A 57,671-nucleotide genomic window follows, 5' to 3' on the forward strand; every position below is an offset into this window, starting at 1 on the left:
GGGCAGCGCCCAACGAGCGCCATTCAGTGGTCGAGGCCGTCGTGCCCCCACCCCCGCCCTCCCCCGGAAGGGGAGGGAGAAACTTCCCCGCAGTCCTTCAGCCCAGCACCACCGGCTTGGTGTTCCAGATCTCGTGCGCGTACTGCGCAATCGTGCGGTCCGACGAGAACGCGCCCATGCCCGCCACATTGAGGATCGCCATCCGCATCCACGCGTCCGGGTCGCGGTACAGCGCATCGACCTCGGCCTGCTTGGCCACGTAGCTCGCGTAGTCGGCCAGCAGCAGGTAGTGGTCGCCCCAGTTCACCAGCGCGTCGTAGATGCCCTGGTAGCGCGACGGCTCGCCCGGCGAGAACGCGCCGTCGCGGATTGCGTCGAGCACGCGCTTGAGTTCGGCGTTGCTTCGTAGATGTCGCGCGGCTGGTAGCCGCGCGCGCGGATGTCCGCCACCTCGGGCGTCGTGTTGCCGAAGATGAAGATGTTCTCGGGCCCCACGTTCTCGCGCATTTCCACGTTGGCGCCGTCCAGCGTGCCGATGGTCAGCGCACCGTTCAGCGCGAACTTCATGTTGCCGGTGCCCGAGGCTTCGGTGCCCGCCGTCGAGATCTGCTCCGACAGGTCGGCCGCCGGCATGATGATCTCGGCCAGGCTCACGCTGTAGTTCGGCAAAAACACCACCTTCAGCAGCTTGCCCACGCGCGCGTCGGCGTTGATGGTGCTCGCCACGTCGTTGATGAGCCGGATCACCAGCTTGGCCATCACGTACGCCGAAGCGGCCTTGCCCGCGAACACCACCACGCGCGGCACGATGTCGACGGGCGCGCCCGTGGCCTGCGCGTCGAGGATACGGTGGTAGCGCACCACCACGTGCAGCACGTTGAGCAGTTGCCGCTTGTACTCGTGGATGCGCTTGACCTGCACGTCGAACATCGCGTCGGTGTCCAGGTCGATCTTCAGGTGCTGCTCGACCCAGTTGGCCAGCCGTAGCTTGTTCTCGCGCTTGGCATGGCGGAAGGCGCGCACGAAGGCCGGCTGCGCGGCCATGGGCTTGATGGCCTCCAGCTGCGACAGGTCGCGCCGCCAGCCCTTGCCCAGGCGCTGGTCGAGCAGCGCCGCCAGCGGCGGGTTGGCCTGCGCCAGCCAGCGGCGCGGCGTGACGCCGTTGGTCTTGTTGTTGAAGCGCTCGGGAAAGATCTTCGCGAAGTCCGAGAAGATCGACTGCTTCATCAGTTCCGAGTGCAGCCCCGACACGCCGTTGATCGAATGGCTCGCGAGCACCGCCACGTAGGCCATGCGCACGCGCCGCTCGCCGGCCTCGTCGACCAGCGACAGCCGGCGCATCAACTCGACGTCGTTGCCGACCTTCTGCGTCACGGTGGCCAGGAACTTCGCGTTGATGTCGTAGATGATCTGCAGGTGCCGCGGCAGGATGCGGCCGAGCATCTCGACCGGCCACGTTTCCAGCGCCTCGTGCATCAGCGTGTGGTTGGTGTAGCTGAACACCTTTTGCGTATGGGCCCAGGCCTCGTCCCACGACAGGCCGTGCTCGTCGAGCAGCAGGCGCATGAGTTCGGGCACGGCCAGCACGGGGTGCGTGTCGTTCAGGTGGATGCTGACCTTTTCGGACAGCTGCTCGAAGGTCTTGTGGTTGCGCAGGTAGCGGCGCAGCAGGTCTTGCACGCTGGCGCTGCAGAAGAAGTATTCCTGGTGCAGCCGCAGCTCGCGGCCCGAGGGCGTGGAGTCGTCGGGGTAGAGCACGCGCGAGACGTTCTCCGACTGGTTCTTGCTCTCGACCGCGCCCATGTAGTTGCCGCGGTTGAAGGCCGAGAGATCGATTTCCTCGGTGGCGCGCGCGACCACAGCCGCAGCGTGTTGGTGGCCTGCGTGCCGTAGCCGGGAATGATGGTGTCGTAGGCCACGGCGCGCACGTCGTGCGTGTCGACCCAGTCGGCCGCGCCGTAGGGGGCATTGGTGCCTTCGCGCTTTTGCACGTGGCCGCCGAAGCGCACGCGGTAGTTCACTTCGGGCCGCTGGAACTCCCACGGATTGCCGCGCGTGAGCCAGTAGTCGGGCGTTTCGACCTGTTGGCCGTCGACGATGCGCTGGCGGAACATGCCGTATTCATAACGGATGCCATAGCCCATGCCGGGCACGCCGAGCGTGGCCATCGAATCGAGAAAGCAGGCCGCCAGCCGGCCGAGGCCGCCGTTGCCCAGGGCAGCATCGGGCTCGCGTTCGGCCAGGGCGTCCATGTCGACGCCGAAGTCGGCCAGCGCCTCGCGCACGGTGTCGTAGAGGTCGACGGCCAGCAGCGCGTTGGTGAAGGTGCGCCCGATGAGGAATTCCATCGAGAGGTAGTACACGCGCTTCAGGTCCTGCGCGTAGTTGGCGCGCGTGGTCATCATCCAGCGTTCGACCAGCTGGTCGCGCACGGCCTGCGAGGTGGCGTTGAGCCAGTCGTCCTGGCTGGCGGCGACGGGGTCCTTGCCGACCGCGTAGATCAGCTTGTTGGCCACCGCGCGCTTGAAGGCAGCGACGTCGCGGTCGGGATGGTCGTAGGCGAAGTCTTTGATCGTCATGGTGAGCGCTCTCGAGGTGAGTGGTGTTGTGTCGGCCCAGGCATTGAGCGGGCGCGGTGTTTTGTCGAAGGTGCTTCTGGGGCGGGTGCACAGGACACCGGGTGTCCCCCTCCGCGAATGTCCCCCGGCCTGCGGCCTCCTCCTTTATTTCGCTGCGGGGGACACCCGATGCCCTGTGCACTTGGGCACGCGGCTGGTGCTCGCCGATCAACGACGGCTCTGGGTGGTCACGTCGATGGTGTGCTCTGCGCAGCGAAATAAAGGAGGAGCCCGAAGGGCGGGGGACATTCGCGGAGCAGAGCACGCCGTCGGCGTGACCGCGCCCTGAATGACCCAGAAATCCGGTGTTCATCCCAGCGCCTGCCGATAAACGTCGATGTACTGCGCGGCCGCCGTACCCCAGTCGGCCGGACGCCGCATGGCGTGGCCGCGAACCCGGCGCCAGTCCGGCGCGCGCTGGTAGAGGGCGAAGGCGCGGCGCACCGCGCGTTCGTAGCCGGCAACGTCGAAGCGATCGAACACGAATCCGGTGGCGTCGCCGCTGGCCAGGTCCTCGAGCGTGCTGTCGACGACCGTGTCGGCCAGCCCGCCGACGCGGCGCACCAGCGGCAGGCTGCCGTACTTGAGGCCGTACATCTGCGTGAGGCCGCAGGGCTCGAACAGCGAAGGCACCAGCGTCACGTCGCCCGCGCCGAACAGCTGGTGCGCGAGCGTTTCGCTGTAGCCGATGGTCACGCTGACCGATTGGGGTGCGGCCGCTGCGCGCTGGCGGAAGGCCTCTTCGAGCCAGCCCTCGCCGCTGCCCAGCAGCGCGAGCTGGCCGCCTTGGGCGAGCAGCGCGTCGAGCCCGTCGAGCACGAGGTGCAGGCCCTTCTGCTCGGTGAGCCGGCTCACGAGGATGAACAGCGGCACATCGGGCCGTTCGGCCAGGCCGAGCTGATGTTGCAGCACCGACTTGCAGCGCGCCTTGCCCGCCATGTGGCGGCCTTCGGGCGTGTGATAGCCCTGCACCAGGGCCGGGTCGGTCGCGGGGTTCCAGACCTGGTCGTCGACCGCGTTGAGGATGCCGGTCAGCACGCCGCTGCGCTGGCGCAGCAGGCCGTCGAGGCCGCAGCCCTGCTCGGGCGTCTGGATCTCCAGCGCGTACGTAGGGCTCACCGTGGTGAGCCGGTCGGCGTAGCACAGGCCGCCCTTCATGAACGAGAGCTGGCCGTGGTATTCCACGCCGTTCATCTGGAACGCGGGGCCGGGCAGGCCCACGTCCGCGAAGTTCCAGGGCGCGAACAGGCCCTGGTAGGCCAGGTTGTGCACGGTGAACACGCTGCCCACGCGGGGCGCGCCGGCCTGCTGCGCGAAGTGCAGGTAAGCCGGCGCGAGTGCGGCGTGCCAGTCGTGGGCGTGCACCACCTCGGGCTGCCACGACGGGTCGAGGCCCCGCGCGAGCTGCGCCGCCGCCCAGCCCAGCAGCGCGAAGCGGCGGTGGTTGTCGCCGTAGGGCTGGCGCGCGGTGTCTTCGTAGGGGTTGCCGGGGCGGTCGTAGAGCGCTGGGGCATCGATCACGTAGGCCGGTATGCCCGGCGTGCCGCTGACGGCCACGTGCCCGCGCCGCAGCGTGAAGCGCTCGCCCCAGGGGGCGTTGAATTCGGCGACCGGCGCCTGCTCGCGCACGCCCGCGACGATGGCCGGAAAACCCGGCAGCAGCACGCGCGCGTCCTGCCCCGCGGCCATGAGCGCCAGGGGCAGGGCGCCGGCGATGTCCGCCAGGCCGCCGGTCTTGAGCAGGGGAAAGAGTTCGGCGCTGACCTGGAGGATTCGCATCGTGTTCGGGGGCTCGGTGTCAGGCAGCCACGAGCCGCTTGAGCATTTCGCGCGTGACCAGCACCACGCCGTTCTCGGTGCGCTCGAAGCGCGCGGCGTCGGCCTCGGCGTCCTCGCCGATCACCATCTCGTCGGGAATCGCGCAGCCGCGGTCGATCACCACCTTGCTGAGCCGGCAGCCGCGGCCGACCTCGACGTCGGGCAGCAGCACGGCCTCGTTGATCTCGCAGAACGAATGGATCCGCACGCCCGAGAACAGCACCGAGCTGCTGACCTTGGAGCCCGAGACGATGCAGCCGCCCGACACGATGGTGTTGACCGTCATGCCGTGCTGGCCGTGGCGGTCGAGCACGAACTTGGCCGGCGGCAGCTGCCGCTGGTAGGTCCAGATGGGCCAGTCCGTGTCATAGATGTCGAGCTCCGGGGTGATGGCGGCCAGGTCGAGGTTGGCTGCCCAGAATGCATCAATCGTGCCCACGTCGCGCCAGTAGGTCTTGGCGCCCGGCCCGCGCGAGGCCCGCGTGACGCACGACATGCCGAACGGGTGCGCCAGCGCGCGGCCCTGGGCCACGGCGCGCGGAATGATGTCCTTGCCGAAGTCGTGGCTCGAGTCGGGGTTGATGCTGTCTTCCTCGAGCAGCTGGTAGAGGTACTCGGAGTCGAACACGTAGATGCCCATGCTGGCCAGCGCCACGTCGGGGTGGCCGGGCATGGCGGGCGGGTCGGCGGGCTTTTCGAGGAACTCGGTGATGTTGCGGTCGCCGTCGACGGCCATCACGCCGAAGGCCGTGGCCTCCATGCGCGGCACCTCGATGCAGCCGACGGTGCAGCCCAGGCCGCGCTCGGCATGGTCCTTGACCATGAGCGAGTAGTCCATCTTGTAGATGTGGTCGCCGGCCAGCACCACCACGTAGTCGTGCTTGGTGGAGCGGGTCTGGATGATGTCGAGGTTCTGGAACACGGCGTCGGCCGTGCCGCGGTACCAGTGCTCGTCGCCCACGCGCTGCTGGGCGGGCAGCACGTCGACCATTTCGTTGAGCTCGGCGCGCAAGAAGCTCCAGCCGCGCTGCAGGTGGCGCATGAGCGAGTGCGACTTGTACTGCGTGACCACGGCCATGCGCCGGATGCCGGAGTTCAGGCAGTTGGACAGCGCGAAATCGATGATGCGGAACTTGCCGCCGAAGTACACGGCCGGCTTGGCGCGCCGGTCGGTCAGCTGCTTGAGGCGGGAGCCTCGCCCGCCGGCCAGCACCAGGGCGATGGTGCGGCGGACCAGTTGGTGGGCCTGCAGCTCTTGTTGTTGCTGCTGTGGCGCTTGCGGTGTGAAGTTGTCCATCCTGAAGTCTCCGTTCGTTCGCTTGTTGGAATTCGTTGTCAGAGTTTCTGCATCGAGACTAGCACCGCGCCTTGCGGCTGGCTTCTACGTTCTTGCAATCCAGAGGCTCGAAAAATGCACTTGTGCCGTGTCGCCGAGCGCTTGCGCCACGTCCGCCGGATCGTGCGCGGGGTCGCTCGACAGGCACAGGCGCCAGGTGCCCGCAGGCAGCTTGAACGGCACGGTGTCGGGCCCTGCGTTCACCATCACCAGCCATGCGCTTGCTTTGTTTGCATTTGTTGCATCACTCCCCGGAAAGAGGATTGCAAGGGCCGTGCCCGTCTGCCAGTCGCCGGACGTCATCGGCTCGCCGTCGGGGCGCAGCCAGCGGATGCCGGCCGCCGTGCCCGCGGCGGGCTCGGCCGGCCACCAGCGCGTGCTGCGCAGGGCGGGCGCTTCGCGGCGCAGGGCGGCCAGGCGCGTCACGAAGGCGCTCATGCGGGCCGCGTCGCTCGTGGGGTCGGACGCGGCACCGATCCAGGCGAGCCAGGTGGTCTCGTTGTTCTGGCAGTAGGCGTTGTTGTTGCCCTGCTGCGTGTGGCCGAGCTCGTCGCCGCCCAGCAGCATCGGCGTGCCCTGGGAGAGCATCAGCGTGGCGAACAGCGCGCGCCGCAGCCGGTCGCGCATGGCCAGCACGGCGGGGTCGTCGCTCGGGCCCTCGACGCCGCAGTTGTTGCTCATGTTGTGGCCGTGGCCGTCGCGGTTGTCCTCGCCGTTGGCGAGGTTGTGGCGCTCGTTGTAGCTCACGAGGTCGCGCAGCGTGAAGCCGTCGTGCGCGGTGACGAAGTTGACGCTGGCGGTCGGCGCGCGGCCGTCGTGCGCGAACTGCGTGCTCGACGCGGTGAAGCGGTGCGCGAAGTCGCCGAGGCCGGCCTTGTCGTCGTGCGCTTGCCGCAGCCAGAAGCCGCGTTGCGTGTCGCGGTAGCGGTCGTTCCATTCGAGCCAGCCGGGCGGGAACTCACCCAGCCGGTAGCCGCCGGGGCCGAGGTCCCAGGGCTCGGCGATCAGCAGCGTGCGCGACAGCACCGGGTCTTGCGCGATGGCCGCGAGGAAGGGCGCGCGCGCGTCGAAGCCGCTCTTCGCGTTGCGTGCCAGCACGGGCGCGAGGTCGAAGCGAAAGCCGTCGACACCCATCTCGCAGACCCAGTAGCGCAGGCTGTCCATCACGAGCTGCAGCACGCGCGGCTCGCCGAGGTTCAGGCAGTTGCCGGTGCCGGCCCAGTTTTCGTAGAGGGCGCGGTCGTCGGGGCGCAGGTGGTAGTACAGGGCGTTGTCGATGCCGCGCAGCGAGAGGGTGGGGCCGAGCTCGTCGGTTTCGGCGCTGTGGTTGTAGACGACGTCGATCACCAGCTCCATGCCGCGTGCGTGGATGGCGTCGGCCATGGCGCGGAATTCGCTGGCGGGCGTGGTGCCGGGGCGGCCGCTCCAGTAGCGGGCTTCGGGCGCGAACCAGCCGATGGTGGTGTAGCCCCAGTAGTTGCTCAGGCCCATGCGCTGCAGGCGCTGCTCGTCGGCGCGGTGCTGCACGGGCATGAGGCTCAGCGTGGTGACGCCGATGCGCTGCAGGTGGTCGAGCACGGCGGGTTCGGCCAGGCCCGCGTAGCTGCCCCGGAGCGCGGCGGGTACGGCGGGGTGAAGCCGCGTCTGGCCGTGCACGTGCAGTTCGTAGAGCACGCGTTCGCTGGACGGAATTCGTGCGTGGCCGTGGGCTGTCGACGGGTTGGCCATTGCGATGACCCGACCCTTCAGTGCGACACCGCCGTTGTCGCGCGTGTCCCGTTGATCCGGGTTTGCGGCATCCTGGCCCAGAAAGATATCGCTGCCGTCGTACCGCCCGACGATCTCGCGCGCATACGGGTCGAGCAGCAGCTTGGCGGGGTTGAAGCGTTGCCCCTCGTGCGGCGCCCAAGGGCCATGCACGCGGTAGCCGTACACCAGCCCCGCCTGCGCGCTGGGCAGCAGCCCATGCCAGACGCCATCGGTGAACGAAGGCAGCCGGAGCCGTTGCTGCTCGTGCACGCCGGTGCTGTCGAAGATGCAGAGCTCGACCGCGTCGGCACGCGGCGCGACCAGCGCGAAGTTCACGCCTTGAGGCGAGGGCGTGGCGCCCAGCGGAAAGGGCGAACCGGCGCTCAGCATGCGCGCGGCCCGGTCACGCCAGCACCCACATCACGGTGGCCAGCGGCGGCACGCTCACGGTCACCGAATCCGCCCTGCCATGCCAGGGCACGGCTTCGCTTTCGACCACGCCGTTGCCGACGCCGCTTCCGCCGTACACCGCGCCATCGGTGTTGATGATCTCGCGGTACGTGCCCGCGCACGGCACCCCCAGCCGGTAGCCATGCCGGGGCAGCGGCGTGAAATTGCAGACCGCGATGACGAAGGCGCCGTCCCGCGCCCGGCGCACGAACGCGAACACCGACTGGTCCGCATCGTCATGCACGATCCACTCGAACCCGGCGCCGTCGTTGTCCAGCTCGTGCAGCGCGGGAAAGTGCCGGTACACGTTGTTCAGGTCGCGCACCAGCCGCCGAACGCCCTGGTGCGACGCGTGCTCCAGCAGGTGCCAGTCGAGGCTGCGGTCGGCGTTCCATTCGGCGTACTGCGCGAACTCGCCGCCCATGAACAGCAGCTTCTTGCCCGGGTACGCCCAGAGGTAGCCGTACAGGTTGCGCAGGCCCGCGAACTTCTGCCATTCGTCGCCGGGCATGCGCCCGATCATCGAGCCCTTGCCGTGCACCACTTCGTCGTGCGACAACGGCAGCACGAAGTTCTCGGTGTGCGCGTACATCAGGCCGAAGGTGATCTTCTGGTGATGGTGCTTGCGGTAGACCGGGTCGGTGCCGGCATAGGCCAGCGTGTCGTTCATCCAGCCCATGTTCCATTTGTAGTGGAAGCCCAGGCCGCCGTCCTCGGGCGGACGTGTCACGCCGGGGAAGCTGGTCGATTCTTCGGCCAGCGTGATCGAGCCGGGCCGCTCGACGCCCACCACGCGGTTCATGCGGCGCAGGAAGTCGATGGCCTCCAGGTTCTCGCGCCCGCCGAGCGTGTTGGGCACCCACTCGCCGGCCTTGCGGCTGTAGTCGCGGTAGAGCATGGAGGCCACCGCGTCCACGCGCAGGCCGTCCACGCCGTAGCGCTCGAGCCAGTAGAGCGCGTTGCCGACGAGGTAGTTGCGCACCTCGGTGCGCGCGTAGTTGAAGATCAGCGTCTGCCAGTCGTTGTGGAAGCCTTCGCGCGGGTCGGCGTACTCGTAGAGCGCGGTGCCGTCGAAGCGGCCCAGGCCGTGCGCGTCGGTCGGAAAGTGCGCGGGCACCCAGTCGAGGATCACGCCCAGCCCTGCGGCATGCGCGGCCTCGACGAAATGGCGAAAGTCGCCCGGCGTGCCGAAGCGCGAGGTCGGCGCGTACAGCCCGATCGGCTGGTAACCCCAGGAGCCGTCGAACGGGTGCTCGCTGATCGGCAGCAGCTCGATGTGCGTGAAGCCCATGTCGCGCGCATAGGGCACCAGCGTGTCGGCCAGCTCGCGGTAGTCGAGCCATTCGTGGCCGTTGTTCTTGCGGCGCCACGAGCCCAGGTGCACTTCGTAGATGCTGACCGGCGCGTGGCGCTCGTTGGCGGCGGCGCGGCCCTCGGGCATCTTCACGGGCGCGGGCAGCGGCTGCACCACGCAGGCGGTGTCGGGACGCAGCTGCGCCGAGAACGCGAACGGGTCGGCCTTGCGCAGCACCTCGCCCTGCGCCGAGAGGATTTCGAATTCGTAGGTGTCGCCGACCGACACGTGCGGCGCGAAGATCTCCCACACGCCGCACTCGCGGCGCAGCCGCATCATGTGGCGCCGGCCGTCCCAGTTGTTGAAGTCGCCGACCACCGACACGCGCCGCGCATTCGGCGCCCACACCGCGAAGGCCACGCCCTTGACGCCGTTCATCTCGCGCAGGTGCGCGCCCAGTTGTTCCCAGGGGCGCAGGTGCGTGCCCTCGGCCAGCAGCCAGATGTCGGTGTCGCCCAGCACGAACGGAAAGCGGTAGGGGTCTTCGAGCCGCGAGGTGTGCGCGTCCCAGTCGACCTGGAACGAATAGCCCATGCGGGCTTCGGCCGCAGGCACCAGGCCGCTGAACAGGTCCGTCTCGCCGTGCCGCGCCAGGATCGACAGCGGCCAGCCGGTGCGCGAATGCACCACCGCCACGCGCTGCGCGCCGGGCAGCAGCGCGCGCACTTCGAGGCCTTCGGCGGTCTCGTGCGGCCCCAGCACGGCAAACGGGTCGCCGTGCTCGGCACGCATGAGCGCGCGGATTTCGGATTCGGGCAACGGCTTCAGGGGCATGGCGGTCAGCTCTGTCCTTCTTCGGCGGGCGTGCCGAGGAAGACGCCATAAGGCGACAGCACCAGCATGCGCTTTTCGTTCACGGTCTGCACGACGGCGGTGCTCTCCAGCGGTTGTCCGACCAGCGGCTGCAACCGGCCGGGCAACGGCATCGACACCGGCTCGCTCCCCAGATTGAAGACGGCGTGCAGCGATTGGTTCCCGTCGCGGCGCTCGAAATGCAGCAGCGGCTCGGGCGCGTCGAAGAAGGCGATGGCGCCGGTGCGAAGCAGCGGTGCGTGCGGCGCCAGTGCAGCAGGGCGCGGCTGAAGGCGAGCATCGAAGCGGCGTCGTCGGTTTGCCGCGCGACGGCCAGCGGCAGGTGCGGGCCGTACACCGGCAGCCACGGCGAGCCGGTGGTGAAGCCGCCGTTCGGCGCCTCGGCCGTCCACGGCATCGGCGTGCGGCAGCCGTCGCGGCCCTTGAACTCGGGCCAGAAGGCGCGGCCGTACGGGTCTTGCAGCCGTTCGAACGGTACCTCGGCTTCGGGCAGGCCGAGTTCTTCGCCCTGGTAGATGCTGGCGCTGCCGCGCAGCGTGAGCAGCAGCGTCAGCCAGAGCCGATCGCGCCGCGTGTCGGCGGGGGCGCCGTCGCTCCAGCGGGTGGCGACGCGCGGCACGTCGTGGTTCGACACCGCCCAGCAGCCCCAGCCGCCCGTGGGGGCCAGGGCGCTGTCGAGCGCCTCGACCTGGTGGCGCAGGTGCTTGGGGCTGTGGTCGGCCGTGAGCAGGCTGAAGCTGTAGGCCAGGTGCAGGCGCTTGCCGCGTTCGGTGTACTGCGCCATGACGGGCGGCGCGTTCTCGTCGCCGACCTCGCCCAGCGCCACCGCGCCGTAGCCGTCGAGCAGCCGACGCAGGCTTTCGAGGAACGCCAGGTTCTCGGTCTGGCTCTTGTCGTACAGGTGCTGCTGCATGGCATAGGGGTTGTCGGCGCGCACCGTGCTGACCTCGTCGATCGACGCGAGCGAGGCCGGCGGGTTGTCGCGCAGCAGCGCGTCGTGGAACTGGTGGTTGCAGGCGTCGAAGCGGAAGCCGTCGACGCCGCGCTCGCACCAGAAGCGCACTTCGCCCAGCAGCGCCTCCTGCACCTCGGCGCAGTGGAAGTTGAGGTCGGGCTGCTCGGCAAGAAAACTGTGCAGGTAGTACTGGCGCCGGCGCGCGTCCCATTGCCAGGCCGAGCCGCCGAACACCGACAGCCAGTTGGTGGGCGGCGTGCCGTCGGGTCGGGGGTCGGCCCACACGTACCAGTCGGCCTTGGGGTTGTCGCGCGAGCCGCGGCTTTCGGCGAACCAGGCGTGCTGGTCGGAGGTGTGCGAGAGCACCTGGTCGATGATGAGCTTGAGCCCCAGCGCATGCATGCGCGCGAGCATGGCGTCGAAGTCGGCCAGCGTGCCGAACAGCGGGTCGACCGCGCGGTAGTCGGACACGTCGTAGCCGAAGTCCTTCATCGGCGAGCGGAAGAAAGGCGAGACCCAGACCGCATCGACGCCGAGCGCCGCCACGTGGTCGAGGCGGGCCGTGATGCCGGGCAGGTCGCCGATGCCGTCGCCGTTGCTGTCGTTGAAGCTGCGCGGGTAGATCTGGTAGATCACCGCGCCGCGCCACCATTCGCTGCCGTTGCTGTTGCTTTTTTCGCTGCGTCCCATGCCTGCCCCTGTGGTCGAAAAACATTGTGGCATGCGAGATTCGGGCCAGTGGTACTGGCTTGCGCGCCGCGCGATGATCCTTCGGCGCCCCGTGAAGCTTTCTACACTGGGCACCGTTTTGCACGCAGCAGCGTACCGTTCCCGTTTTTCAAGATGACTTCAGATTCAGCCTCCTCACTCGCCGCGCTCGAAGCGCGGCTCGCCCAAGACCTCGACTACCTCGGCTGGCCCGGCCGCAACTGGATGCCCGCGCGGCAGGCGGGCGGCGAGGCGCTGCTGGACGTGGCCATCATCGGCGGCGGCCAGGCCGGGCTGGCCGCCTGGGTCGCGCTGGCGCAGCAGGGCATTCGCGCCGTGGTGTTCGACCGCTCGCCCGCGGGCAAGGAAGGGCCCTGGGCGACCACCGCGCGCATGGAAACGCTGCGCTCGCCCAAGGAACTGACCGGCCCGGCGCTGGGGCTGCCCGCGCTGACCTTCCGTGCATGGTTCGAGGCGCAGTTCGGCCTGGAGGCCTGGACGGCGATGGACAAGATCCCGCGCCTGCAATGGATGGACTACCTGGCCTGGTACCGCCGCGTGATGGGCGTGGACGTGCGCAACGACACGGCCGTCACCCGCATCCAGCCGCTGGCCGACGGCTCGGCCGTGCGCCTGGACCTGCGCACGCCGCAAGGCGAACGCAGCGTGCTGGCGCGCCGCGTGGTGCTCGCCACCGGGCGCGACGGCCTCGGCGGCCCCGCCGTTCCGGCGTTCGTCAACGCGCTGCCGCACTCGAAGTGGGCGCATTCCTCCGACGACATGGACTACGGCCGGCTCCAGGGCCTGCGCGTGGGCGTGGTCGGCGCGGGTTCCTCGGCCATGGACAGCGCGGCCACCGCGCTGGAGGCCGGCGCGCACAGCGTCGAGCTGCTGATCCGCCGGCCCGACCTGCCGCGCGTCAACAAGGGCAAGGGCGCGGGCGTGCCGGGGCTGACGCAGGGGCACTACGACCTGCCGGACGAACTCAAGTGGCGCATCCGCCACTACATCAACGTGGCGAACGTGCCGCCGCCGCACGGCAGCACGCTGCGCGTGTCGGGCCACCCCAATGCGTTCTTCAACTTCGGCTGCCCGATCCTGTCGATCACGCCGCAGGGCGAGGCGATGCGTGTGTCGACGCCGAAGGGCGATTTCGAATTCGACTTCCTGATCGTCTCGACCGGCTTCAAGGTCGACTGGCCGAACCGCCCCGAATTCGCGGCCATCGCCGCCCATGTGCGCACCTGGAAAGACCGCTTCGTGCCCGCCCCAGGCGACGAAGACCAGGAGCTGGCCGACTCGCCCGACCTCGGGCCGGCCTTCGAATTCCAGGAGCGCGCGGCGGGCGAATGCCCGGGGCTCGGGCGCATCCACTGCTTCTGCTACCCGGCGGCGCTGTCGCACGGCACGGTGTCGGGCGACATCCCGGCCATCAGCGACGGCGCCAAGCGGCTCGCGAGCGGCATGGCCGGCCTGTTCTACCGTGAGGACTTCGACCACCACTGGGCCAACATCGAGGCCTATGCCGAACCGGAGCTGTTCGGCGACGAATGGACGCCCGCGCTGCCGCCGCAAGAAAGAAACTGACCCCATGACCACCCTCACCACTCCCGATGTGATCGACGCCGCCGTTGCGCTGGCGCCGGACCAGGCCACCTGGGCGCTGCGGCGCCAGCGCGACAAGGTCGTTGCCGCGACGCAGGGCAGCTACGACGCGATGTTCTCGCCGGCCGTCGAAGGCCTCTCCGTGGCCGAGCGCCTGCTGGTTGCGCTGCATGCCTGCCGTGTCTCGAAGGCCGAGAGCCTGGCCGCGCACTACCGCGACCGGCTCGTGGCCGAGGGCGCGGACGGCGCGCTGGTCGAGGCGGTCGCGAGCGGCCGGCCAGTCGGTGACACCCGCCTTCAGGCCGTGCTGGCATTCACCGGCAAGCTGATCGAACGCCCCATCGAGGGCGACAAGGCGGCTGTGCAGTCGCTGGCCGACAGCGGCCTGTCGACGCCGGCCATCGTCGCGATGAGCCAGCTGATCGCATTTCTTTCGTACCAGATCCGCGTTGCCGCGGGCCTGAAGGCGCTGGCCGCCGTGGAGGCTTCGGCATGACGACCCCGATCCGCATCAAGGGCTTCACCACCGACGTGCTGAAGTGGAAGCCGTGGCTCGACACGGTGAATGTCGACACGGCCACGCCCGCGCAACTGGCGGCGCTCGACGAGATGAGCCCGCAGGCGCGCACCTCGCCGTACTTCCTGGTGCTGGCGCACCAGCCCGAGATACTGCTGCAGCGCTCCATCGCCTTCAACGCGATCATGTTCGCGCCGGGCGGCATGCCGCGCGCCGAGCGCGAGCTGGGGGCCACGGTCGAATCGCGCGTCAACGGCTGCGTGTACTGCGCGTCGGTGCATGCGCAGCGCTTCGAGCAGCTGGCCAAGCGCAACGACGTGATCTCGCAGGTGTTCGACGCGCCGGAAACGGCCGGCACCACGGCGCGGGAAAAGGCCATCGTCGCGTTCTCGGTCCGGCTCGGAGCCGAGCCCGACAAGGTGTCTGCCGACGACATCCAGGCGCTGAAGGAGGTCGGGCTGGGCGAGCTGGAAATCCTCGACCTGGTCCATTCGGTGGCCCTCTTTGCCTGGGCCAACCGGCTGATGCTCAACCTCGGGGAGCCGGTGTTCCCCGAAGCCGACGCTTCATAAGCACTACAGGCGGGCCAGCAGCCCCGCGACGGTTTCGCGGGCCAGGCCCAGCGGCTCGAGAAGGTCGTTCTCGCGGCGGAAGTCGACGCCGTTGACCAGCGAGGCCGCGTCCACGATGGTGCGCGTCGCGGGCGTCGGCACGCCGGCGATGGCGCCCAGCGCCTCGATGAAGGCCAGGCCGTAGGGCATGTCCTCGGTCACGTAGCGGGTGTCGACCTGCACCGGCCCGGGCGGGCCGCCGCGCTTGGCGTGCAGCTCGGCGGCGATGTCCTCTAGTTTCTCGGACGTGGTGCCGAAGGAGCGCGCGAAATGCGCCTCGATGGGCCCGACCTCGATGCCGAAGGCCCGCGCCACGGCGCGCCGCTCCTGGTCGAGCGCCTCGATCGCGCGCGACACGCCGGGGGTCATGCAGTGGTACTGCGGCCAGTTCTCGGCGCGCTCGATGCGCGTCCAGTTGAAGACCGCGAGCGGGCCGTGGGACTGCGGGTTGACGTTGGCCAGGGCGCTGGCGAGGGCGCTGTCCTGCACGAAAAAGCCTTCTCCGAAGAGCGCCGTGCACAGCGCCACCGCTTCGGCCGCCTTGGCGCCGGGCAGGGCCGACACGCCGACCGCCTTGCGCCGCGTCATGACCTTGACCTGCGTGCCGGACTCCCGACGCGCGGTCAGCACGGTCGTGCCGAAGCTGGCGACGGTGATCCGTTTGCCGGCGCGGCGGGCGGCTTCATGCAGATAGAGCGACGACAGCGAGGCCATCGAGCTGACGATCACGGTCTGGCCGTCGCGCAGGAAGGGCAACAGCGCGTCCATCACGTGCCTGTGGCCGTTGACGGGCAGGGCGAGCAGCAGCACGTCGCTGGCTTGGCACAGCCCGGCTGCGCCGTCGGCGACCTCGACCGTCACCGAAAACGACTGCACGCCGCTGGCTTCCAGCGCTTGGGTACGCAGCGCCTCGGCGCCCCGGCCCCCGGGCGACCACACGGTTACGCCGTGCCCCGCCTGCCGCAGCCAGGCCGCGCTGGCCAGCGCGATCGCCCCGGTGCCGGCGATGCCGACGCGGTAGCTTCCGCCCTGGCGAACTTCAGTCAATCTTGATCCCGCCCTGCTTGATGACCTTGGCCCAGCGCTGGCTGTCTTCCGTCACGACCTTGCCCAGCGCGGCCGGGCCGCCGCAGGTGTTGACCGCGCCCAACTGGGCGAAGCGCTGCTTGGTCTCGGGCAGGTTGCACACCTCGACCAGCGCCGCCGACAGCTTTTCGATGCTCGCCGCCGGCATCCGCGCCGGTGCCATCACGCCGACCCAGACCGGCACTTCCATGCCCGGCAGGCCGGTGGCCTCGCCGATGGTGGGCGCCGAGCCCATGCTGGGGAGGGACACGCGAGAGAAGGTGCCCAGCACGCGCGCCTTGCCGCTGGCGACCATGGGCTCGATCGAGGCCACGCTGGTCACGATGGTCGCCACCTGCCCGCCCAGCAGGTCGGTCATGGCGGGCGCGGCGCCCCGGTAGGGCACGTGCAGCAGGTTCACGCCGCCGGCCTGGGCCAGCAGCGCCCCGGTCAGGTGCGACACGGTGCCGTTGCCGGTCGAGGCGTAGGTGACCAGGCCCGGGCGGGCCTTGGCGTCGCGCAGCACATCGGCCACGGTCTTGTAGGGGCTTTCGGTGCGCACCGACAGCGTCATCGGCGTGTCGGCCACCAGCGCCACCGGCACCAGTTCGTGCACCGGGTCGTAGGGCAATTTGGCCTGCAGGTGCGGGGCGATGGTGACCGCGCCGCCGGTGGCCAGCAGCACGGTGGCGCCGTCGGTCGCCTTGGCCACCGCGTCGGCGGCCACGATGCCGCCCGCGCCGGCCTTGTTGTCGATGATGACCGGCTGGCCCAGCCTGTCGGTGAGCTTGGCGCCCAGGTAGCGGGCGATGACGTCCTGCGCGCCGCCGGTGGCGAAGGGCACGACGAGGCGCAGGGGCCTGTCGTTCTGCTGGGCCCACAGCGGCGTGGCGGAGGTGGCAAGGCCGGCGGCGGTCGCGAGGGCCAGGGCGAGGTGTTTCAGGCGCAGTTTCATGGGGGTTCCAGGCAGTGCGAAACCCGCCGGATGGCGGGCGTTACCCGCGCAACACGCAGGTTACGTGCCCCAAGTCTAGAGTCTGCGGGCCGGGGCTTTCTCCCGGGCGCGATAATCCCGCGTTCCCGGCCGCCTTGCGCCGGGCTCTTGCCGAACCGCCATGAATCCCAGCTACAAACCCAGCGACGTCGAGTCCGCTGCCCAGGCGCAATGGAGCGCCGCCGATGCCTACCGCGTCACCGAGGACGCGAGCCGCAAGAAGTACTACGCCTGCTCGATGCTGCCGTATCCCAGCGGCAAGCTGCACATGGGCCACGTGCGCAACTACACGATCAACGACATGCTCACGCGCTACCTGCGCATGAGCGGCTACAACGTGCTCATGCCCATGGGCTGGGACGCCTTCGGCCTGCCGGCCGAGAACGCGGCGCTGAAGAACGGCGTGCCCCCGGCCAAGTGGACCTACGAGAACATCGCCTACATGAAGGGCCAGCTCCAGGCCATGGGCCTGGCCATCGACTGGAGCCGCGAGATCGCCACCTGCGACCCGAGCTACTACAAGTGGAACCAGTGGCTGTTCCTGAAGATGCTCGAAAAGGGCATTGCCTACCGCAAGACCCAGGTCGTGAACTGGGACCCGGTCGACCAGACCGTGCTGGCCAACGAGCAGGTGATCGACGGCAAGGGCTGGCGCACCGGCGCCACGGTCGAGCGCCGCGAGATCCCGGGCTATTACCTGAAGATCAGCGACTACGCCGAGGAATTGCTCGAGCACACCCAGCACAAGCTGCCGGGCTGGCCCGAGCGCGTCAAGCTGATGCAGGAAAACTGGATCGGCAAGAGCGAGGGCGTGCGCTTCGCCTTCACGCATGACATCCGGGACGCGAGCGGCAAGCCGATCCAGGACGGCCGCATGTACGTGTTCACCACGCGCGCCGACACCATCATGGGCGTCACTTTCTGCGCCGTGGCGCCCGAGCACCCGCTGGCCACGCACGCCGCCACGCTTGACCCCAAGGTCGCGGCCTTCATCGAAGAGTGCAAGAACGGCGGCACCACCGAGGCCGAGCTCGCCACGCAAGAGAAGAAGGGCGTGCCCACGGGCCTCACGGTGACGCACCCGATCACCGAGGAGCAGGTGCCGGTGTGGGTAGGCAACTACGTGCTGATCGGCTACGGCGACGGCGCCGTGATGGGCGTGCCCGCGCACGACGAGCGCGACTTCGCCTTCGCCAACAAGTACGGCATCGAGATCATCCAGGTGGTGCTGGTCGACGACGAGCCGCACTTCGACTATCACAAGTGGCAGGACTGGTACGGCGACAAGCAGCGCGGCGTGACCATCAACTCCGACAACTTCAGCGGCATGACCTACAAGGAGGCCGTGGCCGCCGTGGCGCATGCGCTGGGCCAGAAGGGCCTGGGCGAGCTGCAGACCACTTGGCGCCTGCGCGACTGGGGCGTGAGCCGCCAGCGCTACTGGGGCACGCCGATCCCGATCATCCATTGCGAAGAACACGGCGCGGTGCCGGTCCCCGAAAAAGACCTGCCCGTGGTGCTGCCGACCGACTGCGTGCCCGACGGCTCGGGCAACCCGCTGCACAAGCACGAGGCTTCCACGCCGGCGTGGTCTGCCCCGTCTGCGGCAAGCCCGCGCGGCGCGAGACCGACACCATGGACACCTTCGTGGATTCGTCGTGGTACTTCATGCGCTACTGCGATCCGAAGAACGACGAAGCCATGGTGGCCGGCGGCGCCGACTACTGGATGCCGATGGACCAGTACATCGGCGGCATCGAGCACGCGATTCTTCACCTGCTGTACGCGCGCTTCTGGACCAAGGTGATGCGCGACCTGGGCCTGGTGAAGGCCGACGAGCCCTTCAGCAAGCTGCTGACCCAGGGCATGGTGCTCAACCACATCTTCTACAAGCGCAACGAGAAGGGCGGCAAGGACTACTTCCCGCCCACCGAGGTGACGACCGTGCTCGACGCGCAGGGCCGCATCGTCGGCGGCACCACCGCCGACGGCACGAAGGTCGAGTACGGCGGCGTGGGCAAGATGGGCAAGAGCGAGCGCAACGGCGTCGACCCGCAGGACCTGATCGAGAAGTACGGCGCCGACACGGCCCGCCTGTACACCATGTTCACCGCGCCGCCCGAAGCCACGCTCGAGTGGAACGACGCGGCCGTCGAGGGCAGCTACCGCTTCCTGCGTCGGGTGTGGAACTTCGGTGTCGCGCAGGCGGACGTGGCCCCCGTCGCGGCCGGCGGCCAGGCCTTCGGCAAGGGCGCCCAGGCGCTGCGCCGCGAGGTGCACACCGTGCTGCGCCAGGTCGACTACGACTACCAGCGCATGCAATACAACACCGTGGTGTCGGGCGCGATGAAGCTGCTCAACGCGCTGGAAGGCTTCAAGCCCGACGGCAGCGCGGGCGACGCGGCTGCAGTGCGCGAGGGCTTCGGCATCCTGCTGCGCTGCCTGTACCCGGCCACGCCGCACATCGCCCAGCAGCTGTGGAGCGAACTGGGCTACGACAAGGGCCTGGGCGGCCTGCTCGACGCGGCCTGGCCCACGGTCGACGTCGAAGCGCTGGTGCAGGACGAGATCGAACTCATGCTGCAGGTCAACGGCAAGCTGCGCGGCAAGCTCAGCGTGCCGGCCGGCGCCTCCAAGGACGAGATCGAGAAGCTGGCGCTGGCCTGCGACGACTTCGTCACCTTCGCCGAAGGCGCGCCGCCCAAGCGCGTGATCGTGGTTCCCGGCCGCCTGGTCAACGTGGTTCTTTGATTGAACGACTCAAGCATGAACACTCGCAATGTCTCGCTGCCGCGCCGCGGCTTTCTTCTCGGGCTGACGGTGGCGGGCGCTTCGCTCGGCCTGGCCGGGTGCGGCTTCGAGCTGCGCAAGGCGCCGGTCTTCGCGTTCAAGACGCTGTCGGTGGCGGGGAGCGAGGCGCTCCTGAAGTCGGCCATGATCAACCAGATCCGGCGCGAACTGCGCGCGACCGGTTCGGTGACGGTGCTGCCCGCCGAGGACGCGGCCAAGGCCGACGTCGTGCTCGAGATCCTGGGCGAGGAGCGCAACCGCTTCGTGATCTCGACCAACTCGGCCGGCCTGGTGCGCGAGCTGCAATTGCAGCTGCGCATCCGCTTCCGCCTGCACACGCCCGGCGGCAAGGACCTGCTGCCGGCCACCGAGGTCTCGCAGACACGCGACCTGAGCTTCAACGAAACCAATGCGCTGGCCAAGGAAGGCGAAGCCGACCTGCTGTTCCGCGACATGCAGTCGGACATCGCGCAGCAGCTGATGCGCCGCATCGCCGCAGTGAAGTCGCTCTAGACGTTTTCCAGCTCGCGCACGCTCCCGATTCCATGCAACTCGCCAGCGCCTCGCTCGGGGCTCACCTGCAGAAGGGCCTGAAGCCGCTCTACACGATCCACGGCGACGAGCCGCTGCTCGCGCAGGAGGCGGCCGACGCCATCCGCGCCGCCGCGCGCACGCAGGGCTACACCGAGCGCAGCTCGTACACCGTGGCCGGCGCGCACTTCGACTGGAGCGCGGTGCTCGCGGCCGGCGGCTCGCTCTCGCTGTTCGCCGACAAGCAGATCGTCGAGATCCGCATTCCCTCGGGCAAGCCCGGCAAGGACGGCAGCACGGCGTTGCAGCAGCTGGCCGAGTCCGCCGTCGGCAACGACAGCACACTCACGCTGGTGATGCTGCCGCGGCTGGACAAGGCTACGCGCACCGGCGCCTGGTTTTCGGCGCTGGAGAACAACGGCGTGAGCATCCAGGTCGACCCGATCGAGCGCGGTGCGCTGCCGCAGTGGATCGCGCAGCGCCTGGGCCTGCAGGGCCAGCGCGTGATGCCCGGCGACGAAGGCCAGCGCACGCTGCAGTTCTTTGCCGACCGCGTCGAGGGCAACCTGCTCGCGGCGCACCAGGAAGTCCAGAAGCTCGCGCTGCTGCATCCGGCGGGCGAGCTCAGCTGGGAGCAGGTCGAGGGCGCGGTCAACAACGTGGCGCGCTACGACGTGTTCAAGCTGTCCGAGGCCGTGCTGGCCGGCAAACCGCAGCGCGTGGCGCGCATGCTCGACGGCCTGCAGGCCGAGGGCGAGGCCGAGGTGCTGGTGCACTACACGATCGCCGAGGACATCCGCGCGCTCAAGCGCGTGAAGGACGCCATGGCCTCGGGGCGCCCGCTGCCGATGGCGCTGCGCGAAAACCGCATCTGGGGCCCGCGCGAGCGCGCCTTCGAGCGCGTGCTGCCGCGCCTTGACGACCGCATGCTGACCCGCCTGTTGCGCGCCGCGCACGTGGTGGACGGCATCGTGAAGGGCTTGAAGCAGCCGGACTGGCCCGCCAGCGGCTGGCAGGCGCTGCAGCGGCTGGCGCTGATGCTGTGCCGGGCCTGCAGCAGCACGGCCTCCGCGCCTCGCCGCGCCTGAGCTTTGTCTGATGGCTTGAGCCATCAAAAGGCCCGTGTCATCCGGGGCGCGGGTCGGCGTGGGAAAATGCCCGGATGAACGCGTTCAACGTCAGCGAGCACATGCAGACCCTGGGTCTGCAAGCCAAAGCCGCTGCATTCCTCATGGCCCGTGCGGATGCAGCTACCAAAAACATAGCATTGAAGGCGCTCGCCCGGCGCCTGCGCGAAGCCGGCCCGGTGCTGGCCGTCGCCAACCAGAAAGATCTGGAGCGCGCCACGGCTGCCGGCCTGTCGGCGCCGATGGTCGACCGCCTCAAGCTCACGCCCAAGGTCGTCGAGACCGTGGCCCTGGGCTGCGAGCAGCTCGCCGGCATGGCCGACGTGATCGGCGAAATCATCGGCATGAAGCAGCAGCCCAGCGGCATCCGCGTGGGCCAGATGCGCGTGCCGATCGGCGTGTTCGGCATGATCTACGAGAGCCGACCCAACGTGACCATCGAGGCCGCGAGCCTGGCCATCAAGAGCGGCAACGCGGCCATCCTGCGCGGCGGCTCGGAAGCCATCGAGTCGAACAAGGCGCTGGCGCTGCTGGTGTCCGAGGCGCTGGCCGAGGCCGGCCTGCCTGTGGACGCCGTGCAACTGGTGCAGACCACCGACCGCGAAGCCGTGGGCCAGCTCATTGCCATGCCCGAGTTCGTCGACGTGATCATTCCGCGCGGCGGCAAGGGCCTGATCGAGCGCATCAGCCGCGACGCCAAGGTGCCGGTCATCAAGCACCTGGACGGCAACTGCCACGTGTACGTGGACGACACGGCCGAGTTCGACATGGCGCTGCGCATCGTCGACAACGCCAAGACCCAGAAGTACAGCCCCTGCAACGCCGCCGAGGGCCTGCTGGTGTCGGCCACGGTGGCGGAAGACTTCCTGCCCGAAATCGCCGCCATCTTCGCGGCCAAGGGTGTGGAAATGCGCTGCGACCCCGAGGCCGCCCGCATCCTGCGCGCCGACGGCGCCATCGACCCGCTGGCCAAGGTGCTCGACGCGGTCGAGTCCGACTGGTCCGAGGAATACCTGGCAGCCGTCATCAGCATCAAGGTGGTGGCCGGCGTGGACGAGGCCATTGCGCACATCAACCGCTATTCGAGCCACCACACCGACGCCATCGTCACGCGCGACCATGTGCATGCGCAGCGCTTCCTGCGCGAGGTCGATTCGGCCAGCGTCATGGTCAATGCGAGCACACGCTTCGCCGACGGCTTCGAGTTCGGGCTGGGCGCAGAAATCGGCATCAGTACCGACAAGTTCCATGCCCGCGGACCGGTGGGCATCGAAGGACTGACCTCGCTCAAGTACGTGGTGCTGGGGCAGGGCGAGGTCCGGACCTGATGCGCCCGCGCGCAGTCTTGTCATTGGGGCGGCCATCCCCAAATCCTACAATTCCGCTCCACCTTTAAGCAAAAAACCAACAAGGCCGCCGCATGGTTCCGCATCTCGTCACCGCCCTGACCGGCCCGATCAACGAACTGGAGCAGCGGGTACTCGACTCGATGCCCGCCATCGAGCGCTGGTTCAGGCTCGAATGGATGGAACACACGCCGCCGTTCTACAGCGCCGTCGACATCCGCAACGCCGGCTTCAAGCTCGCCCCGGTCGACACCAACCTGTTCCCGGGTGGCTGGAACAACCTCACCAAGGAAATGCTGCCGCTGGCCGTCCAGGCGGCGCAGGCGGCCATCGAGAAGATCTGCCCGGAAGCGCGCAACCTGCTCGTCATTCCGGAAAATCACTCGAAAAACACCTTCTACCTCGCCAACATCGCGCAACTTGCGCGCATCTTCCACATGGCGGGGCTCAATGTGCGCATCGGGTCGATCGACCCGGCCATCAAGTCGCCCAAGAAGATCGAGCTGCCCGGTGGCGACATCGTGACGCTGGAACCGGTGGTGCGCACCAAGCGCCGGCTGGGCCTGAAGAACTTCGATCCCTGCACAATTCTCCTTAACAACGAGCTTTCGGCGGGACGCCCGGCATCCTCGAAGATTTGCACGAGCAGTATCTGCTGCCGCCGTTGCACGCAGGCTGGTCGGTGCGCCGCAAGAGCAACCACCTGCACAGCTACGAAGAGCTGTCGAAGCGCTTCGGCAAGCTGCTGGGCATCGACCCGTGGCTCATCAACCCGATCTACGCGCGCGCCGAAGGCGTGGACGTGGCCGAGGGCCGCGGCATCGACGTGCTGACCAGCCATGTCGACGCGGTGCTGACCAAGGTGCGCCGCAAGTACAAGGAATACGGCATCAACGAGAAGCCCTTCGTGGTCGTCAAGGGCGGCCACAGCGGCAGCGGCAGCCCGGGCGTGGTGACGGTGCGCGATGCCAAGGACGTCGAGGCGCTGATCGGCAAGCCGCGCAGCGTGCCCGCCGCCAAGGCCGGCGCCGGGCGCGATGCCCGCGAGGCTCGCGATTTGCGAGACCTGCGTGAACCCACCGAGCTGATCGTCCAGGAAGGCGTGCTGACCAACGAGCGCGTGCACAACGGCGTGGCCGAACCGGTCGTCTACATGATGGACCGCTACGTGGTCGGCGGCTTCTACCGCGTGCACGCCGAGCAGGCGCCCGACGAGAACCTCAAGCTGCCCGGCGCGAGCTTCGTGCCGCTGGCCTTCTCCGAGAGCGCGCACCTGCCGCAGCCCGGCGCCAAGCCCGGCGCCAGTGCGCCGAACCGCTTCTACATGTACGGCGTGGTCGGCCGGCTGGCCATGGTGGCCGCCAGCTACGAGATGGAAGCCACGGACCCGGACGCCGAAATCTACGAATGATTGTGGGGGCCGGCCTTGCGGCAGCGGCGGGCGGCGGCAAAATAGCGGCCCCACATCAACGGAACCCAAAGGGCGGAGGGGATGCGTGGCGCCGGAAGATCCGCCGCCACGGGTCCCCGGCGTGTCTGACGCGTCGATTCAAGCGGCCAGCCCTTTTCCCATCGACTTCGTGTCAGCCCCCAAAACCATCTCAGCCGGCCTGATCGTCGGCGCCATCGGCGTCGTCTACGGCGACATCGGCACCAGCGTCCTGTATGCGGTCAAGGAAGTGTTCGGCCACGGCCACGTGCCGTTCACGGTCGAGAACGTCTACGGCATCCTGTCGATGTTCTTCTGGACGCTCACCGTCATCGTCTCCATCAAGTACGTGGTGCTGGTGCTGCGGGCCGACAACGAAGGCGAGGGCGGCCTGGTCGCGATGCTCGCGCTGGCCTCGCGCGCGGTGGCCGACAAACCGCGCCTGCGCCACCTGCTGCTGGTGGTTGGCATCTTCGGCACGTCGCTCTTCTACGGCGACGGGGTCATCACCCCGGCCATCTCGGTGCTGTCGGCGGTCGAGGGCCTGGAGGTGGTGTCGCCGCACTTCACGCACTACGTGATTCCGCTCACGCTGGTCGTGCTGTTCTGTTTGTTCGTGGTGCAGAAGCGCGGCACGGCGGGCATCGGCAAGTTCTTCGGGCCGGTCACGCTGGTGTGGTTCCTGGCGATTGCCGTGCTGGGCGTGTCGCAGATCGTGCACCACCCCGAAATCCTCAAGGCGCTGAACCCGTTCTATGCGCTGAAGTTCATCTGGGACAACCCCGGCACCAGCTTCATCCTGCTGGGCGCCACCGTGCTGTGCGTCACGGGCGCCGAGGCGCTGTACGCCGACCTGGGCCACTTCGGCAAGAGCCCGATCCGCATCGCGTGGTTCTCGGTCGTGATGCCGGCGCTCACGCTGAACTACTTCGGCCAGGGCGCGCTGCTGCTGGAGAACCCCGAGGCGGTGAAGAACCCGTTCTTCATGATGGCGCCCGAATGGGCCCTGGTTCCGCTGGTGCTGCTGGCCACCGCCGCCACCGTGATCGCGTCGCAGGCCCTCATCACCGGCGCCTTCAGCGTCACGCGCCAGGTCATCCAGCTGGGCTACCTGCCGCGCCTGAACATCGAGCACACCAGCGTGCGCACGGCCGGGCAGATCTACATTCCGCTGGTCAACTGGGGCCTGTTCGTGGCCATCGTGCTGGCGGTCGTCATGTTCCGCTCGTCGAGCAGCCTGGCCGCGGCCTACGGCATCGCCGTGACCACCGACATGCTGATCACCACGGTGCTGACCTTCTTCGTGATCCGCTACGCGTGGAAGCTGCCGCTGCTGCTGTGCATCGGCTCGACGGCCGTGTTCTTCTTCGTCGACTTCATGTTCTTCGCCTCGAACCTGCTCAAGCTGTTCGAAGGCGGCTGGTTCCCGCTGATGATCGGCGGCTTCGTGTTCACGCTGATGATCACGTGGAAGGAAGGCCGGCGCCTGATGGGCGAGGCACAGCACGCCGACGCGATCGACCTGAAGTCCTTTCTCGATTCGGTGTTCGTGAGCCCGCCGGTGCGCGTGGACGGCACCGCGGTGTTCCTCACGGCCGAGCCGGGCGTGGTGCCCAACGCGCTGCTGCACAACCTCAAGCACAACAAGGTGCTGCACGAGCAGAACATGTTCGTCACCGTGCGCAACCACGAGGTGCCCTGGATCCCGATGGACAAGCGCATCGAGATCGAGGCGCTGGGCCACCACTGCTGGCAGATCATCGTGCACTACGGTTTCAAGAACGACATCGACCTGCCGCGCGCGCTCGAGAACGCGCGCATGCGCGGCTGCCAGCTCGAGGCGATGACGACCAGCTATTTCCTGTCGCGCGACGTCGTCATTCCCACGCTGGGCAGCGGCATGGCGCCATGGCGCGAGAAGCTGTTCGCGCAGATGCACCACAACGCGAGCGGGGCGGCGGCGTTCCTGGGGCTGCCGAACAACGCGGTGGTCGAGCTGGGGTCGAAGATCGAGATCTGACGCCGGCGGCACAATCGCCCGATGTCATTCTTCAAGGACCTGAGCCTTTCGGCCTTCACCGCGGGCTTCGTCGCCGTGCTCGTGGGCTTCACGAGTTCGGTGGCCATCGTGTTCCAGGCCGCGCAGGCCTTCGGCGCCACCCCTGAGATGGCCGCCTCGTGGATGTGGGCGCTGGGCATCGGCATGGGGTTGGCCTCGGCGCTGCCCTCGCTGTGGTGGAAGAAACCCGTGATGATCGCCTGGAGCACACCCGGCGCGGCCGTGCTGGCGGTGGCGGGCATGGGCTACGGCATGGGCGAGGCGGTCGGCGCGTTCATCGTCTGCGCGGTGCTGATCGTGCTGGCGGGCGCCACCGGCTGGTTCGAGCGCGTCATGAACAGGATCCCGATGGCCATCGCCTCCGCGCTGCTCGCGGGCGTGCTGGCCCGCTTCGGCCTGGGCGCCTTCATCGCGGCGCAGACCGCGTTGCCGCTGGTGCTGCTGATGCTCGGCACCTATCTCGTTTCCAAGCGCCTGCTGCCGCGCTACGCGGTGCCGCTCACGTTGCTGGTGGCCATCGTCTACGTGGCGGCGCGCGGGCAACTGGCGTGGTCGACGGTGCATTTCACGTTCACCTGGCCGGTGTTCACCATGCCGGTCTTCAGCTGGCAGGCCATCGTGAGCCTGGCGCTGCCGCTGTTCGTCGTGACCATGGCCTCGCAGAACCTGCCGGGCGTGGCGGCGATCCGGGCCGCCGGCTACGGCGACCTGCCGGTCAGCAAGCTCATCACCCTCAGCGGACTGGCCACGCTGGTGCTCGCGCCTTTCGGCGCCTTTGCCCTGAACCTCAGCGCCATCACCGCCGCCATCTGCATGGGCCGCGAGGCGCATGAAGACCCGGCGCGGCGCTACACGGCGGCCGTGAGCTGCGGCGCGATCTACGTGGTGATCGGTTTGTTCGGCGCGGCCGTCACGGGACTGCTCACGGCGTTTCCCAAAGAGCTGGTCGCGGCCATCGCCGGGCTGGCACTGCTGGGCACCATCGGCGGCGGGCTGGCCGCGGCCGTGCGCGACGAGTCGCACCGCGAGGCGGCGCTGATCACCTTCCTGGTCACGCTCTCCGGCGTGACGCTGGCGGGCATCGGCTCAGCCTTCTGGGGCGTGGTGGCCGGGGCGGTGGCGCTCGCGGTGCAGCAGTTGGGCCGCAAGCCCGCAAAGGCCTCCGCCGGCAAGGACATCGCCGCTTCCGGCAACATCGCGCCCGACACCCAAGTGCAAGTGGCCGCCGCTCCCGGCGCCGGAAAGAACGCCTGATGAAAAACATCCTCTTCGTCGCCGACCCGCTCGATCAGTTCAAGATCTACAAGGACACGACCTTCTCGATGATGCGCGAGGCCCAGCGCCGCGGCCATCGCATCGCGGCCTGCCTGCCGCAGGACATCCAGTGGAAGTCGGGCGGCCTCGTCACCGCCAACGTGCAGCAGATCACGCTGACCGGCGACGCCAGGGACTGGTACCGCGTCGACATCACCGAGTCGAAGGCGCTGAAGGACTTCGACGTGGTGCTGATGCGCAAGGACCCGCCCTTCGACGCCGAGTACATCTACGCCACGCACCTGCTGGAGCAGGCCGAGCGCGAAGGCGGCCGCGTGGTCAATACGCCGCGCGCGCTGCGCGATCACCCCGAGAAGCTCGCGATCATGGAGTTTCCGCAGTTCGTCACGCCCACGCTGGTCACGCGCAGCGCGCAGGCCGTGCGCGACTTCCATGCCGAGCACGGCGACATCATCCTGAAGCCGCTCGACGGCATGGGCGGCATGGGCATCTTTCGCGTGAAGCAGGACGCGCTGAACCTCGGCTCCATCGTCGAGACGCTCAACAAGGACGGCGCCGAGACCATCATGGTGCAGCGCTTCGTGCCGGACGTGGTGCAGGGCGACAAGCGCATCCTGATCATCGCGGGCGAGCCGGCGCCCTTCGTGCTGGCGCGCATTCCGCAAGGCACCGAGGTGCGCGGCAACCTGGCGGCCGGCGGCAAGGGCGTGGCCCAGCCGCTGACGGCGCGCAACCGCGAAATTGCCGAGACCATCGGCCGTGTGCTCGCACCGCGCGGGCTGCTGCTGATCGGGCTCGACGTGATCGGCGACTCGGTCACCGAAATCAACGTGACCAGCCCGACCTGCTTCCAGGAAATCACCGAGCAGACCGGCTTCGACGTGCCGAAGATGTTTGTCGACGCGCTGGAAAAAAGCCTGGCCTGAGGTTCGCCTCAGGCTGCCTTGGACAGTCCTGGGCGCCGCTCCTGCAGCCGCCGTGAGCGCCGCTTGCGTGCCCAGATGACGATGCCCGTGACGGACAGCATCGCCACCATCAGCCCCATGGCCGACATCAGGATGCGCCCCGGCATGCCGAGGATGCGCCCGCCATGCAGCGGCAGTTGCAGCTGCGAGAACACGTCCGCCGCCGTGCCGTGCCAGGGGTGGTTGCTGCCGATGACGTGGCCGTCGCGCCCGTCGATGTAGAGGTTCGACAAGCCCATGCCGTCGCTGTCGTCGTGCGTGGCGTGGTCGAAGAAAGACACGTTGTAGAAGCCGCCGCGCGCGTTGTAGAACACGCCGCCCAGCGGCGTGGTCCAGCCGCGATGCCGCGCCTCGGCGTCGGCCTGCGCCACCACTTCGCGCAAGCCGATCGTCGGCTCGATGCGCGTGCCCAGCGGCGCGAGCGGCACCAGCGCCGACGGCCCGGGCGTGGTCTTCGAGACCAGCGACAGCACCGGGTAGAACACCTCCTTGTAGAGGTTCAGTGAGAACGAGGTGAAGGCGATGACGAGGATCAGCCCCCAGATCCACAGCCCGCCCGCGCGGTGCAGGTCGAAGTTGAGCTTGTAGCCGCCGGCCGCCCAGCGCACCGTCCATGCCGGCTTCCAGCGCTGCCACCAGACGGCGGCGGGCCGGTGCTCGGGATGCACGGCCTTGCGCAGCCTGCGCGGCGTGGTCAGATAAAGCGCCACGAAGCTGTCGAGCAGCCACAGCAGCGCCACGCCGCCCATGATCCAGTAGCCGACGCGGTCGGTGCCCCACATGGCCGGCACGTGCAGCATGTAGTGCAGCTTGCGCAGGAAGGGCATCAGCGTCTCGGGCTTGAGCGAGACGGCGCTCGAGTCGCGCTGTCCGCGCACCTCGGCGGTCACCGGGTCGACGAACACCTGGTTGTAGCCCAGCCTGAAGGGCTTGCCCGTGGCCGGGTCGGTGCGCGGCTGCACGAAGTAGCCGGCTGCGTGGCCTTCCTCGAAGCCGAGCGGAAGGTAGGCGACCCTCGCGCGCGGGTCGTGTTTTCGACGGCGGCCGCCAGCTCGAACGGGTCCTTGAACGGGCCGCGTGCCGTGGTGTCGTAGAGCTTGCGATTGAGCCAGCCGTCGATCTCGTGGTCCCACGAGATGACGGCGCCGGTCAGGCCCGAGACGATGAGGAACAGCGCGACCGCGAGTCCTGCCCAGCGGTGGACCGTGGTCGCGAAGGCGCGCATGGCGTGCTCAGAAGTCGATGGTGCCGCTCACCGCGAAGGTGCGCGGCGCGCCCAGCACCAGGTAGTTGGAGCCTTGCGTGCCACCCACCGAAGCCCAGTACGACTTGTTGAACAGGTTGTCGATGCGCGCGCGCAGCGTGAGCGTGCGGTTGTTGCCCAGGTCGACCAGGTAGCGCGCGCCGATGTCGACGCGCGTCCACGACGGCACCGACTGCGTGTTGGTGGCGTTGGCGTACTGCTTCGAGGTGTAGAGCACGCGTGCGTTCAGCGACAGGTTGCGCAGGCCCGGCACGTCCCACTCGGCGCCCAGGTTGGCTTGCTGCTTGGCCACGCCGATGGCGGTGAGGCCGTCGGTGGCGCCGCCTTGCGTGTTCTTCTGCTTGGGGTCGAGCAGCGTCAGGCCGCCGAGCAGGCGCAGGCCCTTGACGGGCTGGCCGAACACCGAGAACTCCAGGCCCTGGTTGCGCTGCTTGCCGTAGGAGCCGTAGGTCTGGCCGATGTAGTAGTACGTCGCTGGTCGGTGGTGAAGAACGCGGCGCTGGCGCCGACCGTACCGCCGTCGTACTTGACGCCGACTTCCTTCTGCTTGGCCTGGTAGGGCGCGAAGATCTCGCCGGCGTTCGTGACCGGACGGTTGTTCACGGTGCCCGGCGCCACGTTGCCCTTGACGAGGCCTTCGATGTAGTTGGCGTAGGCCGAAATGGTCGGCGTGAACTTGTACACGACACCGGCGACCGGCGTGGTCTTGCTCTTGTCGTAGGTGCTGCTCTGCTTGATCGTGTTGTAGGCGAAGCTGGTCTGCTCGATGGTCTGGCGGCGCGCGCCCAGCGTGACGAGCAGGCGGTCGTCCAGGAAGGACATGGTGTCCGCGATGGCCACGCTCGAGGTGTCGATCTTGTCGGTCAGGCGCGGATCGTCCAGAGTGTTACCCACGAAGGCGCGTTCGCGAACGGGTAGGGCGAGGGGTATGGCGAGTAGATGTTGTTGCGCACGCTGCCCGCCGAGATGGCGTAGGCGTTGTCGCGGTCGTTGCTGTACTTTGCCGCCGACACCACCACGCTGTGCTTGACCGGGCCGGTGACGAAGTTGCCGCGCACGCCCACTTCGGCCGTGCCGATGCGGTCCTTGCGGGTGTTGCTGAAGCGCGTGTTGCTGGTGTTGCCGAAGTTGTCGACGAGCGTCGGGTTCGACAGCACGTTGTCTTCGTTGCTGCGGCGCACGCCGCCGGCGGCCCAGGCCGTGATGTTGTCGGTGATGTCGACTTCGCCGCGGAAGGTGGCGAAGGTGTCCTTTTCCTTCGAGTAGCTCCAGGGCTGGGCGAAGTTGGTGCGGGCGTCGGGCGCGCGCGGAATCGGCAGCGAGGAAGAGGGCGTGAGGCTCGGGCGGCCGTCCTTCAGGTCGTAGTCCTGGTAGCCGAAGTCGGCCGACAGCCGCACGTTGCGGTTGTGCCAGTCCAGGCCCACGCCGAAGGCGCTCAGTTCCTGGCTTTCCTTGTTGACGCCGGTGCCGCCGTCGCGGCGCACCGCGTTCACGCGCACGCCCAGGCTGTCGTCGGGACCGAAGCGGCGTGCCAGGTCGAGGTTGACGAAGCCCTGGTCGCCGCTTTGCACGCCGAAGCCGACGCGCGTGAGCGGCTCGTTGGGCGCGCGCTTGGGCAGCAGGTTGATGGCACCGCCGATGCCGCTGCCGCCGGGGGCCGCGCCGTTCAGGAAGGTGTTGGCGCCGCGGAACACTTCCACGCGCTCGAAGAATTCAGAGGCGATGTACTGGCGCGGCAGCATGCCGTACAGGCCGTTGTACGAGACGTCGTCCGAGTACACGGGGAAGCCGCGCACCACGTACAGCTCCTGGAAGTTGCCGAAGCCGCGCGCCTGGCGCACCGACGGGTCGTTCAGCAGCACGTCGGCCACGCTCTTGGCCTGCTGGTCCTGGATCAGCTCGTTGGTGTAGTTGGTGCTGGAAAACGGCGTGCTCATCATGTCCTGGTTGCCCAGGATGCCCACGCGCCCGCCGCGCGCCACCTGGCCGCCGGCGTAGGGCTTGGTCAGGCCTTCGGCCGATGCGTCGGCACTGGCTTCGACGTTCACCGTGGTCAGCGTGCCACTCGATGCCGCACCGGCGGCCGGTTCGGCCGGGGTGGTTTGGGCCAGGGCTGCGGCGGCATGGAGCGCGAGCAGCGTTGCGACCACGGTAGGCCGGAGGTAGAAGGGAGTGGCAGGCATGGGCGGTTCGAAATAATGCAAATGAGAACCGTTATTGTTCATCCACTCGCACCCGCCCACCGATACTTTATTGCACTGTTGCGAAAATGTGTCAGTAAAAAGGTTGCAACGCCGGCCTACCGCCCCGAAAGCCGCCCATCCACGAACACGTGCAGTTCGCCCGGCGCGAACTGCGTCCAGGCCTCGTTGGTGGTCAGTGGCGCCGTCACCACCACGGCCACGCGGTCGCTGGGCGTGGTGTGCTGGGCGAAGTCGATCGCCAGGTCTTCGTCCGACAGCTGCGCGGTGACGAAGGGGTGCTGGCGCTCCACGTACCAGAGGTTGGTCGACGCATGCGCCCACAGCGCCTGGCCGTTGGACAGCATGAAGTTGAAGGTGCCGTGGCTCGCCAGTTGCGGGGCCAGTTCGCGCAGCGTGAGCGTCAGTTCCTCGATGCTCGGCACGCCCGCGTGCGACTTGGCCAGCTCCTGCATGATCCAGCAGAAGGCGTGCTCGCTGTCGGTGTTGCCCACCGGGTGGAAGTTGCCATGCAGGCGCGGGCGAAATTCTTTCAGGTCGCCGTTGTGCGCGAACACCCAGTAGCGCCCCCACAGCTCGCGCACGAACGGGTGGCAGTTCTGCAGGTTGACCTCGCCCTGCGTCGCCTTGCGGATGTGCGCGATGACGTTGCGGCTCTGTATGGGGTAGCGGCGGATCAGCTCCGCCACCGGCGATTCGCACGCCGGCTGGTGGTCGACGAAGTGGCGCAGCCCGCGGTCCTCGAAGAACGCGATGCCCCAGCCGTCGGCGTGGTGGTCGGTGCGGCCGCCGCGTTGCGCGAACCCCGTGAAGCTGAAGGTCACGTCGGTCGGCGTGTTGCAGTTCATCCCTAGCAATTGGCACATGCCTGCGATTAGACCGCGATTCAGGCCGCGATTCGCGCGGCCGGTGCGGCGCTACCGCAGGAACTTGCCTTCCTTCGTCACCCGCACCATCTCGATGAAGCGCGAGCCGGTGTTGCTGGCGCCGGTGAAGTCGACCTCCATGTTGCTCACGCGCAGCTTCATCGACTTCAGCGTGGCGTGCAGCTTGGCGCGCGTCAGGTCGCGCCCGGTGCGGCGCAGCGCCTCGATCATCACCAGCGCGTTCACATAGCCTTCGTAGCTCAGGTAGCCCACGTCGACCTTCGCGCGCTCGGCCAGCTGCCGATACTCCCTGGCGCCGGCGTCCACTTCGCTCCAGGGGTAGGGCACGATCTGCGAAATCGCGAGCCCGCTGGTCTTGTCGCCCACCAGCCGCGCCGTGACGTCGCCCGGCACGATCGACATGCCGTAGAACATCTGGCGCCCGCCCGCGGCCCAGGCGCTCTTCATGACCTCGCCGCCGATGCCGCCGCCCAGGTACATGATCACGGCCTGCGCCTTGCTGTCGGCCAGCGTCTTGCCCGAGGCTTCGTTGGCCGAGCCGTCGCCCTTCACCGGCACGGCGGCCACGGGCTTGAGTTGCAAGGTCGCGAGCGCGGCCTCGACCAGCTTGGCCACTTCGGCGCCGCCGGGGTTGTCGAGGTAGGCCACGGCGATGCGCGAGACGCCGATGGTTGTCAGGTGCTGCACCAGTGCCTGCGCCTCGCGCGCGAAAGTGGCGCGCACGAAGTATCCGGAGCCCGCGACCTTCTCGCGCGCCGAGTCGGACACCGCGTAGCCGCCGACCATCGGCGCGCCGCTCTGGTTCAGCACCTTGGCCGCCGCCGCGGTCGTGCCCGAGCCCACGCAGCCGAAGAAGGCGAAGGCGTGGTGCTCGCCGAGCAGCTTCTCGTAGTTGGCCACGGCCTTCTGGGGCACCAGCTCGTCGTCGAGCGACACCAGCTTGATCTTGCGGCCCGCCAGGCCGCCCTGCGCATTGACGGCGTCGAAGGCCAGCCCCGCGCCGGCCACCACCACCTTGATCGGCGCGCCCAGCGGCCCGCTCAGGATGCCGGTGTGGCCGAGCACGATCTCGGTGTCGCTCACGCCGCTCTCGGCGGCATGGGCAAGAGACGAAAGGCCGAGCGCGGGCATGGCCACGGCTGCCGCCGAGGCAGCAATGAAATTTCTGCGGTGCATGGGGATGGGGCTCGCTGTCGAATTAGATACAACTAATAACAATTGAAAGCGAAAGCCCCGCTTTCCGCCGCCGGGGTTTACCCCGTCTTGCGCGCCGCCTCGGCCGGCCCCTGCCGCAGCTGCCACGCCGCGCACACCGCCAGCGCGCACAGTCCCGCGAGCATGGCGAACACTTCGTCGAACGCCGCCAGCCGCGCCGGGCTGCTCATCGGGTTGGCCAGCGAATCGCCGTGCGCCGCCAGCCGCCACTCGAGCACGATGGCGCACAGGCTCACGCCGCCGCGCCGCCCAGCATGCGCACGAAGTTGATGGCGCTCGCGCCCTGCGGAATCAGCGGCTTGGCCAGCGGCCGCATCGAGCCCAGATTGAGCGAGGGCAGGATGAAGCCCAGCCCGATGCGCCCGATGATCGCGAACGCCACCAGCAGCCACAGCGCGCTGTCCAGCCGCAGCAGCATCATCAGCGCGAACGACGCGGCCAGCAGCGCCAGCCCGATGGTCACCAGCACCCAGGTCGGGTGCTTGTCGGCGAGCCGGCCCACGCCCGCGATGGTCAGCGCCAGCACGATGCCCGCCGGCAGCAGGATGGTGCCCACGTGCGACGCCGACAGGTGCAGCCCCACCTGCATGTACACCGGCAGCAGATACGTCGAGCCGAACAGCGCCGTGCCGTAGATGAACGCCACCACGCTGCCCATGGCGAACTGGCGGTACTTGAACAGCGCCAGGTTCATCAGCGGCGTGCCGCCCGAGGCCGCGAGCCGCCGCTGCCACCACACGAAGACAGCGAAGGCGGCCAGCGCGCCCACCAGCAGCAGCGCGGCCTGCAGGGGCGAGTCGCCGCGCAGCGCCACCAGCCCGTTCAGAAGGCACAGCGTGCCCACGGTGCCCAGCGCCAGCCCGCGCGCGTCGAGCCCGCCGCCGCGCACCGCCGCCACGCCGCCCGGCGCCGTGGTCGGCACGAACTTGTAGGCCAGCCACAGCGAGGCCAGGCAGAACGGCACCACCATGAAGAAGATCGAGCGCCAGCCGAACAGGTCGACCAGCACGCCGCCGATGCTCGGCCCGATGGCCGGCGCCAGCACCACGCCCATGCCGAAGATGCCGCTGGCGCGCCCCTGCTCGTGCGGCTCGAAGGCGCGCAGGATGATGATGGCCGGAATGGGCTGCACCACCCCCGCCGCCAGCCCTTCGGCCACGCGCGCGAACAGCACCAGCGAGAAGTCATTCGCCACGCCGCCCACGATGCCGCCCACCAGCAGCAGCAACATGGTGCCGACGTAGGTGCGCCGGTAGCCGTAGCGCGACAGCAGCCAGGGCGTGGTGAGCATCGACACCGTCATCGCCACCATGAAGCCCGAGCTCACCCACTGCGCGCGCTCCTGCCCGAGCGAGAAGTGGTGGCTCATGCCCGGGATCGCCACGTTGACGATGGTCGAGGACATGATCGACGCCATCGTCCCCACCATGACCGACAGCAGCAAATACCAGCGGTAGTGCTCGCCATAGCGCTGGCGCATCGTGCCGATGGAAGGCGGGGCCGGCGTGGTCGCGGCTTCGGATGTGTGTGGGGAGGTCATGGGGCGGCGGAATGTCTCGGGGTCCGTCGTCCTACAAGCATATCGGTGTTTGCGCGGTGAAGGGCGTGCGGGCCGGTCGCACAATGGGTCGGCTGTCCCCTGTGCGTCTTCCAGAAGATCAAGACAACCCCATGGACTCTCCACTCGACGAACAACAAGCCAACGCGCCCGTCATGGAGCCCGAAGGCGCGCCCACGCTCGCCTCCGAACTCGCCGCGCCCACCGTGAGCCGCGCCTACCGCTGCCAGTGCGGCCGGCCCGTGTTCCTGCGCAACAGCGAATGCCTGGCCTGCCACACGCCGCTGGGCTACGTGATCGATCGCCTGGGCGTGGTGCCGCTCGCGCCGGCCGAAGGCGGGGGCGCGCAGCCCGACACCTTCACCGTGTTCGGCGATCCGCACGGCCCGACCTACCGACGCTGCGCCAACCTCATGACGCCCGCGGCCTGCAGCTGGATGGTGCCGGCCGCGCGCGAGGGCGAGGCCCTGCCCGTCGACCACCAGGGCCTGGCGCCGGGCTACTGCCTGGCCTGCAGCGTCACGCGCACCATTCCCGATCTCTCGCTGGAGAGCAACGGCGAACTCTGGCGCAAGCTGGAGACCGCCAAGCGCCGGCTCATCTCGCAACTGCTCGCGCTGGGCCTGCCGGTGGTGAGCCGCCATGCCGACCCGGTGCACGGTCTGGCCTTCGACTTCCTCAGCAACATGCCGGGCGGCCCGCACGTCATGACCGGCCACGAGCACGGCGTGATCACGCTCAACGCCGAGGAGGCCGAAGACGCCGTGCGCGAACGCATCCGCGCCGAGATGCGCGAGCCCTACCGCACGCTGCTGGGTCACTTCCGCCACGAGATCGGCCACTACTACTGGGACCTGCTGGTGCTGCCCACGCCGTGGATCGACGACTTCCGCACGCTCTTCGGCGACGACCGCGCCGACTACGCCGCCGCGCTGCAGCACCACTACGAACAGGGCCCGCCGCCCGACTGGGCCGACCGCTTCGTCAGCAGCTACGCGAGCACGCACCCGTGGGAAGACTGGGCCGAGACCTGGGCCCACTACCTGCACATGGCCGACACGGCCGATACCGCGATGAGCTTCGGCGTCGATGCCACCACGTCGAGCTCACGAGCGACCTCTTCAGCCTGGCCGACCTGTGGCAGCCGGAGCATCCCGACGCCGGAAAATTCCTGGACTTCATCAACGGCTGGGTGCTGCTGACCAACGTGCTCAACGAGCTGTCGCGCAGCATGGGCCAGCCCGACTACTACCCCTTCGTGCTGCCGCGCGCGGCGGTGGGCAAGCTGCAGTTCATCCACGGCGTGATCACCGGGCAGCGGCCGGGCAGCGCGCCGACGATGGTGGTGGCCAGCGATGTGGCTGCGCCCGCGACTGTGCCTGCGGCGCTCGCGCCCGACGAGCAGGCGCCGCCACAGACGCAATCCCAGACCCAGGGCCAATCGCAGGACGCGAGTCAGCCCTGAGGCGGCACCGCGCCCGTCGCGCAGCGCACGCAGATGCACGCCAGCCCGCGCATCGATTCCGGCAGGTTCGTGAGCGGCGCGTTGCTGAAGTCGACCTGCATGCACCAGCAGGGCGGCTGCGCCTGGCCCGTCTCGCGCTCGATTTCCATCGCGCAGCGGTTCGGCTCGCCGCACAGCGGGCAGCGCGTGGCGTCGATCAGTCCGGGGGCTGCAGCCGAAGTGGTCATGCGAGCTCGAATGCAGGGAGCTTCTTCGCCACGGCCTGGTTGCGCAGCGTCACGTACACCGGCAGGCCGCCGCTGTAGGCGGGGTAGTCCTCGCCCTCGATCAGCGGCAGCAGGTAGCGCCGGCACTTCTCGGTGATGCCGTAGCCGTCGTCCGAAATGAGTCGCGCGGCATCGGCTTCTCGACATTCGCGACCGATTCGAGCGGCGCGCTGCCGATGCGGTACGCGTACGGCACGTCGGACGTGCGCTCGATCGTCGGCATCACCGCGTTGCGGCCCTCGAGCGCCAGCTCGACCGCGCGCTGGCCCAGCTCGTAGGCCTGCTTCACGTCGGTGGCCGAGGCGATGTGCCGCGCCGCGCGCTGCAGGTAGTCGGCCACGGCCCAGTGGAACTTGTGGCCCAGCGCGTCCTTGATCATCTGCGCCACCACCGGCGCCGCGCCGCCGAGCTGCGCGTGGCCGAACGCATCGCGCGTGCCCTGCTCGGCAAGGAAGGTGCCGTCGGGGTGGTGGCAGCCTTCGGACACGACCACCGAGCAATAGCCGTGCTGCTTGACCAGCGCATCGACGCGCGCGATGAAGCGCGCCTTGTCGAACTCGATCTCGGGGAACAGCACCACCACCGGAATGCCCTGGTCCGCCGCGAGCCCGCCGGCCGCCGCGATCCAGCCCGCGTGGCGCCCCATCACCTCGAGCACGAACACCTTGGTCGAGGTGGCCGCCATCGAGCGCACGTCGAACGAGGCCTCGATGGTCGACACCGCCACGTACTTCGCGACCGAGCCGAAGCCCGGGCAGCAGTCGGTCAGCGGCAGGTCGTTGTCGATGGTCTTGGGCACGTGGATGGCTTGCAGCGCATAGCCCATCGACTGCGACAGCTGGCTCACCTTGAAGCAAGTGTCGGCCGAGTCGCCGCCGCCGTTGTAGAAGAAGTAGCCGATGCCGTGCGCCTTGAACACCTCGATCAGCCGCTCGTACTCGCGCCGGTTCTTCTCGAGCGACTTGAGCTTGTAGCGGCACGAGCCGAAGGCGCCCGAGGGCGTGCCGCGCAGCGCCGCGATGGCCTCGGCCGATTCGCCGCCGGTGTCGATCAGCTCCTCCGTCAGCGCGCCGATGATGCCGTTGCGCCCGGCGTAGAGCTTGCCGATGCGGCCCGGGTGTTTGCGTGCCGTTTCGATCACGCCGCAGGCCGACGCGTTGATGACCGAAGTGACACCGCCCGACTGGGCGTAGAAGGCGTTGGTGAGGTCGGTGGACATGGGGGGGTTCTTCCTTCGCGCGCGGGGAGGGCCATTCTGGCGCAATCGCCGCGCGCGGGCCAATCGGCCGGGCGGCGATTCGCTCGCGTTTACAGTTCCTTTCGCCGTGCGCTCATTCGTCGCACATCGCTTTCAAGGAGTCTCTACGTTGAGCATCTTTTCCCGCTTCTTCGGCCGCAAGGACGAGCCCGACGACACCGGCGCGCTGGTGGCGAACCCCGACCTGGAAGATCCCGTCGCGCTGACGGTGCTGTTCGCCCAGCCGCTGAACATCGACATCGCCGCGCTCGGCCAGGCACTGCGCGCCTACCACCCGTCGACCGCCGACGCGCGCTGCGAAAGCACGCCCGAGCAGAGCCCCTTCATCGCGCTGGCGGGCTGGCGGAACCATGTCGTGCGGCTGGTCGGCTTCGACGCGCCGATGCCGGCCGACGCGCTCGAAGTCTGCGTGGCGCCCGCGCACTATCCGCAGGAGCTCAAGGCGCAGGTGCGCGCGCACCGCAGCCACGTGATTCTTTACTACGCCGGCCACGAGGCCTCGGTGTTCGAGCAGTACGTCGCGCTGGGCGTCGTGGCCGGTGCGCTGGCCCGGCTCGGCGCGCTGGCGCTGGTGAACGAGGCGGCCCACACGTCGTTGCCGGCCGCGATGTTCGATGCCGAAGTGGAAGACGACCCGCTCGAGCTGCTGCGGACCCTCCCGTTGCCGATGCTGTATTGCGGCTTCGTCAAATACGAAGTCGAGGGCGTGCAGGGCGTGTGGATGCGCACTTACGGCGCCGACCGTTTCGGCCACCCCGACTTCGCCGTGCTCACCGCGGGCCATCACGAAGGCCAGACCTACCTCGACCTGTTCGGCAACGTCTTGCGCTACCTGGTCGACAGCGGCGCCGAGATGGCGGCCGGCCACACCATGCAAGTGGGCGAGGACCGCTTCATGCGGCTGCGCGCGCCGACGGACAGCGAGTACTTTCTCGACGGCCCCGGTGCCGTGGTGGTGGCGAGGTGATCGGCGCGACGAGATCGCCCGGCGCCCGCACTGAGCGGGGCCTGGCTCAAGCCTCTGGAGCTCAGCGGCCCGGAAACTCCGGCGCGCGCTTCTGCAGGAACGCGCTCACGCCTTCGCGAAAGCTCGGCCGGTCGATCAGCTCGCGCTGGCGTTCGCTTTCGTAGTACAGCTGTTCCTTCAGCGTGTGCCGCTCCGAGGCCTCGAAGGCTTCGCGCGCCTCGATCACGGCATGCGCGGGCAGGCGCGCGAGGCGCTGCGCGATGGCGCGTGCCTCGTCCATCAGTTGCTCGTCGTCGGCGCAGGCCCAGATCAGCCCCCACTGCACCGCGCGCCCCGCGCCCACGCGCTCGTCGAGCAGCGCCATGCCCATGGCGCGCGCCTTGCCGGCGCGGCGCGGAATGGCCCAGGTGCAGCCCAGGTCGGGCACGATGCCCAGCTTCGGCAAAAAGGGCAGGTAGAAGTACGCGCTGCGCGCCGCGATGGTCACGTCCGCCGCCAGCGCCAGGCCCACGCCCGCGCCGGCCGCCGGGCCGTTCACCGCCGCGACCACCGGAACCGGCAGCGTGCGCAGCGTCTCGATCAGCGGGTTGCTCAGCGCCTGCATCGCCTCGGCGGTCTGCGCGCCGAGCGACTTGCCCGCCTCGCCCGGCGCCATCGCGCTCAGGTCGGCGCCCACGCAGAAGGCCTTGCCCGCGCCGGTGATGATCACGGCGCGCACCGCGCGGTCGTCGCGGATGCGCTCCAGCGCATCGCGCAACTCGACCTGCAGTTCGCGCGCGATCGGGTTGAGCTTGGCCGGCAAATTCAGCGTGAGCGTGGCGATGCCGTCGGCCAGGTCATGGAGGATGAAAGAGGTGTCGCTCATCGTCACAGCCTCTCGATGATGGTCACGTTGGCCATGCCGCCGCCTTCGCACATGGTCTGCAGGCCGTAGCGCTTGCCGCGCTTGGCGAGCGCGTGGATCAGCGTGGTCATGAGCTTGGTGCCCGAGGCGCCGAGCGGATGGCCCAGCGCAATGGCGCCGCCGTTCACGTTGAGCCGCGAGGGGTCGGCGTCCAGCGCCTGCAGCCACGCGATGGGCACGGGCGCGAAGGCTTCGTTCACTTCGTACAGGTCGATGTCGCCGATCTTCATGCCGGCCTTCTGCAGCGCGCGCTGCGTCGCGGGCAGCGGGGCTTCCAGCATGATGACCGGGTCGTGCCCCATCACGCTCATGTGGTGGATGCGCGCGAGCGGCTTCACGCCCAGCGCCTTGAGCCCGCGCTCGTTCACCACCAGCACGCCGCTCGCGCCGTCGCAGATCTGGCTGGCAGTGGCGGCCGTGCAGCGCCCGCCCTCGGCGATGAGCTTGACGGCGGCAATGCTCTCCAGCGTGGCGTCGAAGCGGATGCCTTCGTCGACCGTGTGCTGCTCGCCTCCGCGCGTGCCGTCGGCCAGCAGCACGTCGACGGGCACGATCTCGTCGTCGAACGCGCCCACGCGCGTGGCCGCGATCGCGCGGTGGTGGCTTTCGAGCGCATAGCGGTCGAGCGCGCTCTTCTCGATGCCGTAGTTCTTCGCGATCATCTCGGCGCCGGTGAACTGGCTGAACTCCACGCCCGGGTAGCGCGCCTTCATCGCGGGGCTCATGTAGGTGCCCAGCCCGGCCTTGGCGGGCAGCACGTTGGGCGTGAACATCGGCACGCGCGTCATGCTCTCGACGCCGCCCGCGATCACCGCGTCCATCGCGCCCGACATCACGGCCTGCGCCGCGAAGTGCAGCGCCTGCTGCGACGAGCCGCACTGCCGGTCGACCGAGGTGCCCGGCACCGACTCCGGCAGCTTCGACGCCAGCACCGCGTTGCGCGCGATGTTGGTCGCCTGTTCGCCGACCTGGCTCACGCAGCCCAGGATCACGTCTTCCACCGCCGCGGGGTCGATGCCGCTGCGCGCCACCAGCGCGTCGATCACCTGCGCCGCCAGGTCCGCTGGGTGCCAGCCCGCGAGCTTGCCGCCGCGCCGGCCGCCGGCCGTGCGCGCGGCGGCCACGATGTATGCCTCTGCCATGTTCATGTCCTTCGTTCAGGAAGCCTTGGGAATGCCGGACGCCGAAAGCAAAAAGCCGCCCGTCAAAACGACGGCGGCGATCGGGATGCGTCGGGGCTCATGGGCATCGATGGTTCGACGCCCATGGGGCCGGGTCAAGTCGGGGACAACCCGTGGGGCAGGAGTCGCCAAGGCGACCGCGCGCCGGTGCGCTGGGTCAGGGGAATGGCGGCCGGCTGCGCATCGCGCACGGTGATGCATGACGACGCCAGCGCCGACACCAGCACGCGCCGATGGTCGGTGCCCTCGAAGCGCTCGCCGGGCGCCAGCACGATGTCGCGCGGGTCATGGTCGAGCGTGACCCAGACCGAGCCGCTGCGGCATTCGATGCCCACGCCCGCCCCGTCGGGAACGGCGAAGACGCAGCGGTGCGGCAGGCTGACGTGAAAGGTGGAAGAGGTGCTCATGGCAAGCTCCATTGCATTCGTGATACGAATGAATATAGTGAGTCGGCTCCTCCATTACACACGGTCATTCGGAACTCGTTGCATGCACCCAGAGAATGCGAAAGCCCTTGGAACCCTGAGCGGGGAGCTGCCGCCGCTCGAGTTGATGCGCAGCTTCGAGGCCGCCGCGCGCCGCTTGAGCTTCACGCTCGCGGCCACCGAGCTGCACCTCACGCAGTCGGCCGTGAGCCGGCAGATCCAGCAACTGGAGGCCAGCCTGGGCGTGCTGCTGTTCGAGCGCCGGCACCGCGCGCTGTCGCTCACCGAGGCCGGCGGCGTCATGCAGCGCGCCGTCACCGACAGCCTGGAGCGTTTGCGCGACGCCACCGCGCGCGTACGCGCGAGCTCCGCGCCGCGCCAGGTGGCGATCACCACCACGCCGGGCTTCGCGTCGCTCTGGCTCATTCCGAAACTCGCGCGCTTCACCGGCACGCATCCGCAGGTCGACGTGCGCGTGTCGGCCACGCTCGACGTGCTCGACCTGGAAAGCAGCCGCATCGACATCGCCGTGCGCTTTGCGCCGATCAGCCGTGGCGTGGGCCCGGCGCTGTTCGAGGAGTCGGTGGTGCCGCTGTGTTCGCCCAAGCTCGCGGCCGCGCTGCATGCGCCGTCGGACCTGTCGGACCTCACGCTGCTCACGGTCGACTACCCCGACCACAGCGAGGCACCGACCACCGACTGGGAGCCCTGGTTGCGTGTGATGGGGCTGAGCGACCTGCGCATGAAGAGCACGCTGCGCTTCACGCAGTACGCCGACGCGGTGGCCGCGGCCGTGGCGGGGCAGGGCGTGGTGATCGGGCGGATGCCGCTGCTGCGCGAGCTCGTGAAAGACGGTCGCCTGATGGCGCCGCTGGGCGAAGGCGCGGCATCGCGCCGCGGCTACTTTGTCGAGGTGTCCAAGCGCGCCGCGAGCAACCGCGACGCGCAGGACTTCGCGCAATGGCTGCGCGATGAAGCCGACGCGGCGCAGCGCGCCTGAGTAACCTGAGTAACCTGAGTAGAGGCCCGCCGCGCCGTCACCGCGCTGGAGAGGAAAGAATCAACCCGGCAGCAGGACCTTGTTGATCACGTGGATCACGCCGTTCGACTGGTACACGTTGGCGATGGTGACCATCGCGGTGCCGCCCTTGGCGTCGGTCACCCACACGTTGCCGCCGTTCATCGTCGCGGTCAGCGTGCCGCCGCTGGCGGTCTTCAGCACGGCCTTGCCGCCGCCCGCGTTGATGGCGCTCATCAGCGCGGGGCCGTCCATGCGGCCGGGCACCACGTGGTAGGTCAGCACCTTGGTCAGCGTGGGCTTGTTCTCGGGCTTGAGCAGCGTGTCGACGGTGCCGGCCGGCAGTGCGGCAAAGGCCGCGTTGGTGGGCGCGAACACGGTGAACGGGCCAGGGCTCTTCAGCGTGTCGACCAGGCCGGCAGCCTTGACCGCGGCGACCAGCGTGGTGTGGTCCTTCGAATTCACGGCGTTGTCGACGATGTCCTTCGTCGGGTACATCGCGGCGCCGCCGACCATCGGGTTCGACGACATCCCGCTGCTGCCACTGCCGCTCATGCCCATGCCGCCAGCGCAAGCGCCGAGCAGGACCGAAACGCCGACTGCAATCATGAGTTTTTTCATTGAAGGCTCCTGGAAAGAATGGTTCTTGGAAGGTGTCTGTGGAAACCGCCAACAGCTCGGGGGCGCGATGCGCTTGGATCGAATACGGGGCCGCTTCGCGTTTGGATTCGCACCCGGTTTCAGATTTATGGCGCGTCGGCTTTGCGCCACAGCCGCGCAGGCGGGTCTTGCGCTTCACGCAGGGGCTCGCCAGAATCCGCCCTTCGTTTTTCAGCAACAGTTTCTTTACTCACCGCGCCTGGTGACGACCAACCTCCCGGGCGACAACACCATTCAATGAAGCGTTTCCTGAACACCTGACCCGCACACCGACCGCCCCGGCCGGACGTGCATCCATGCACCCGCCCGAGGCCCATCGACAAAGGCCCCGCGCAGCCATTCGCCGGGGCTTTTTTGTTTTTCGGAGTGTGCGCACATGAGTGCTCAACGAAAGGCCCGAGACGACGACAAGCGTCTGGGCCGGTTTTACTTTTCGGTGCCGATGACGGCACCTCGCAATCCCGTGGTGGCCGCGATGGCACGCGGCGAATCCAACCAGAAGGCGGGACGCCACCTGCGCACGCACCGTGCGGAACGGCGCGCGCAGAAGGTGGCCTTGCAGAAGGCCGCGTACCGTTCGATGGAGGACTGACGACATGCGTGAAGACATGGATGAAGCCGTCGTCGAGCGGCCGCGCGCGGCCGCTGGTGCGTGCTACTCGTCGGCGTGCGATGCATGGCCCGACGAACGCGGCAGCGCAAGGAACGCCAGCGTCCCCACGGCCAGCATGCCCGCCACCGTGAGGAACACGGCGCGGAACGGCTCCGCGCCGTGCGTCACGGCCCACGATGCGGCCACGCCCGTCGTCCACTGCATCAGCGATACGCCCAGGAACATCGCCATGTTGAGCAGTGCCATCGCGCGCCCGGTCATGGCGGCCGGGTAGGCGTTCTTGGTGTACGCGTACATCAGCACGCTGTAGCCCGAGAGCAGGCCGTAGACGATCGGCATGCCGATGTCGACGGCGGTCGAATGCGTCATGGCCATCGCGCCGAACATCAGCACGCCTGCCAGCGCGCAGCCCATCATCCAGCGGCCGCGCCGTGCGCCGCCCGGGTCCATGCGGCCGAACAATGCGGGGCTGATCATGCCGGCCACGGTCATCACCAGCGCCACGTTGCCGCTGGCCACCAGCGACAGGCCGTGCCGGTCGTGCAGCACCGGGCCGAGCCACAGGCCGCGCAGCGTGATGAACGCCGCGTACGACACGCAGGCAAAGCACAGCAGCCCCAGCGTGTGCGGCATCGCGAACAGCGGCAGCAACTCGCGCACGGCCTTGCGCAGCGTCTGCCGTTCGGCGGGCGCGTCCACCGTCACGGCGCGCGCGGGTTCGCGCACGCGCCAGAAGATCACGGTCCACGAGAGCACCGCGGCCACCGCCAGCACCGCATAGCCGGCGCGCCACGAGGCGGCCTCGATCAGCAGCGCCAGCGGCGTGCCGGTGAACACGATGCCCATGCCGGCCATGCTCATCACCAGCCCCGACATCGCCGTGAAGCGCGCGGCGTCGAAGTGCCGCGCGATGAACACCGTGCAGGCCAGGAACGCGGGCGCGCAGCCGACGCCGATCAGCGCCTGCCCGAGCAGCAGCGCATGAAAGTTCGGCGCCACCGCGCACAGCGCGGCGCCCGCGACGGCCAGCGGAAAGGCGCACAGCACCGTGCGGCGCACGCCGAACATGTCGATCGACACGCCCATGCCGAGCTGCATCACGCCGAACGCGAAGTGGAAGGTGCCCGCCCACGTGCCGAGCTGCTGGGGCGTGAGCCCGAAGTTCTGCGTGAGCGGCGTGGCCATCATCGCGCCGACGGTGCGGAAGGCCTGGCTCAGCGCGAAGGCGGTGGCCAGCGCGACCAGCATCGCGGTCGTGGAGGCGGACCAGTGAGGAGGAGAGAAGCGAGAGTTCGGCCCCGGCGAGCCGGTGCGCTCCGCGGGCGTCGGTGCCGCGTTCGTGGTCATGGGGACAGGAGGCCGGGAAGGATGAGTCGGCCTGAATGCTAATGGATTGCCGCGCGGGCGTGGTCACGGGGGTGACGGCGCCGCGGCTTTCCGCTTTTCGTTTCAGGCGTCGATCAGCGGTTGGACCTCCGCATCCAGCGCGTCGTGAATGCGAGGGTCCATGCGGCGGATGACAGAAGGCGGGATCGAGCCCGAGCCGGTCGTGCCTTCATAATTTCTCGACAGCCCTCCGGAGGATCGTATTGCCTACTTCGCCCACAACCCCTGCCCGTGCGGCGAAGCCTACGGAGCAAAAGCCGTTTCGATCTTCCGCCGTGTACGCGAGATCCTGGAGGCAGCGCGCGCCGGCGTGACGCGCACGGTCAATACGACGCAAGTTGCGGCCAACTGGCTGATCGGTCGCGAGATCGTCGAGGAAGAGCAGCGTGGGCAGCGCCGGGCTGGTTATGGTGTCAAGCTGCTCGCGGATCTGTCGGCGCGGCTGAATGCCGAGTTCGGTCGCGGCTATTCCGTGGACAACCTCGAGGCCTTCCGGCAGTTCTATTTGAGCTACCCCGAGCTGATTTCCGAGACAGCGTCTCGGAAATCAATTGCGTCCGTAGCGCTCCCTCCTCAGGTAAGTTCCGAGACGCCGTCTCGGAAATCCAAGGGCGATACGGGATGGCAGCCCGGCACGCTGCACTCGTCCCTTTCATGGAGCCACTACCGGCAGCTCTTGAGCGTGCCGAGGCTGGAGGCGCGCGCCTTCTACGAAATCGAGGCCATCCGCAACGCGTGGTCAGTGCGTGAACTGCAGCGGCAGACATCCAGCCTGCTCTACGACCGCCTGGCGAAGAGCAAGGACAAGAAGGGGTTGATGCGGTTGGCAACGCACGGCCAGGAGGTGACACAGCCTCTCGACGCGTTCAAGGATCCCATGGTGATCGAGTTCCTCGGCCTGCCGGAGTCCCCGAAGCTGGTGGAGTCCAGGCTGGAGCAGGCGCTCATCGACAACCTGCAGACCTTTCTGCTCGAACTGGGCAAGGGTTTTGCGTTCGTGTCGCGGCAGGAGCGAATCACGATCGAGGGCGACCTCTTCTACGTCGACCTGGTTTTCTATCACGCCGTGCTCAAGTGCTATGTGCTGATCGACCTCAAGGTCGGCAAGCTGACCCACGGTGACCTCGGCCAGATCCAGTTCTATGTGAACTACTTCGATCGCGAACGCCGCACCGAAGGCGACAACCCGACGCTGGGCGTGATCCTGTGTCCCGACAAGAACGACGCCGTGGTGAAGTACACGTTGGGCGAGCAGCAGGAGCGCAACATCTTCGCCAGCCGCTATCAGCTTCATCTGCCAACAGAAGAGGAACTCGAGCGCGAACTGCGCCGTGAGTTCCGGCAACTGTCCATGGCGCGCCCGCCGATGCAAAGCCCAGGAGAAAGACGAAACCGGGCGCCTGAAAAAGAAACGGCACCCCGAGGTGCCGTTCGCGTCAGTCAGTGCAGAGCGGGATTCAGGCCTCGCCCTTCACCTTCAACCGCCACGCATGCAGCAGCGGCTCCGTGTACCCGCTCGGCTGCTCGATGCCCTTGAACACCAGGTCCTGCGCCGCCTTGTACGCGGCCGAGGTCGCGAAGTGGCCGGCCATCGGCTGGTACAGCGCATCGCCCGCGTTCTGCTCGTCCACCACCTTGGCCATGCGCTGGAAGGTCTCGTCGACCTGCGCCTTCGTGACCACGCCGTGCAGCAGCCAGTTGGCGATGTGCTGGCTCGAGATGCGCAGCGTTGCGCGGTCTTCCATCAGGCCGACATTGTGGATGTCGGGCACCTTCGAGCAGCCCACGCCCTGGTCGATCCAGCGCACCACGTAGCCCAGGATGCCCTGCACGTTGTTGTCGATTTCCTGCTGCTTTTCCGCGTCGCTCCACTTGGCTTCGGCGGCGATCGGCACCTGCAGCAGCGCGTTGAGGATGTTGTCGCGTTCCGCGTCGGCGTCGATCTTCTCGAGCTCCTGCTGAACGGCCGTGACGCTGACCTGGTGGTAGTGCAGCGCATGCAGCGTGGCCGCGGTGGGCGAGGGCACCCAGGCGGTGTTGGCGCCGGCCTTGGGGTGCGCGATCTTCTGTTCGAGCATTGCGGCCATCAGGTCGGGCATGGCCCACATGCCCTTGCCGATCTGCGCCTTGCCGCGCAGGCCGCACGACAGGCCGACCAGCACGTTGTTCTTTTCGTAGGCGCCGATCCACGCGCTGGACTTCATGTCGCCCTTGCGGATCATCGGGCCGCCCTGCATGGCGGTGTGCATCTCGTCGCCGGTGCGGTCGAGGAAGCCGGTGTTGATGAAGGCCACGCGCGCGGCGGCCTCGGCGATGCAGGCCTTCAGGTTCACGCTGGTGCGGCGCTCTTCGTCCATGATGCCCAGCTTCACGGTGTTGGCGGGCAGGCCGAGCAGTTGCTCGACGCGGCCGAACAGCTCGCTCGCGAAAGCCACTTCGGCCGGGCCGTGCATCTTCGGCTTGACGATGTAGATGCTGCCGGTGCGCGAGTTGCCCTTGCGCTTCAAATCGACGGTGGCGATGGTGGTGGTCACCACGGCATCCAGGATGCCTTCGGGGATTTCCTTGCCGCCTTCGTACAGCACAGCGGGGTTGGTCATCAGGTGGCCCACGTTGCGCAGGAACATGAGCGAGCGGCCGTGCAGCTTCACGGGCTGGCCGTTGGCGCCGGTGTATTCGCGGTCGGCATTGAGGCCGCGCGTGAAGGTCTTGCCGCCCTTGGCGACTTCTTCGGTCAGCGTGCCCTGCACGATGCCCAGCCAGTTCGAATACGCGACCACCTTGTCGGCCGCGTCGACCACGGCCACCGAGTCTTCCAGGTCGAGGATGGTCGACAGCGCGGCTTCGAGCACCAGGTCGCTCACGCCGGCCGCGTCGGTCTTGCCGATGGCGGTGCTGCGGTCGATGCGGATGTCCAGGTGGATGCCGTTGTGCTTGAGCAGCACCGACGACGGCGACGCGGCATCGCCCTGGTAGCCGATGAACTGCGAGGGGTCGGCCAGGCCGGTGCTGCTGCTTTGCAGCGCGACGACCAGTTGGCCGTCCTTCACGCTGTAGCCGGTGGCGTTCTTGTGCGAGCCGTTGGCCAGCGGCGCGGCCTGGTCGAGCACGTTGCGCGCGAACTCGATGACCTTGGCGCCGCGCGCGGGGTTGTAGCCCTTGCCCTTTTCAGCGCCGCCGGTTTCGGGGATGGCATCAGTGCCGTAGAGCGCGTCGTACAGCGAGCCCCAGCGCGCGTTGGCGGCGTTGAGCGCGTAGCGCGCGTTCAGGATCGGCACCACGAGCTGCGGGCCGGCCTGCAGCGCGAGTTCGGAGTCGACGTTGGCGGTGGTGGCCTTCGCGCCCGTGGGCTGCGGCAGCAGGTAGCCGATCTTCTCGAGGAAGGCGCGGTACGCTGGCATGTCGGCGATCGGGTCCGGGTTCTTCTTGTGCCAGGCGTCGAGCTCGCTTTGCAGGCGGTCGCGTTCCGCGAGCAGCGCGATGTTCTTCGGCGCGAGGTCGTGGACGATGGCGTCGAAGCCCTTCCAGAACACGTCGCTGGCCACGCCGCTGGCGGGCAGGACCTTGTCCTCGATGAAGCGGTGGAGCTCGGTCGCGACCTGGAGTCCGTGGGCGGTGGTGCGGGCGGTCATGGGGTTTCTCCTTGAGAACGATGCAATGCTGAATGAGATGGAAGGCGGTGTCTGTCAGAAGGAGGCGTGGAGGCAGATGCCAAAGCCCGACTCGACGGGCGCTCTCCAGACGGATGCATGTCTCAACTTTATTCGATGCGTTGCAGGTAACCAATATCAGGAGGTGGGTTTTATTCGTGACAAAATGAGGGTAATTGGCGGGCCTGCCGGCGCAACCCGTGTCTACCAAGTTGTCAGACGACGGAAGAGGGCGACGCGCCGTGCGTCCTTCAGCGTCCGGAGGAGCCATCTGGGGCTATGGGTCAGCAGGAGCGCCAGCAACTTGAGCTTCGCCTTTCGGCGGCGTCCCACGGAACTGTTCCGGGACACCATGGCGGAGAACGTTCGCAGGATCTCGCAAACCTCCAGGCGGTGTTCAGTGTTGCCGAGCACGGCCTTCACGGCGTCCCGGATGAAGGCGCTCCCGAACCGCGGCATCAGGCAATCCCGGAAGATGAACAAGTTTCGATCGGCATCGTCATTGAATGTCGTGGCTAATTTCTTGAAATAGCGAAATCGGCTTCTGCACATTTTTATGCTGTAAGACGTGCTCTCGGCGTGAATGCACCACACAGTGACCGCTTTGTTCACAAAGTGGTTGGTATACCCTTTGCGGAAAAGACGCAAAAATAAGTCGTCATCTTCGTATCCGGTGAATTGTTCATCGAAGCCGGAGACCGCGTCAAAGGCGTTTCGGCAGATGATCGAGGCGGATGGCAATACGAACATGTCGTTTTGCAGCAGGTCGATCAGCGAGGTTTTAGGGTTTTGCCGGGAGTGCGACTCTACAAAATTCGTGAACAGGATGTCGCCGTTTCCGTCTGCGATCTTGAGGTCTGCATAGGCGAAGCCGAACTGCCGATCATTTGCGGGAATGGCTTGCAGGAGTATCTCGATATGCTCGGGCAGAAAGAAATCATCCTGATCCAGAAAGCAGATGTAGTTGGCGGTGCTCGCCGCAACTCCCGCATTGCGTGCGGAGCCTTGCCCACCATTCGGCTTGTCGATTATTTTGAACGAATGCTCTCTCTTCAATTGATGGAGAAATTCTCTTTCAGTCGCTCGAGATCCGTCATTGACAACAATGATTTCATTCGCCGGCATGGATTGATTCAGCGCGCTTGCTAGTGAGCGGGCAATGAATTTGGATCCGTTGAAATAAGGTATCACGACCGCTACGGTTGGTTGTTTTTTCATGTTCCCCTCGCCTTGCTTGAATTTCTGATCGACGCTCGAAAAATCAAGAAACTCGAGCGCCGATCGATTGTCTTGTCGAAGTAGGTCGGAGTCGAAGGATTTTGTGGGCCACATGGCAGGTCTTCGCAGCCGCGAGACGATTTTCTGGATGAATTGAAAACTGAATTTAATTAATTTTGAATTGATAAGTTTTGTTTGTAATTCAAAGAGACTGAGAGGACGTCTTTGCCACGCCTGATTGGCGCCGTTGCGGCCGGATGGCATCCGGTATGTCACGGTCACAAAGTGAACCGGCGCAGAGGGTAGGCACCAGTGGATGAAGGCACGCCAACTGGATATATTTAACTTCTTAAATAAATTCAACCCCGCCTCCATGATCCTCCTGGCCTCCAACGAAAACCCCCTCGGCATGCCCGAATCGGCCCGCAGGGCCGCCGCTTCCGCGCTCGAGGGCGCCGGCAACTACCCCGACAGCAACGGCACGGCCCTGAAGAACGCGCTGGCTGCCCGGCTCGACGTGCCGGCCGACTGGCTCACGCTGGGCAGCGGCTCGAGCGAGATCCTCCAGCTTGCGGCGCAGGTCAGCCTGAAGCCGGGCGAGGGCGTGGTCTATTCGCAGTACGGCTTCATCGTCTACGCGCAGGCTGCGGCGCACGCCCATGCGCACAGCACCGTCGTGCCGTCGCGCGACTTCGGCCACGACCTGGACGCCATGCGCGCTGCCATCGGCGACGACACGAGGCTGGTGTTCGTCGCCAACCCGAACAACCCGACCGGCACGTTCATCGACGCCGCGCCGCTGCTGGCCTTTCTGCAGTCGGTGCCTTCGCACGTGACGGTGCTGCTCGACGAGGCCTACACCGAGTACCTCTCGCCCGCGCAGCGCTACGACAGCATCGCGTGGGTACGCCGCCTGCCCAACCTGATCGTGGCGCGCACTTTCTCCAAGGCCTTCGGCCTGGCCGGGCTGCGCATCGGCTACGGCGTCTCACAACCGGGCCTCACGGCGCGCATGAACGCTCACCGCCCGCGTTTCAACGTGACGACGCCGGCGCAGGCCGCCGCCGTGGCCGCGCTGGGCGACGCGGACTTCCTGGCGCGCACCTACGAACTCAACACGGCCGGCCGCGACCAGCTCGCGGCGGGCTTCAAGGAACTGGGCCTTGCGTACATCCCTTCGTCCGGCAACTTCCTGATGGTGCAGGTCGGCGACGCGCAGACCGTGCACGCGCGCCTGCTCGCGGCCGGCATCGAGGTGTCGCTGCTCGACCCCTACGGCCTGCCGCAGTGGCTGCGTGTCAGCGTCGGCTTGCCCGAACAGAACAGCGCGCTGCTCGCCGCGCTGCGCTGACGCCGGCCGGGACCGCTTCTTCCCCAACCACCACCCCGAGGAGACGAGACCATGAAACGCCGTCAGTTCGCAGCGCGCACCGCTGCCGCCCTTGCCGCCGCGGCCACCGCGCCGCTGGTGTTCGCGCAGCAACAGGACCGCCCGGTGCGGATCCTGATCGGCTTTCCGCCGGGCGGGTCGGTGGACGTGGTCGCGCGGGTGCTTGCCGACAAGATGCGGGTGTCGCTCGGGCAGAACGTCATCATCGACAACAAGCCGGGCGCGGCCGGGCGGCTCGCGCTGGGCGAACTGAAGCGCGCGGCGCCGGACGGCAACACGCTGGTCTTCTCGCCGAGCGGCGCGATGGTGATCCATCCGTGGCTCTACCCGAACCTCGGCTACGACCCCGCGAAGGACTTCACGCCGATCGCGCTCGGCAGCACCTTCGACTTCGCGGTGACGGCCGGGCCCGGCGCACCGGCCGGTGACCTGAAGGCGGTGCTGGCCTGGATGAAGGCCAACCCCGCCAAGGCCAACTACGCGACCTCGGGCGCGGGCACGGTGCCGCACTTCGCCGGCCAGTTGATCGCCCAGGCGGCGGGCGTGCCGATGACGCACGTGGCTTATCGCGGTGGCGCGCCGGCGGCGCAGGACCTGATCGGCGGGCAGGTGCCGCTGATGGTCGACACGGCCTCGGAGACCATCGAGCACCACCGCGCGGGCAAGGTCCGCATCCTCGCGGTGACGGGCGAGCAGCGCAGCCGCGCGCTGCCCGATGTGCCGACGCTGAAGGAGTCGGGCCTGAGCGTGACGGCCGATGCGTTCTTCGGGCTGTACGGGCCGCCGGGCATGTCGCCCGAACTGGTGGCGCGCCTCGACAAGGCCGTGGCCGACGCGCTGCGCATGCCCGACGTGCAGGAAAAAATCTATTCGCTGGGGCTCGTGCCCGCGCACGCGGGGCCGGCCGAACTCGCGGCCATCCAGGCGGCGCACCTGAAGCGCTGGGAAATGCCGATCAAGAACTCCGGCTTCAAGGCCGATGCCTGACGCGCTTGCGCGGCGTCAGACCTGCCCGCCGAGCTCTTTCGCCGCCGCGCGCACGGGCTCGATGTAGCGCTCGTCGTAGCGGTGCGTGGGCATCGTCAGCGTGACGGCCGCGGCCAGGCTGCCGTCGGCATGAAAGACCGGCGCCGAAATGCCCGCCAGTTCGGCCGTGCGGTCGCCCACCAGTGCGCAGAAGCCTTGCGCGCGGATGCCGTCGTACAGCTTGCGCTCCTTGGTGCCGCGCGGCAGCTCGGCTTCGGGGCCGAAGGCGATCAGCACGCGCGCGCCCGCGCCCCGGTCGTTGGGCAGCAGGTCGCCGGCGCGCACGTGGTCGCGCACCACATGCGATGAATCGACCCGGAACTGGCACAGCCGCACCCAGCTGTCGCCTTGCGCCTGCCGCACGTGGTACGCGGCGCTTTCGCCCGTGTGGGCGGCCAGCGCGCGCAGCACCGGCAGCACGATGCGCTCGACCGACAGCGACGCCGCGTACAGCCCGTGCAGCCGCGCGACTTCCATGCCCAGCGCATAGCGCCCGTCGTCCTGGCGGCGGATGAGGCGCGCGTGCTCGAGCGAGGCCAGCAGCCGCAGCACGGTGCTCTTGTAGAGCTGCGTGCGCTCGGCGAACTGCGCGAGCGACAGCGCCTCGTCACCGGGCTGGAAGGCCGAGAGCAGGCTCAGCGCGCGGTCGACCGAGGCGGCGCCGCCGGGCGCGGCATGGAGGTCGGACACCGATTCGGTCTGGGCTTTGCGGGGCATGGGTCGGCTTGACAGTCGAGGCGATCGACGGTCTAATTCTGTTTAACGGAATATAGTTCTGTCAGATAGAACTGTCAAGCGGTTCCGAAGACGCCAAAGGAGACACACCCGATGACACCCCCCGATGTCCTCATCAGCGAGGTCGGCCCGCGCGACGGCCTGCAGTCGGTCAAGGCGACCATGCCCACGGCCGACAAGCTGCGCTGGATCGACGCGCTCTACGCGGCCGGCGTGCGCGAGATCGAGGTCGCGTCCTTCGTGCCCGCGAAGCTGCTGCCGCAGATGGCCGACGCGGCCGAGGTGGTGCGCCATGCGGTCACGCTGCCCGGCCTCGTGGTGATGGCGCTGGTGCCCAACCGCAAGGGTGCGCAGGCCGCGCTGGAGGCGGGCGTGCACAAGCTCACCATGCCGGTGTCGGCCAGCGTGGCGCATTCGCTGGCCAACGTGCGCAAGACGCCGAGGGAAATGGTGGAAGAGGTGCGCGCCATCTCCGAGCTGCGCAGCGCCATCGCGCCGCGCGTGAGGCTCGAGGCCGGCATCTCCACCGCCTTCGGTTGCACGCTGCAGGGGCTGGTGCCCGAAGACGACGTGATCCGCCTGGCCGCGCAATGCATCGAGGCCGGCGCCGACGAGTCGGGCCTGTCCGACACCGTGGCTACGCCAACCCCGCGCAGGTGCGGCGGCTCTTCAAGCGCCTGCGCGCCGAAATCGGCCAGCACGCCGGCGCGGCCCACATGCACAACACGCGCGCCTCGGCATTGCGAACTGCCTGGCGGCGTGGGACGAGGGCGTGCGCACGTTCGACGCTTCGCTCGGCGGCCTCGGCGGCTGCCCGTATGCGCCGGGTGCGTCGGGCAACGCGGTCACCGAAGACCTCGTGTTCATGTTCGAGGCCATGGGCGTGCGCACCGGCATCGACATCGAAAAACTCATCGCGGCGCGCGCGCCGCTCATGGCCGGCCTGCCCGGCGAACCGGTCTACGGCATGACACCCGAGGCCGGCCTGCCCAAGGGGTTCGTTCAGGGCTTCGCCCAGGAAAACAACGCACATGTCTGAAGCCAATCCATTGCCCTACGCCGGCATCCGCGTCGTCGAGTTCACCCACATGGTGATGGGCCCGACCTGTGGCCTGCTGCTGGCCGACCTGGGCGCCGAGGTCATCAAGGTCGAACCGATCGAAGGCGACAACACGCGCCGCCTGCTCGGCTCGGGCTCGGGCTTTTTCCCGACCTTCAACCGCAACAAGAAGAGCATCGCGCTCGACCTCAAGAAGCCCGAGGGCGTGGAGGCCGCGCTGCGCCTGATCGCCACCGCCGACATCGTGAGCGAGAACTTCAAGCCCGGCACCATGAAGAAGCTGGGACTGGACTACGACACGCTGGCCCGGCTCAACCCGCGCCTGATCTACGTGAGCCACAAGGGCTTCCTGCCCGGCCCCTACGACCACCGCACCGCGCTCGACGAAGTGGTGCAGATGATGGGCGGCCTGGCCTACATGACCGGCCGCGCGGGCGACCCGCTGCGCGCGGGCACCAGCGTGAACGACATCATGGGCGGCATGTTCGGCGCCATCGGCGCCATGGCCGCGCTGCGCCAGCGCGAGCTCACGGGCAAGGGCTGCGAGGTGCAGTCCGCGCTGTTCGAGAACAACGTGTTCCTGGTGGCGCAGCACATGATGCAGTTCGCCGCCACCGGCAAGGCCGCCGACCCGATGCCCAGCCGCATCTCGGCCTGGGCCGTGTACGACGTGTTCACGGTGAAGGACGGCGAGCAGATCTTCCTGGCCGCGGTGAGCGACAAGCAGTGGGCCATCTTCTGCAAGGCCTTCGGCCTGGAGGACATGCTGGCCGACCCGCGCCTGAAGACCAACAACGACCGCGTGCGCGCGCGCGACTGGATGATGCCGATCCTGCGCTCGCACCTGGCGAACCACAGCGCCGCCGAACTCAGCGAGGTGTTCGAGCGCAACGAGCTGCCCTTCGCGCCCATCACCAAGCCGCAGGAACTGTTCGACGACCCGCACCTCAACGCCACCGGCGGCCTGGCGCCGGTGCGCATGAACGACGGCAGCACGGCCAAGGTGCCGCTGATGCCGTTCACGCTCGACGGCGAGCGGCCCGGCATCCGGCTGCAGCCGCCGCACATCGGCGAGCACAGCCGCGAGCTGCTGAAAGAAGTGGGCTACAGCGATGAAGAAATCGCCGCGCTCGAAACACACAACATCACCCTCGGAGACTGACACCATGTTTTTCACCACACGGCGCGCCTTGCTGGCGTGCGCCGCGGCCGCCGCATGCCTGAGCGCCGCCCCCGCCCTTGCCGACACGGCCTGGCCCGACAAGGCCGTGCGCCTCGTCGTGCCCTACACGCCCGGCGGCGCTACCGACATCGTGGCGCGGCTGATCGCGCAAAAGGTCATGGACGACACCAAGTGGACCTTCATCGTCGACAACCGCGCGGGCGGCAACGGCAACATCGGCATGGACGTGGTGGCCAAGTCCAAGCCCGACGGCTACACCATCGGCCTGGGCCAGACCGCGAACCTCGCGATCAACCCGACGCTGTTCCCCAAGATGCCCTACGACGCGCAGAAGGACCTGGTGCCGGTGGCGGTCGTGGCCTCGCAGCCGGTGGTGCTGGTGGTGCGCACCGAGGCGCCGTACAAGTCGCTGGCCGAGCTGGTCGCGGCCGCCAAGGCCAAGCCCGGAGAAATCAAGCAGGCGCTCGCGGGCACCGGCACGCTGGGCCACATGGCCGGCGAGGTGCTGGCCAAGCGCGCGGGCTTCAAGGTGCTCAACGTGCCATACAAGGGCGCGGCGCCCGCCATCACCGACCTGCTGGGCGGCCAGACCGACTACATGTTCGCCACGCCGCAGGGCGCGCTGTCGATGGTCAAGGGCGGCAAGCTGCGCGCGCTGGCCGTCACCTCGGCCAAGCGCCTGCCGGTGATGCCCGACGTGCCGACCGTGGGCGAGAGCTACCAGGGCTTCGAGGCGGTGGACTGGAAGGCGCTGGTCGTGCCGGCCGGCACGCCCGCCGACATCGTGAAGAAGCTCAACGCCGCCGTCGACAAGGCGCTGGCCAAGCCCGCGACCATCTCGCAGCTGCTGGCCGAGGGCAGCACGCCCGGCGGCGGCAGCCCGGAGCAGGCGGCGCAGTACATCAAGTCGGAACACGCGCGCTGGGGCGCGGCGGTGCGCGAAGCGGGCGTCCGCCCCGAATAACGGCTCGAAAGGGGCGAGATATAGTTTGCGCCCCATGGACCGCCTCAAGCAGCTCGAATCCTTCGTCTCGGTCGCGACCCGGGGCGGGCTCACGGCCGCGGCCAAGGCCGAGGGCGTGGCCCCGGCCATCATGGGCCGCCGGCTCGACGCGCTCGAAGAGCGGCTGGGCGTGAAGCTGCTGGTGCGCACGACGCGCCGCATCACGCTCACGCACGAGGGCAGCGCCTTTCTCGAAGACTGCCAGCGCCTGCTGACCGAGTTCGCGAACGCCGAGGCCAGCGTGAGCGCCGGCGGCGTCAAGGCCAGCGGCCATCTGCGCGTGACGGCGCCCGCGGGCTTCGGCCGCCGCCACGTCGCGCCGCTGGTGCCGCGCTTCCATGCGTTGCACCCGGAAGTGACGATTTCGCTGAACCTCAGCGACCGCGTGGTCGACGTCACCGGCGAGAGCTTCGACTGCGCGGTGCGCGTGGGCGACCTGCCCGATTCGTCGCTGGTGAGCGTGCGCCTTGCCGACAACCGCCGCCGCTGCGTGGCCACGCCCGAGTTCGTGCGCCGCCACGGCAAGCCGAAGCACCCGGGCGAGCTGTCGCGCTTTGCCTGCCTCACGCTGTCGAGCGATGCCTCGCAGACGCGCGGCTGGGCCTTTCGCATCGTCAACGAGGAAGGCAGCCAGGAGTTGATCCACCTGCGCCCCAGCGGGCCGCTCGACTGCTCCGACGGCCAGGTGCTGCACGACTGGTGCCTGGCGGGCCACGGCATCGCCTGGCGCAGCACCTGGGAGGTCGAGGCCGAGATCGACGCCGGCCTGCTGGTGCCGCTGCTCGACGAGTTCGCGGCGCCGCCCAACGGCATCTACGCGGTGTTCGCGGGCGCCAAGCACCTGCCGCTGCGGGTGCGACTGTGGCTTGATTTCCTCAAGGAGCAGTACGGAAATCCGGAATTCTGGGGCGGGAGGGCTTAAGGCGCGTCGGCGGCGGCACAATCTGTTCGCAATTGCAAACCCACTGCATTGAGACAAAGAAGAAAGCCATCGAATGACGCTCGAAGCCATCCTCGCCTACC

At 68.3% G+C, this 57,671-nt stretch carries 37 protein-coding genes and 11 pseudogenes (1 of these 48 running past the window's edge); 24 read left to right on the forward strand and 24 right to left on the reverse strand.

All coding sequences use genetic code 11. The features are described from left to right. Positions 1–97: 97 nt before the first annotated feature. The 6 genes and pseudogenes from BMG07_RS12750 to BMG07_RS12775 all read right to left on the reverse strand — a co-directional run bounded on the left by BMG07_RS12750 (position 98) and on the right by BMG07_RS12775 (position 11,783). Positions 98–2,579: pseudogene (locus BMG07_RS12750) on the reverse strand (glycogen/starch/alpha-glucan phosphorylase). Positions 2,580–2,927: 348 nt separating this feature from the next. Next, positions 2,928–4,397, reverse strand: coding sequence for a glycogen synthase GlgA (gene glgA / locus BMG07_RS12755; protein WP_198084881.1), 1,470 nt, complete (start codon positions 4,395–4,397; stop codon positions 2,928–2,930). Positions 4,398–4,416: 19 nt separating this feature from the next. After that, positions 4,417–5,733 (reverse strand): glucose-1-phosphate adenylyltransferase, encoded by a 1,317-nt coding sequence (glgC, locus tag BMG07_RS12760; protein WP_198084882.1) that lies wholly within the window; start codon positions 5,731–5,733, stop codon positions 4,417–4,419. An 84-nt stretch (positions 5,734–5,817) separates the two neighbouring features. Beyond that, complete coding sequence (gene glgX, locus BMG07_RS12765) at positions 5,818–7,911, reverse strand: glycogen debranching protein GlgX (RefSeq protein ID WP_198084883.1); 2,094 nt, start codon at positions 7,909–7,911, stop codon at positions 5,818–5,820. A gap of 13 nt (positions 7,912–7,924) precedes the next feature. Further along, positions 7,925–10,099, reverse strand: a complete 2,175-nt coding sequence (glgB, locus tag BMG07_RS12770) for a 1,4-alpha-glucan branching protein GlgB (RefSeq protein WP_198084884.1) — start codon at positions 10,097–10,099, stop codon at positions 7,925–7,927. 5 nt (positions 10,100–10,104) lie between these two features. Then, positions 10,105–11,783 (reverse strand): annotated as a pseudogene (locus BMG07_RS12775) (alpha-glucosidase). A gap of 153 nt (positions 11,784–11,936) precedes the next feature. Here BMG07_RS12775 and BMG07_RS12780 point away from each other — a divergent pair. The 3 genes from BMG07_RS12780 to BMG07_RS12790 are packed head-to-tail and all read left to right on the forward strand — an operon-like array spanning position 11,937 to position 14,495. After that, a complete protein-coding gene (locus tag BMG07_RS12780) occupies positions 11,937–13,388 on the forward strand; it encodes an NAD(P)-binding domain-containing protein (RefSeq protein ID WP_198084885.1) in 1,452 nt (483 codons plus the stop codon). Positions 13,389–13,392: 4 nt separating this feature from the next. Next, positions 13,393–13,902: a CMD domain-containing protein gene (locus tag BMG07_RS12785; RefSeq protein ID WP_198084886.1), complete on the forward strand. Its 510-nt coding sequence runs from the start codon at positions 13,393–13,395 to the stop codon at positions 13,900–13,902. Continuing rightward, a complete protein-coding gene (locus BMG07_RS12790; protein ID WP_198084887.1) occupies positions 13,899–14,495 on the forward strand; it encodes a peroxidase-related enzyme in 597 nt (198 codons plus the stop codon). Before BMG07_RS12785 ends, BMG07_RS12790 begins: the two co-directional genes overlap by 4 nt. Before the next feature lie 3 nt (positions 14,496–14,498). Here the strand turns inward: BMG07_RS12790 and BMG07_RS12795 are convergent, their stop codons facing one another. Both BMG07_RS12795 and BMG07_RS12800 read right to left on the reverse strand, forming a co-directional pair. Beyond that, positions 14,499–15,581: an NAD/NADP octopine/nopaline dehydrogenase family protein gene (locus BMG07_RS12795; RefSeq protein WP_198084888.1), complete on the reverse strand. Its 1,083-nt coding sequence runs from the start codon at positions 15,579–15,581 to the stop codon at positions 14,499–14,501. Continuing rightward, on the reverse strand, positions 15,574–16,554 hold the full coding sequence (locus tag BMG07_RS12800; RefSeq protein WP_198084889.1) for a tripartite tricarboxylate transporter substrate binding protein: 981 nt from the start codon (positions 16,552–16,554) through the stop codon (positions 15,574–15,576). The genes BMG07_RS12795 and BMG07_RS12800 overlap by 8 nt, the downstream gene beginning before the upstream one ends. A gap of 160 nt (positions 16,555–16,714) precedes the next feature. On the opposite strand from BMG07_RS12800, the pseudogene leuS reads away from it, so the two are divergent. The 8 genes and pseudogenes from leuS (at position 16,715) to gshB (ending at position 28,076) form a co-directional block, all read left to right on the forward strand. After that, positions 16,715–19,344 (forward strand): annotated as a pseudogene (leuS, locus tag BMG07_RS12805) (leucine--tRNA ligase). Positions 19,345–19,359: 15 nt separating this feature from the next. Further along, the gene (gene lptE / locus BMG07_RS12810; protein WP_198084890.1) at positions 19,360–19,896 is read left to right on the forward strand and encodes an LPS assembly lipoprotein LptE; all 537 of its coding nucleotides are present in this window, start codon (positions 19,360–19,362) and stop codon (positions 19,894–19,896) included. Between the two features lie 32 nt (positions 19,897–19,928). Beyond that, on the forward strand, positions 19,929–21,002 hold the full coding sequence (gene holA, locus BMG07_RS12815; RefSeq protein ID WP_198084891.1) for a DNA polymerase III subunit delta: 1,074 nt from the start codon (positions 19,929–19,931) through the stop codon (positions 21,000–21,002). A 74-nt stretch (positions 21,003–21,076) separates the two neighbouring features. Next, complete coding sequence (locus BMG07_RS12820; protein WP_198084892.1) at positions 21,077–22,369, forward strand: glutamate-5-semialdehyde dehydrogenase; 1,293 nt, start codon at positions 21,077–21,079, stop codon at positions 22,367–22,369. 92 nt (positions 22,370–22,461) lie between these two features. Then, positions 22,462–23,798, forward strand: a pseudogene (gene gshA / locus BMG07_RS12825) (glutamate--cysteine ligase). Positions 23,799–23,967: 169 nt separating this feature from the next. Then, positions 23,968–25,836: a potassium transporter Kup gene (locus BMG07_RS12830; protein WP_198084893.1), complete on the forward strand. Its 1,869-nt coding sequence runs from the start codon at positions 23,968–23,970 to the stop codon at positions 25,834–25,836. 21 nt (positions 25,837–25,857) lie between these two features. After that, complete coding sequence (locus BMG07_RS12835; protein ID WP_198084894.1) at positions 25,858–27,129, forward strand: benzoate/H(+) symporter BenE family transporter; 1,272 nt, start codon at positions 25,858–25,860, stop codon at positions 27,127–27,129. Next, positions 27,129–28,076 carry a glutathione synthase gene (gene gshB / locus BMG07_RS12840; RefSeq protein ID WP_198084895.1) on the forward strand — a complete coding sequence of 316 codons (948 nt, stop codon included), beginning with the start codon at positions 27,129–27,131 and terminating at the stop codon, positions 28,074–28,076. Before BMG07_RS12835 ends, gshB begins: the two co-directional genes overlap by 1 nt. On the opposite strand, the pseudogene BMG07_RS12845 reads toward gshB, so the two are convergent. From BMG07_RS12845 to BMG07_RS12865, 6 genes and pseudogenes are all read right to left on the reverse strand, one after another. After that, positions 28,009–29,340: pseudogene (locus BMG07_RS12845) on the reverse strand (PepSY-associated TM helix domain-containing protein). The gene gshB and the pseudogene BMG07_RS12845 sit on opposite strands and share 68 nt — an antisense overlap. 7 nt (positions 29,341–29,347) lie before the next feature. Further along, positions 29,348–30,201, reverse strand: a pseudogene (locus BMG07_RS44845) (TonB-dependent receptor). 41 nt (positions 30,202–30,242) lie between these two features. Next, on the reverse strand, positions 30,243–31,562 hold the full coding sequence (locus BMG07_RS44850) for a TonB-dependent receptor (RefSeq protein WP_374221272.1): 1,320 nt from the start codon (positions 31,560–31,562) through the stop codon (positions 30,243–30,245). A gap of 116 nt (positions 31,563–31,678) precedes the next feature. Continuing rightward, on the reverse strand, positions 31,679–32,446 hold the full coding sequence (locus BMG07_RS12855; RefSeq protein ID WP_198084896.1) for a class II glutamine amidotransferase: 768 nt from the start codon (positions 32,444–32,446) through the stop codon (positions 31,679–31,681). A gap of 51 nt (positions 32,447–32,497) precedes the next feature. Next, on the reverse strand, positions 32,498–33,643 hold the full coding sequence (locus tag BMG07_RS12860) for an ABC transporter substrate-binding protein (RefSeq protein ID WP_198084897.1): 1,146 nt from the start codon (positions 33,641–33,643) through the stop codon (positions 32,498–32,500). A gap of 77 nt (positions 33,644–33,720) precedes the next feature. Further along, positions 33,721–35,162: pseudogene (locus BMG07_RS12865) on the reverse strand (DHA2 family efflux MFS transporter permease subunit). 191 nt (positions 35,163–35,353) lie between these two features. Here BMG07_RS12865 and BMG07_RS12870 point away from each other — a divergent pair. Beyond that, positions 35,354–36,705, forward strand: a pseudogene (locus BMG07_RS12870) (putative zinc-binding metallopeptidase). Here BMG07_RS12870 and BMG07_RS12875 read toward each other — a convergent pair. Both BMG07_RS12875 and BMG07_RS12880 read right to left on the reverse strand, forming a co-directional pair. Continuing rightward, the gene (locus BMG07_RS12875) at positions 36,696–36,932 is read right to left on the reverse strand and encodes a cysteine-rich CWC family protein (RefSeq protein WP_198084898.1); all 237 of its coding nucleotides are present in this window, start codon (positions 36,930–36,932) and stop codon (positions 36,696–36,698) included. The pseudogene BMG07_RS12870 and the gene BMG07_RS12875 overlap by 10 nt on opposite strands. Next, positions 36,929–38,190 (reverse strand): annotated as a pseudogene (locus BMG07_RS12880) (6-phosphofructokinase). Before BMG07_RS12880 ends, BMG07_RS12875 begins: the two are co-directional and overlap by 4 nt. A gap of 148 nt (positions 38,191–38,338) precedes the next feature. Here BMG07_RS12880 and BMG07_RS12885 point away from each other — a divergent pair. After that, positions 38,339–39,196 (forward strand): DUF4261 domain-containing protein, encoded by an 858-nt coding sequence (locus tag BMG07_RS12885; RefSeq protein WP_198084899.1) that lies wholly within the window; start codon positions 38,339–38,341, stop codon positions 39,194–39,196. Positions 39,197–39,257: 61 nt separating this feature from the next. On the opposite strand, the gene BMG07_RS12890 is transcribed toward BMG07_RS12885, so the two are convergent. From BMG07_RS12890 to BMG07_RS12900, 3 genes are all read right to left on the reverse strand, one after another. Then, positions 39,258–40,061, reverse strand: a complete 804-nt coding sequence (locus BMG07_RS12890; protein ID WP_198084900.1) for an enoyl-CoA hydratase-related protein — start codon at positions 40,059–40,061, stop codon at positions 39,258–39,260. 2 nt (positions 40,062–40,063) lie between these two features. After that, the gene (locus BMG07_RS12895) at positions 40,064–41,242 is read right to left on the reverse strand and encodes an acetyl-CoA C-acetyltransferase (RefSeq protein WP_198084901.1); all 1,179 of its coding nucleotides are present in this window, start codon (positions 41,240–41,242) and stop codon (positions 40,064–40,066) included. A 134-nt stretch (positions 41,243–41,376) separates the two neighbouring features. Further along, positions 41,377–41,688, reverse strand: a complete 312-nt coding sequence (locus BMG07_RS12900) for a DUF2917 domain-containing protein (protein ID WP_269758909.1) — start codon at positions 41,686–41,688, stop codon at positions 41,377–41,379. Positions 41,689–41,770: 82 nt separating this feature from the next. Here BMG07_RS12900 and BMG07_RS12905 point away from each other — a divergent pair, with 82 nt between their 5' ends. Further along, positions 41,771–42,706 carry a LysR substrate-binding domain-containing protein gene (locus BMG07_RS12905; RefSeq protein ID WP_198084903.1) on the forward strand — a complete coding sequence of 312 codons (936 nt, stop codon included), beginning with the start codon at positions 41,771–41,773 and terminating at the stop codon, positions 42,704–42,706. Between the two features lie 60 nt (positions 42,707–42,766). On the opposite strand, the gene BMG07_RS12910 is transcribed toward BMG07_RS12905, so the two are convergent. Then, positions 42,767–43,345: a fasciclin domain-containing protein gene (locus BMG07_RS12910; RefSeq protein WP_198084904.1), complete on the reverse strand. Its 579-nt coding sequence runs from the start codon at positions 43,343–43,345 to the stop codon at positions 42,767–42,769. Here BMG07_RS12910 and BMG07_RS12915 point away from each other — a divergent pair. Beyond that, complete coding sequence (locus tag BMG07_RS12915; RefSeq protein WP_198084905.1) at positions 43,332–43,625, forward strand: hypothetical protein; 294 nt, start codon at positions 43,332–43,334, stop codon at positions 43,623–43,625. The two genes, BMG07_RS12910 and BMG07_RS12915, sit on opposite strands and share 14 nt — an antisense overlap. A gap of 135 nt (positions 43,626–43,760) precedes the next feature. After that, positions 43,761–43,976 carry a hypothetical protein gene (locus BMG07_RS12920; RefSeq protein WP_198084906.1) on the forward strand — a complete coding sequence of 72 codons (216 nt, stop codon included), beginning with the start codon at positions 43,761–43,763 and terminating at the stop codon, positions 43,974–43,976. A 63-nt stretch (positions 43,977–44,039) separates the two neighbouring features. Here the strand turns inward: BMG07_RS12920 and BMG07_RS12925 are convergent, their stop codons facing one another. Next, positions 44,040–45,344, reverse strand: coding sequence for an MFS transporter (locus tag BMG07_RS12925; protein WP_198084907.1), 1,305 nt, complete (start codon positions 45,342–45,344; stop codon positions 44,040–44,042). A 349-nt stretch (positions 45,345–45,693) separates the two neighbouring features. Here BMG07_RS12925 and BMG07_RS12930 point away from each other — a divergent pair, with 349 nt between their 5' ends. Next, entirely contained in the window at positions 45,694–46,920 is a 1,227-nt protein-coding gene (locus BMG07_RS12930; RefSeq protein WP_307866946.1) for a PDDEXK nuclease domain-containing protein, read from the forward strand. On the opposite strand, the gene BMG07_RS12935 is transcribed toward BMG07_RS12930, so the two are convergent. Then, a complete protein-coding gene (locus BMG07_RS12935; RefSeq protein WP_198084908.1) occupies positions 46,841–49,015 on the reverse strand; it encodes a malate synthase G in 2,175 nt (724 codons plus the stop codon). The genes BMG07_RS12930 and BMG07_RS12935 overlap by 80 nt on opposite strands. 222 nt (positions 49,016–49,237) lie before the next feature. Then, positions 49,238–50,662, reverse strand: coding sequence for a glycosyltransferase family A protein (locus BMG07_RS12940; RefSeq protein ID WP_307866947.1), 1,425 nt, complete (start codon positions 50,660–50,662; stop codon positions 49,238–49,240). On the opposite strand from BMG07_RS12940, the pseudogene hisC reads away from it, so the two are divergent. Both hisC and BMG07_RS12950 read left to right on the forward strand, forming a co-directional pair. Then, positions 50,619–51,602, forward strand: a pseudogene (hisC, locus tag BMG07_RS12945) (histidinol-phosphate transaminase); the annotation flags it as partial. The gene BMG07_RS12940 and the pseudogene hisC overlap by 44 nt on opposite strands. A gap of 51 nt (positions 51,603–51,653) precedes the next feature. After that, positions 51,654–52,628 carry a Bug family tripartite tricarboxylate transporter substrate binding protein gene (locus tag BMG07_RS12950; protein ID WP_198084910.1) on the forward strand — a complete coding sequence of 325 codons (975 nt, stop codon included), beginning with the start codon at positions 51,654–51,656 and terminating at the stop codon, positions 52,626–52,628. 15 nt (positions 52,629–52,643) lie between these two features. Here BMG07_RS12950 and BMG07_RS12955 read toward each other — a convergent pair whose 3' ends face one another. Further along, positions 52,644–53,384, reverse strand: a complete 741-nt coding sequence (locus BMG07_RS12955) for an IclR family transcriptional regulator (protein ID WP_198084911.1) — start codon at positions 53,382–53,384, stop codon at positions 52,644–52,646. 111 nt (positions 53,385–53,495) lie between these two features. Between BMG07_RS12955 and BMG07_RS12960 the strand changes: the two are divergent. The 5 genes and pseudogenes from BMG07_RS12960 to BMG07_RS12980 form a co-directional block, all read left to right on the forward strand. Beyond that, a pseudogene (locus BMG07_RS12960) lies at positions 53,496–54,441 on the forward strand (hydroxymethylglutaryl-CoA lyase). Beyond that, positions 54,434–55,624 (forward strand): CaiB/BaiF CoA-transferase family protein, encoded by a 1,191-nt coding sequence (locus BMG07_RS12965; RefSeq protein ID WP_198084912.1) that lies wholly within the window; start codon positions 54,434–54,436, stop codon positions 55,622–55,624. The pseudogene BMG07_RS12960 and the gene BMG07_RS12965 overlap by 8 nt, the downstream one beginning before the upstream one ends. Before the next feature lie 4 nt (positions 55,625–55,628). Then, entirely contained in the window at positions 55,629–56,609 is a 981-nt protein-coding gene (locus tag BMG07_RS12970; RefSeq protein WP_198084913.1) for a tripartite tricarboxylate transporter substrate binding protein, read from the forward strand. Between the two features lie 34 nt (positions 56,610–56,643). Further along, positions 56,644–57,570: a LysR family transcriptional regulator gene (locus BMG07_RS12975; RefSeq protein ID WP_198084914.1), complete on the forward strand. Its 927-nt coding sequence runs from the start codon at positions 56,644–56,646 to the stop codon at positions 57,568–57,570. Between the two features lie 73 nt (positions 57,571–57,643). Continuing rightward, a protein-coding gene (locus BMG07_RS12980) for a DUF2214 family protein (protein WP_198084915.1) crosses the window boundary here: on the forward strand, positions 57,644–57,671 show its beginning. It continues 425 nt past the right edge of the window; the window shows 28 of its 453 coding nt (coding positions 1–28); it begins with the start codon at positions 57,644–57,646; the stop codon falls past the right edge of the window.

It is taken from the genome of Variovorax sp. E3 (genome assembly GCF_016082275.1).
Taxonomy (GTDB): domain Bacteria; phylum Pseudomonadota; class Gammaproteobacteria; order Burkholderiales; family Burkholderiaceae_C; genus Variovorax.

Coding starts and splice junctions, on each gene's coding strand:
- BMG07_RS12860 (WP_198084897.1), bottom strand. CDS start 33,643: ATGCACCGCAGAAATTTCATTGCTGCCTCGGCGGCAGCCGTGGCCATG.
- BMG07_RS12790 (WP_198084887.1), top strand. CDS start 13,899: ATGACGACCCCGATCCGCATCAAGGGCTTCACCACCGACGTGCTGAAG.
- BMG07_RS12785 (WP_198084886.1), top strand. CDS start 13,393: ATGACCACCCTCACCACTCCCGATGTGATCGACGCCGCCGTTGCGCTG.
- BMG07_RS12780 (WP_198084885.1), top strand. CDS start 11,937: ATGACTTCAGATTCAGCCTCCTCACTCGCCGCGCTCGAAGCGCGGCTC.
- BMG07_RS12935 (WP_198084908.1), bottom strand. CDS start 49,015: ATGACCGCCCGCACCACCGCCCACGGACTCCAGGTCGCGACCGAGCTC.
- BMG07_RS12895 (WP_198084901.1), bottom strand. CDS start 41,242: ATGGCAGAGGCATACATCGTGGCCGCCGCGCGCACGGCCGGCGGCCGG.
- BMG07_RS12835 (WP_198084894.1), top strand. CDS start 25,858: ATGTCATTCTTCAAGGACCTGAGCCTTTCGGCCTTCACCGCGGGCTTC.
- lptE (WP_198084890.1), top strand. CDS start 19,360: ATGAACACTCGCAATGTCTCGCTGCCGCGCCGCGGCTTTCTTCTCGGG.
- glgB (WP_198084884.1), bottom strand. CDS start 10,099: ATGCCCCTGAAGCCGTTGCCCGAATCCGAAATCCGCGCGCTCATGCGT.
- BMG07_RS12970 (WP_198084913.1), top strand. CDS start 55,629: ATGTTTTTCACCACACGGCGCGCCTTGCTGGCGTGCGCCGCGGCCGCC.
- gshB (WP_198084895.1), top strand. CDS start 27,129: ATGAAAAACATCCTCTTCGTCGCCGACCCGCTCGATCAGTTCAAGATC.
- BMG07_RS12820 (WP_198084892.1), top strand. CDS start 21,077: ATGAACGCGTTCAACGTCAGCGAGCACATGCAGACCCTGGGTCTGCAA.
- BMG07_RS12920 (WP_198084906.1), top strand. CDS start 43,761: ATGAGTGCTCAACGAAAGGCCCGAGACGACGACAAGCGTCTGGGCCGG.
- glgC (WP_198084882.1), bottom strand. CDS start 5,733: ATGGACAACTTCACACCGCAAGCGCCACAGCAGCAACAACAAGAGCTG.
- BMG07_RS12890 (WP_198084900.1), bottom strand. CDS start 40,061: ATGAGCGACACCTCTTTCATCCTCCATGACCTGGCCGACGGCATCGCC.
- BMG07_RS12925 (WP_198084907.1), bottom strand. CDS start 45,344: ATGACCACGAACGCGGCACCGACGCCCGCGGAGCGCACCGGCTCGCCG.
- BMG07_RS12900 (WP_269758909.1), bottom strand. CDS start 41,688: ATGAGCACCTCTTCCACCTTTCACGTCAGCCTGCCGCACCGCTGCGTC.
- glgX (WP_198084883.1), bottom strand. CDS start 7,911: ATGCTGAGCGCCGGTTCGCCCTTTCCGCTGGGCGCCACGCCCTCGCCT.
- BMG07_RS12905 (WP_198084903.1), top strand. CDS start 41,771: ATGCACCCAGAGAATGCGAAAGCCCTTGGAACCCTGAGCGGGGAGCTG.
- BMG07_RS12915 (WP_198084905.1), top strand. CDS start 43,332: ATGAGTTTTTTCATTGAAGGCTCCTGGAAAGAATGGTTCTTGGAAGGT.
- BMG07_RS12955 (WP_198084911.1), bottom strand. CDS start 53,384: ATGCCCCGCAAAGCCCAGACCGAATCGGTGTCCGACCTCCATGCCGCG.
- BMG07_RS12875 (WP_198084898.1), bottom strand. CDS start 36,932: ATGACCACTTCGGCTGCAGCCCCCGGACTGATCGACGCCACGCGCTGC.
- BMG07_RS12965 (WP_198084912.1), top strand. CDS start 54,434: ATGTCTGAAGCCAATCCATTGCCCTACGCCGGCATCCGCGTCGTCGAG.
- BMG07_RS12800 (WP_198084889.1), bottom strand. CDS start 16,554: ATGAAACTGCGCCTGAAACACCTCGCCCTGGCCCTCGCGACCGCCGCC.
- BMG07_RS44850 (WP_374221272.1), bottom strand. CDS start 31,562: ATGCCTGCCACTCCCTTCTACCTCCGGCCTACCGTGGTCGCAACGCTG.
- BMG07_RS12975 (WP_198084914.1), top strand. CDS start 56,644: ATGGACCGCCTCAAGCAGCTCGAATCCTTCGTCTCGGTCGCGACCCGG.
- BMG07_RS12910 (WP_198084904.1), bottom strand. CDS start 43,345: ATGAAAAAACTCATGATTGCAGTCGGCGTTTCGGTCCTGCTCGGCGCT.
- BMG07_RS12950 (WP_198084910.1), top strand. CDS start 51,654: ATGAAACGCCGTCAGTTCGCAGCGCGCACCGCTGCCGCCCTTGCCGCC.
- BMG07_RS12855 (WP_198084896.1), bottom strand. CDS start 32,446: ATGTGCCAATTGCTAGGGATGAACTGCAACACGCCGACCGACGTGACC.
- glgA (WP_198084881.1), bottom strand. CDS start 4,397: ATGCGAATCCTCCAGGTCAGCGCCGAACTCTTTCCCCTGCTCAAGACC.
- BMG07_RS12940 (WP_307866947.1), bottom strand. CDS start 50,662: ATGCCGAGGGGGTTTTCGTTGGAGGCCAGGAGGATCATGGAGGCGGGG.
- holA (WP_198084891.1), top strand. CDS start 19,929: ATGCAACTCGCCAGCGCCTCGCTCGGGGCTCACCTGCAGAAGGGCCTG.